Source organism: Halobellus sp. Atlit-38R (assembly GCF_003665925.1).
GTDB lineage: Archaea > Halobacteriota > Halobacteria > Halobacteriales > Haloferacaceae > Haloquadratum > Haloquadratum inordinatus.
Genome location: NZ_QXIJ01000010.1, coordinates 1 through 57,671, shown reverse-complemented (window position 1 = coordinate 57,671; position 57,671 = coordinate 1). Strand labels below are relative to the sequence as shown.

The window sequence follows — 57,671 nt, the reverse complement described above, 5'->3', positions numbered from 1 at the left end:
TCTCAGGACATTAGTGATCAGGCGATGCAACAACTGGAATCAATCACGAACGTCTCCCAGGAGGTGTCATCGCTTAGCGCCACAGTCGAGGAAATCGCAGCGACAGCTGACGAAGTCGAATCGATCAGCGAGCAGGCCCGTACTCAGGCCGAAGCGGGTGAAGAAAAAGCTGAAGAAACGGTCGAGATGATGGACGACATCGAGACTGCAGCCGATGAAGTGACGAGCGACATTCGGGCGCTCAACGAGAGTATCCAAGAAATCGACGAGCTCGTCGACGTCATCAACGATATCGCTGATCAGACGAACCTGCTGGCGTTGAACGCCTCGATCGAAGCAGCCCGCGCTGGCGAAGCTGGCGATGGCTTTGCGGTTGTCGCCGATGAGGTCAAAAGCCTCGCGAACGATTCACAGGAACGCGCTGCCGAGATCGAAGCCATCGTCGCCGATGTGCGAGCACAGACGTCTGAGGCAGTTGACAACCTCGAAGCGACGAACGACGTCGTGCAGGACGGCGCTGCGAAGGTGCAACGCTCCAGTGAGACGTTCAAAAGTATCGCCAACGTGGTCGAGGAAGCCTCAGACGGGATCACCGAAGTGGCGGACGCCACGGATGATCAGGCGATCAGCACCGAGCAGATCGCCAGTCTGGTAGATGAGACTGCCGAAGACTTCGAACGGGTGACCGATGAGGCCGAGTCGATCGCCGCGGCGAACGAAGAACTGACGTCGCGAATTCAAGAAGTGAGCCGGGAAGTAGACGAGCTGAACTCTCTGGACGTCCAGAGTCAGCTGTGACGATTTACTCTTCCGTGCGACGCGCACAGGAGTGAGTTGAATATCGCAGTTAGAAGTCATATAGGAGAATAATTTAAAATTAAAATTGAGCAATAAATTGTAAAAGAAGTTATATATTATATTCTTATAGGTACATCATACTATAGCCAGCGAAGAACAAGTTCAATAACGTAGACAGATTAGTTGTTTGTAATGGTGGGGCCAGATGTTAGACAACGCTTACTCGTGGTGCTCATTCTCGTCTGCGTCTGTGGGCTCTCTGTGGCATTCCCTGTCTCGGCCGGGGAGCAGCCGAGAGGAAGCGAGAGTATCAAAACGGGTGTCGGGCTTGCACAGACCGGGTCGGCAGAGTTCACTGTCCAAGCCGTTTCCAAAGCGGACGTGGTGCAAGGGGACACGTTCGATGCGAGGATGAAAGTCACCAATACGGGCGATGAAACGGGCACGCGAACGTTGACCTTCGACGTGGGATCGATTCACCGCGAGACGGAGATGAGGCTGTCGCCGGGTGAGACAGACACGTGGTATCTGACGGTTGACAGCGATCCGCTCTCGGCGGGTGAATATACGCAGTATTTCCGGACGCCATCGGACACTGACGATCTGCCATTGACCGTCAAGGCAGGTGAGCCAAACTTCCTCGTTGGTAACCTCCGGGTTGAGCAAAACGGCGAGACAGTCTCGCGGATAGACAAGGGAGAGTCGGCGGAAATCAAGTACGCACTCTACAATGACGGCGAGGGGAGGGACGGACAGTTCGCGAACTGCTATCTCGCCAGCTCGCACGTCGGCGACCAGTTCATCGAACTAGAGCCGTCAGAGTCCGAGACAGATCTGTCTTGTTCGTTCGATACCGACGATTTGTCTCCCGGACGGTACGAATACGGCGTTGAGTCGGACGACGACTCGTGGTACAAGGATCTCTATATCGACAAGCCACCACAACCGCCGACGATCACGTCTGCGTACCCCTCTGGAGACGTCAAACTCAATCACGAGACGGGTGACTCCGAAACATTCAGCGTCGACGTTTCCGATCCCGACTCAGATTACGATGCCATCTCGACCGAGTGGTCTGTCGACGGTGTTGGCCGCGGGACTGCTGACGAACTCACTGTCTCCGCTGATGACCTCTCGCCGGGGATGCACACGGTTAGAGCGACCGTTGACGACAACCAAGCCGAAACCGAGAGTGTGAGCCGCGAGTGGTCCGTTCGCGTCGTTGTGCCACCGAAGATAGATGGAAAAGCACCGCAACAGCCCTCAGTGAATGTCGCTCCGGGCGAGTCGGCCTCATTCGACGTCGAGGTCGACGATGCTGATACGCCTGACTCGAACATCGACGTGTGGTGGGAAGTCGATGGCGACCGAGCTGGGTCTGGGCAGTCGTTCGAGATAGACAGGAGCGCACTTGGATCCGGCAAGCACACAGTGAGCGTAACCGTTTCCGATGGGACAAGCCTCACGGACAACGCACGGGCAGAATGGACGATTAAAGGCCTCTCGAAGCCACAGATCCACAGCATCTCGCCGTCACGTTCGTCAGTGGCACCCGGCGAACCGGTCTCGTTCTCAGTCGATGCGAGTGATCCGAACGGGAAGGGTATCGCGACCGTACAATGGGAACTCGCCGGCCAACAGTTCTCCGGGACGACGGTAGAACACACGTTCCAGCAAGTCGGTACTGTCGACGTAGAGGTGAGCGTGACAAACGAAGCTGGGATCACCACAACCAAATCCAGAGAAGTGTCGATCGAGGCAACACCACCGAACGTACAGGGTGCGGGCCCGACACAGTCGGTCGTCGCAGTGGGTGAATCGCTCCAGGTCAGTGCTAACGCGACCGATCCGAAGGGGCGGTCGCTCTCCTTTGATTACCGGTGGGAGCTAGGCACCGAAGAAGTCAGCGAGCAGCAATCGACGGCGATGAGCTTCGACGAGGTCGGCCAGCACAAACTCACACTGACGGTCACGAACTCCTATGGGGCAAAGACAACCCGGATGTACACGGTTCGCGTCCGCAATGACCGACCATCGGTCGATCGACAGCAGCCGACCGACAAATCCATATCCGTCCTGTCACAGAATCCCGTCCGGTTCGCCGCCCGGGTGACGAACCGCGACACCTCGACGACGACCGTGGCGTTCCGAATTGGTGAGTCCACAGTCGAGACACGTAATGTCGACAGCGACAGACAGCGTGTCGCGTTCCAGCACACATTTGACACGCCCGGTGAGAAGACCGTCACGCTCGTCGCTCGTGACCAACACGGGGCCGAGAACGAAGTCACGTGGGACGTGAACATCCAGAGTCGGCCACCGCGCTTCATCGACGTGTCGCCGAGTCAGCAGCGGCTCTCGCTGATGTCTGGGTCGACTACCTCATTTTCGGTGGACGCGCGTGATCCCGAACAGGAAGGAGTGACCTATCAGTGGTCGCAAAACGGGAGTACAGTCGGTACGGGACCGTCACTCGAACGGACGTTCGACGAGGCTGGGACGTACAACCTCACCGTTGAAGCGGCAGATCCGCGGGAGAGTGCGAGCACTCGATCGTGGTCCGTGGACGTCGATAGCTTCAGTGAACCTCCGACGCAGAGCCTGCACCTGACGAACATCAAGATCGATCCACAGAGTGAGCGGACCACCAAGACGTTCCTCACTGTCTCGATGGAGAATCCCAGCTCGAACGACCGCACTGTCGTCGTCGACTTCATTATCGACACGCCGGACGGCCTCGACGTCGTCCGAATGCGAGGCGTCGATGCGGCAAACAAGGCGCAGATCACGGGGAAGGGTCGTATTGACCCTGGGTCGCAGCGCTCGATGCGCGTCGGCCTTCGGATCGCAGATGAATCGCTGATCGGCTCCGACGTCCCGATCGATGTCACGATCCGATACTACCCCGCCGGTCATCCAGAGGACCTGACCTACATCCGACAGTCCAACGAGAGGATCAGCATCCGTGGGCCGAGTTTCATTGAACAGCTTTCATCGTGGTTCGATGGCGTTCTTGGCGGTGTTTTCGGGTCTGTGACCGTACCCGACGCGTAACGAGAGGAGGCCAAGAACCACTGGACCGGATGTTTTCTGCCCTTACCGAAAGACGAGGACGAGAAGCGCACCGACGACGAGCCCACCGAGTGAGTATAGAAGCGTCCGGTTGTCGTCAGGTTCCGAGGTCGGTGTCTCACCGAGTGGTCCCGGATTCGGGGTTTCGGTGTCGATCTCGATCGAGAACCCACTCAACCGATTGCTCTCTTCTGGATATCCAACCGGGAAGTACTCGAAATCGACGATTAGGACTTCTGAGCCGAGATCCCGAGAGAAGACGTTCGCCGACATCGTTACCGCCTCACCTGGTGAGACTCGAAACGACGACGTAAGTTGTCCCTGACCACCGCTGTTGACGTTATCCGTTCCTGAGACGTACATCCCCGATGGAATCGTCAGTACCATCTGCACAACGAGTGGACAGGGGTTTGAACGTGGAGCGGTCGCCTGCCCTGAGATTTCGGCAGGCGTATCAGTGGTGATGGTCTCATCTGTCGCCTTAATTTGGACGTGACTAATCCCCGTCGAAGCCGCATCTGATTGGGTGCACGCTGTATCTGTCGTCGCCCCGAATGGCGTTGCATCATCGCTCAGTGATGCCTGTACGCTGCCCGCAGCGCTCGTGAGTACGAGTACGCCCACCGCAAGCAACACAATGGCCGTTCGCCAACGTCGCGAAGTTGATCCTCTACTCATCGTTCCTGGTTTGCAGTGGTGACTACCATCGGTTTGAACAGTCTCGTGGGTTGTCGTGTGTGCGGCATCCGGACTAGCTATCCGTGACGATGATCGGAATGGTCCCTTGTCGCGTCTGTTCGTCCCCCTCGTCGAAGGAGTAGTTGGCGATTCCCTCAATTTCGAAGTGTCCCGTGCGCGTGGCCGCGAGTCGAATGCTCGTGCCTGCGGTCTCACCGGGGGGAAGCTCGAATGTCGCCGCATACTGGCCATTGCCACTCTCAGCCAACGACGTGCCGCGAAGGCTCATCCCGCTGGGAACTTTCAACACCAGCCGAATGGAAAGGTCCTTTTCAGGGTCGAGGTTGACCGCACTAAATTGGAGCACGGCGGTTTCGTCCGTGCTGATCCGTGTGGCTACGCCCCGGAGATGGAGCGAAATTCGGTCTGTCGACGTCGAAATCGGGTTCTTTGTTTCGGGACGGGAAGCCTCTCGCTCTTCGACGTAGACTGTTTTCGTCGTCCGGTCCATATTCAGCCCTGGGATGATTCCGAACGGCGCTGTCGTGCGGAGCGTAACCGTGTGTGCGCCACTCTCTTCGAACGCGTGTGTGACTTGCGCTCCTTCGGCATCGAAGTTCACGAGGCCCGGTGACTTATCGAAGAACCATTCCCACTTTGATGCGGTCGACTCACTCGCGTCGAACACGATCTTCTCACCGACCACCGGACTCGGTGGCGTATAGGTGAACGCTGCCTCTGCCTGGAGTGGGTTAGACGAGAGACACCCAGAAAGTGTCGTGAGAGCAGCGACAGCCCCACCACGGAGGAGATTTCGGCGCTTCACACGCTACAATAAGTAACAGTCCCAATGAAACTTTCTCGTCTTCCAGAACGCGGTCTGTCTCTTTCGCTGAGACAGGCGGACAGATTGGTTTCGGTTTCTGGGACCCAATAATTCTAACTCGTACCTATTACGAGTAAAGGATACCAGTAAATATAAGTAACTGGTAAATAACAGGTTAGAGTGTAGCCAATGAACACGAAATTCCGTATGGTCACTGTGCTAGTGCTCTCGCTCGTGCTCGTGGGGAGCACGATCGGGTTCCCACTAGCAGCCGGAGTTGCGAGCGCACAAGAGACGAACACCACCGCGACCGCGACGTCGACGCCAACGCCGACTGCATCGGACACCACGACCGCAGCCGCCTGTGAGGACCCGAGCCTTCCGCAGATGGACGCTGCTCGGCTCTACGCGCCCACCCAACAGATCGAGGCCGGACAGCCCGGTCGCATCGAGGGCGGTTTCGACCTCGACAATCAGGCAGAGTGTCCTGTCGTGGTCGAGGTGCGACTGATGGTCCAGTCTGGGATGAGCATCAGTGGCGGGAGTGACTGGGGCTCGACCGCGGCCGGGATGGTCTCCACCGAGTTCACGATCACGCCGGACGGCTCTGACGCTGAAGACATCGCCGCGAACGTCTACAGCCGAAACACCGGCGAAGCTCGTGTCGACGCCGAAATCGAATACTGGCCCAAGGGGCACCCCGAGATGAGTCAGAACCTCGACAGCCAGCGGTTCTACTTCGATGTCACCGAACCGACCACGGAGACGGCCACTGGCGGTACCGGCGGCGGGAGCGATGGCAGCAGCATCCTGTCGGGTCTCTCGAACCTCGATTCGGAGATTCTGCTGTTCTTCCTCGCCGCACTCGCCATCGTCGGGATGATGTATATCGCTCCCAAGCTCGGGATCAACCTCGGCAAGTAAGCACCGACCATCTCTCCCCCACCCCAGCCATCCAGGGCCACTATCGACGCGCTCTTGGGGGAGTGACAGCGGGTCTCGCCGACGGAGATACGAAGCGCAGCGACGTACAACCCAACCAACGGCAAAACACAATGTTCGACAATATTTTTGGCGGCTCAGACGACGAAGACGACGACAAGAACGACGTCCAGCGAAACGGCGCCGATAGCGAATGGGACATCGAAGTATCGGGACACACCGGGTTCAGAAGCTCAAGTAGCAACGATAGCAGCACCAGTAGTGGATGGTTTCGGACACACACCATCTCCCTCGATTTGGACGCAAGTGAGGGGACGGCGTCGACGGACACGCAGTCGCCGTCGCAGCCGGCGGTACCCGACGAGCCTACGACAGGGCCATCCCCCGGATCCGGTTCGTACGACCGGGGGACGTTCGTGTTCCCAGATGACCGCGACTTTATGCAGAAGGTCGAGGCACGCGGTCTCAACGGGGCACACAACCGCGTCGAAACAGTGTACGTCCTCGCAGGCAATTCTTATACGACGCCAACAGATCTGTTCCGACTCGACAATCCGTCGTACTACAAGTCGGCGACGCGTCGGAGCGTCGTCTCCTACGGTCGGAAGATGGCCAACAAGGTCGCTGCACTCTATCCCGACGGCAAGGCGCCCAAACTGCTCGTCCGGTTCCACACGCACCCGGGCGGCTCGACCCGCCCAAGCGACGCCGACAGACAGAGTGCTGCGCAGGTCAGAGACAACTTCGCCGACGCCTTCGGGACGAGCGACTTCGAGTTCTTCCAAGGAATCCACGCCTACAAGGACCACGGCAGCAACCCCTCGCCCTCGGAACGGCACTCGCCGACGGCCCGCAGCAATTCGGTCTCGTGGCGGGGCGAGCAGTATCGACACGAACTGGCCCTCTTCGGACCGAAGTTCCAGAACCCGCGGAAAGCAGTGGTGACCGATGACTGACGACAGTGAGGAGCTCGCAGCGGCGCTTCAGCAGCTGGACGCCGAGACTGCTGAGGGTCTCCAAGATCTCGCGGAGAATAACCCCGAGTTACTCCGCGAGACGCTCAGCGACCTCGGCTATCTCCCGACAGTCAATCAAGAGTCGCAGGCGGCGGAGAAGTCGGTTGATTTGCCAGACGCTCAGCGCCGCCTTGCAGACGCGCTGCAGGAGATGGGGAGTCCCCGTACTGCCGAGGAAGTCGTCGACCTCATACGACATGAATTCCCCGAGATCGTAGACGAGTTCCAGTCGGCGAAGCACCGCCCCTGGATGTCGACGCAGTTGAACGAACTCGTCGAACGTGGCCTCATCGGTCGGTTCCGCGACGGACGGACAGTCAGATACACGTTCGAACCAACCGAGGCGGTTCGCCACTGGGCGCTGCACAACAACCGATTCGTCGAAGATCTCGAACGCGGGACCGCCCGCGAGATCGCCGACGATACCGGAATGCCCGTCCGTACAGTTCGCGAAGCCATCGACGAAATCACAGCGGAGAGTGACTGAAATGTCCGACCCAACGCAGGAACCCGAGCACGATCCGAAAAACAGCACAGAGAACGAGCACTCCGATGCGGATCCCGTCGAAGATCAGGTGCCGTCGTCGGATGACGATGATGTCCGGCCGAGTAACGAACGTACCGACCCAAGCGTGACTGTTCAGACAGTCACGGAACTTCACCGCCGACTCCTCGACGTGGACAGCACAGTTGGTGACCTCGAAACGACGCTGACAGTCATCACCGAACTACTTGCAGCTGACGAGAACACAGCCGGTGAGGAACTACAGGGAGAGGTTACCGACGTTGTCGAGCAGATCGATGCGGCAAACGCACAACTTGACGAGATCGCAAGTGCTGCTCGTCGGTTGAAAAAGCTGGTTGACGAACAGTCTAGCGACACATCAGGTGGAAGTGATGCCGAACCCAGTGGACGAGAGGGAACATCGGTCTTCGACGATGCCGATGAGTACGTCAGAAATACGGCCGCAACAACTCCCGACGATCAGTAGTACTTGCTGTTCACACTTCATCTCACTAAACTAATATTTTAGGAGTACACATTTTGTGGCACCCGAAAGATATAAAATTCAATAGATAAATAATATGTATGACCTTTCTGGATCCAACTCGTCGACGATTACTTCAATATGTCCCTGTAGTTCTTGGAGCTGGGAGTCAAATAGACGTCGCTCAAGCGGCTGAAAATTCGAGGGCAGAGGGCTGGCCAATGGCCCAACATAATAAAAAACGAACGAGCAGTTCAGATGTTCTAGAAGCACCTGGTCCCCAATTAGAAACAGAGTGGTCTCGTAATTTGGGTAATCCTATCGGAGATATTATGGCCGTGGATGGAACAGTATTTGCGACGATATTAGGATCTGCCAACGGATTAGCATTAAATGCGGAGACTGGAGAGGGAATCTGGAGTGGCCCAATAGAGACGTACCACAATGGATACATATATGGCCAAAATTCATACTATGGTGACACTATTCACCAAATCGATCCCAGCAATGGTGAAATACGGTGGTCAAAGACTATCGAGACAGGAAACTCAGAGTACGTGAGCAGACTGATAGGAAATCGTGATTCGATAATTGTTGCTGTGAAAGAAGACGGGTCCCAGCGAACCGGGAGTCTTCATTCAATTTCAATCGATGATCAACGGCAACAATGGGTACACGACCGAGTCTCGGTGGGGGGGATGGCAATTGCTGATGGATCCGTATATTTCGCGGACTATGCAGGCCCTATTTCGCTCCACAGTATTGACCTGAATGATGGAACCTCCAACTGGGACATCGAAGTCAACAGTTTCGATGTTGGAACACCCACAGTTCAGGGAAATACGATCTACCTTCCAAATTCTGATGCTGATTTGATGGCCTTCGGTGCAAATCTGGGCACCAAAAAGTGGGAGTTCAACACCCCCGACGACAACTTCGGTTCGCCTGCTGTTACTGATGAATATGTAGTCAGTCCACTTGGTGAAGGTGTCTTTTGTCTGTCACAGGATATGGGTATAAACTGGGAGTTCCAAGTCGAAGAGGACTGGGCGCCGGTTGGTGGAGTGGCAGTCGTACGGGATAAAGTGTATTTCGGGGCGCGCGACGGCAATTTTTATGTGTTAGATTTGCATACGGGTGAAGAATTAAACCGGTTTGAGACGGACAGCGAGATCGTTGGATCGCCGGCAATCGCGTATAATAAAGTGTACTTTGGGACGGAGGATGGGACAATATACGCTTTGACTGATCAGCCGAATAAACGACCTGACCCCGATTTCAGTTATTCACCTAGAAATCCCCGTGTTGATACCGAGGTGACATTCGATGCAAGTGAATCGACTGATGACCGGTCGATCGTGGAGTATGATTGGACGTTCGGGAATTCAAATCTTGGTCCCGGTACTGGTGAAATTGTATCAAAAGTATTCGAGACGCCAGGCAGGAAAGATGTCGAATTAACAGTAACCGATGATCAGGATACTTCTGCAACAATTTCAAAAAGCGTAGACGTCGTTCGAGCGAATCAGGTCCCAGAGGCACGTATCTCACATTCACCAAATGAACCAGAAGTTGGTGATTCAGTGACCTTTGAGGGAACCGCGTCATCTGACCCGGATGGAACGATTGAAAAATTTGAGTGGGATATCGACCAGGATCCCAGCTCAGGATATCATATTGACGGGGACGTTGTCGAATACTCCTTTGAGAGCCCCGGTGATAAAAACGTCAAATTGCGAGTCACCGACAATGACGGACTCGAAGCCAGTACTGAAAAGCAAGTTACGGTGGTTCAACAGCAAGTGAATTTTGAATTCACGGGGACGCAAACAGAAATCACACTTGATGAGGATGCTATCATTACACTTAGCATCGTGAACTATCTTTCAAACAAAGAAGTAACTGTACAGTTAGTGATCAACACCCCGAGTGGCATATCTGTGTCCAGTGTGGCAGGTGCTGATTCAGGATCAAATCAGTACAATGCGGTAGAAACTATCGACCCGGCAAGCCAATCGAGCATTAGTATTCGCTTGGCGGCGAATGAGCCAGGCGAATTCGATGTGGGTGGGATCGCAATATGGTATCGTGGTGACGATGAGGATGACGTCAATCGGTACACAGACAGTGTGACAATACAAGCTCAGTCAGAAGGTGGGTCCGCTGATAGAAGCGACCAGAACGGTGATCCGACATCCAGTGAAGCCCCCGGTTTTGGTATCGGCACGGCACTCGGGGGGGTCGCTGGTAGTTCCGCTCTCATCAAATGGCTCCACGACAGACGCCCGCGGGAGTAGTTCCCGACAGATAGCCCCGACGGGATGAAAGGGGGTATTGAACGCTCGATCCTCGTTGGCGGCGGAGAGCCCCCAGAACCTGAGCCGAAATCGAAAGATCCGCGAAAGCCGTAGGCCTCGTAGAGCAGTCCCACTTAGGGACAGTGGAACTGTATATAGCGGTAAGTGGTTCACGCGAAGCCTGGGTCTGTCCAGATTGGCTTCACGAGACAATCGCTACGCTCAGCCTACGGAATGTATTGAGAGGCGGGCAATGGACCTCATTGAGCCGTGCCAACACGAGAGGCGAGCACTATAGTAGCGTTTGCAATTCTTCACTCACCGAATCCCACGCAGTCGTGCGGTTGGCTGTGTAATCAGTTGCAAACGCTACTATAGAAGACTCGATGCTGATTGAGAGGCATCACACTTACACTCGGCACCAGCCACAGTTACAGATACTCGTCGAAGATGTCCGCAAACTCGTCTTGGACGAGATCCCGCATTGCATCTGCACGGGCCTGTCGGCGGGTGCGTTCGTCGAGGTAGTTTCGTTCAGAAACGGACGCATCCCGACTGCCTTGGGAAGCCGCGACAGCCGCGGTCCCCGCTTCGATATTGGGGCGTTGCTGGCGGTACAGACGGTACCAGGTTCGGCGTCCCATCTTTGGGAGCGGATGAGTACCGTCGATGTCCACGTCAGCCCGTTCGCCGAGATCGCGGAACCAACGCCGCGCTGTCTGTGTCGACATCGGCCGCGTGATCGATTGACCCGGGAGGAGATAGCCAGTCCACTCGTCGTTGTATGCGAGGGTATCGATACGGTCAGAAACAGCCTCAACGCCGACGAGGAGTTCAACGGTGTTCCGGGCCCGGCGGGCGTTCTTCCGTTGGCCAGCCTCGAATTCGATGTAGGGGACGTCGCCTTCCTCCGGGTCGAGAACGAGTTGATCGACGTGGAGTTCACACGCCTCGATCGGACGGAGACCCCAGCCAGCAAGCGCGAGGAGGAGAAACCGTTCGTCAGCATTGCCAGCTTCGAGGAGTGCAGAGAGGTCGCTCCGAGAAAGTGCAGGATGATCGTAGATCGGGTCTTCGTCCCACCCAAACCGGTTCAGAAGGTTCTCAGCCGGGTTGTAGAGGCTGCGTCCCATCTCTTCGAGGAACGTGTACCAGTTCTTCACCGCGGAGACGTACTTTTTTTTCGAGGCGAGTGTCCCCAGCTCGTCGTCGAGCACGCGGAACGTGTCGCGCACGCGCGCTATTTCGTCGGGTTTCGTGGTTTCATCGAGTAGTGGCGAGAGCAAATCGTCCGTTTCGTTGACCTCATAGTAGGTCGTGACGTACGTCCGCAACCGAGAGCGGCGCGGTCCCACGGTCGTCGGGGCGCGCCCGCGGTCCCGTTCGAGTTCTTCGAGGTAGTCTTCGAGCCCGCGGATCGTTGGCTCGTGGTCGATTCCCCATTCGTCGTCGGCATCATCAGAGTTCGGTGGGAGGCCGACGGCGTCGTAGAACTCACCGGGTGAGAGGTCGTACTCACGGCGTAGGCGCTCGACGAATCCGGAGTAGTTACGCTTCAGCCACGCGTACGTAGGTGTTTCACGCTCGGGATCGATGTCGGCATCTGCGTCAGCGCGAAGTGTAGGTGCGACTTCCTCACGGTAGAACTGGGCGAAGTCGTCGAGGCCGTCGAAGCGTGCGTAGTTTGGCATCGTTAGATCGTTCCTGCAGGGTGAAGCCGCCTCGCTTTCCGAGAGAGTGATTCTAAGGACACGGTTTTGAGTACGTAGAGAGATACGGTCGTTTTTCTTAGTATTTGTGGTGTAGTGTTGTCGGGGTGCGACAACAAGACAACACAGCTAACCCGAGAATATCTCCCACCCAGTGATATATTATATATCGCTATACAAAATTTAGATATCGAAGGCTCTGCTATTTGCATACAATTATTCGGTTCTTTCGGGCGATATACTAGGGCGGCGGCGGATTGTCTCGCTTGCTCTCACTAGTGTATTGTCGGGACCGCGGCTGTCGCATTCCTTCCGAAATAGCCAAGATAACGTCCAAGAGCACAGTTAGACAATAGACTAGGCAGAAGCAGATCGGTGTAACTCCCACAACCACAAAAGGTTATGATGGATAGACAGAAATGAGTCACTATGGGTGACTTTGTCGTCCGCGACGCTAAGACCCTTGATGGCCAAAGCGTAGACATTCGAATCCGAGACGGTGTTATTGACCGTGTCGAGAGAGCCGGAACACTCTCAGCCGGGGAACTAGAGGAGGAGCGACGCTTCGACGCTGAGGGCCGCCTAGTAACGCCCTCACTGACCGAACCACACCTTCACCTCGATTATGCTCTCGCCGCTGGTCAACCGCGCTGGAACGAAGCCGGTACGTTAGCTGAAGGCATCGACATCTGGGCGGAATACAAACAAAATCTGACGAAAGACGACGTCAAACAACGCGCTGCTCGAACGGCGAAGTGGTTAGTAGCACACGGGGTCACGAGGGTTCGGACACACGCGGACGCGACTGAGGAGTCGCTCGCGACCGTCGAAGCCCTTCTCGAACTGCGTCGAGAGCTACAGGATATCATCGATATCGAGGTGATCGCGTTCCCGCAGGATGGAATCTTTACCGACGAGGGCAATCAAGCGTTGCTGCGTGAAGCCGTAGAGATGGACGTCGACGGAATTGGTGCTATTCCCCACGCCGAACCGACCAGAGAGACGGGAGTCAAATCGGTGAAAACGGTCTTCGATCTCGCGAGGAAGTCTGACCTGAAAGTGGATATGCACATCGACGAGACTGATGATCCTGGCTCTCGGTTTACTGAAGTGTTGGCAAACGAAGCCCGACGGCATAGTTGGGGCGACCGAACCACGGCGAGTCACGTCGCGGCGTTGCACTCGTATCCGAACTCGTATGCGAGCAAACTCATCTCGTTGTTGGCAGAGAGTGGTGTCAGCGTGATCACTAATCCTCCGGACAACAGCGTTCTGCAGGGCCGACACGACGATTATCCACGTCGACGGGGACACACTCGCATCGATCAGCTACAGGATGCAAACATCACCGTCGGTCTCGGTCACGACTCGATCGTGGACCCGTGGTATCATTACGGCAAGGGAGATCCACTTGATGCCGCGTACATCTTAATTCACTATGCGCATATGAGTGGCTACGACGACGTAAGCGTCATCTGGGATATGTTGACGACGGCTAACTCGGACATCTTTGGCTGCAAAAACTACGGACTCGAACCCGGGAGTGAAGGCTCACTCGTCGTGTACGATAGCTTCAGCGCGTTCGACACCTTACGGTTGCGTCCCCCTCGACGGTTAGTCCTCAAAGAGGGAACCCCCGTGGCACGGACTCGCCCGAGTGAAACAACGGTGCTTCAGGGAGACGAACGCACGACGGTTGACTTCCAGCGATCGTAATTCGACGTTCAACCAAGGAGCACCGAGGCGGCACTCGCCAATCTTCAAACGTTCCGTGTGTCGTGAACAGGCACTTCTGCCTGCAACTCGTGTCTCCGCTCTCCGAGTGCGAAACGTTGACCGCGCCGGGAACCACTCGACACAGGAGTGATCAAAGAATGCGGCGAGCGTTCGGACTGGTCTGTTAGTCGTCCTGTGTAGATACTTGTTTGCGTGAGGGTAACTGATGTTCGTCGATCACATCATATCGGCTGCTGAACAGCTTCAGCATCGAATAGATCGAGACTAGCACCACGATGCCGAACGGACCTCCCGTAATAATCGCCGCGGCTTGGAGCGCACCGACCCCTCCAGCAACCATCAGCACTGAAGCCAGGAGGCCGATGATTCCGCCCCAAATAACGCGGTTGATCAGCGACGGCGATTCCTCCCCACCAGTGGTGAGCATACCAAGAGCCAGTGTGGACGAGTCGGCAGAGGTAATAAAGAACGTCGTGACAAGAATCAAAAAGAGGACCATCAATATCTCTCCGAACGCCAGCGCGTCGAACAGCGGGTATCCAGCCGCTGCTTCCTCCCCGCCGTATTGGCTAATAACGCCGAGGATATCGGCCCTGCCGGTTTGCTGGAAGAAAATAGCTGAACCGCCCATCGTTGCGTACCACGGGACAGTGATTCCGGTAGACGCGAAGACACCAACGATCGAAACTTCACGAATCGTTCGTCCACGCGAGATGCGCGCGATGAAGAGCCCGACAAAGGGCGCCCACGAGAACCACCAGGCCCAGAAGAAGATCGTCCAATTTCCGACCCAAGCGCTCGAGTCAGATCCTGCACTCGTATAGAAACTCATCGCGATAAATTGGTCCAGATAATTCCCGAGGGCCTGTGTTCCCGCAGTGAGGATGTACGACGTTGGGCCAAGTACGAACGCGGCAGCGGTCAAAACAGAGAATAGTGCCATATTGAAGTACGATATGCGAACAATTCCTTTCTTGATACCGGCCGAAACTGAAAGCGTGAACGCGACTGTTAGTCCCGTAATCATCATCACAGTCCCCGCATCACCCATCTGCACGCCAGCCACGTAATCGAGTCCAACGAGGAACTGACTCCCAACCAGTCCGAGAGTGGTCGCCACTCCACCAATGGTAGCGAACACGGCGGTGACATCGATGAGTTTCGCCCAGAGGCTATCTAAATTATCTAAGCCGACGAGTGGCGCGATGAGAGTCGACACACGCAGTGGCGCATCCAATTTGTATGCCAGATATGCAATGGGAATCGCAATCGTCATATATGCGGACCAGGCCGACAGCCCCCAGTGGAAGTAACTGTACTGTATCGCCCCAATAGCGGCTTCTTGACTCGCGGCACCGGCATTAAAGAACGGAGATGGGGACTGATAGTGGAAAATTGCCTCTGCCGGTCCCCAGAAGACGACTCCCGCTGCAGTTCCAGCCGAGTACAACATCACGAAGTACGTGAGATATCCAAATTCGGGCTCTTCGTCTTCTTTGCCCAGTCTGATGCTCCCCCACGGACCCAAGATGAGAAAGAGAACGAAAACGACTGCACAAAACATTATCAGCAGGTACGCCCAACTCAACTCGGTCCAGAGGAAGGTGTTAATATTCCCTGTCAGTGTCGTTGCCGTTTCTTCCCAAAAAATGAATCCGATGACAGTCAGGGCGGTTACAGTGATGCCGATCCCGAAAATTGTATTGTCCAGCTCGTTTACGAACTCTGCTATCGTCCCTCGTATGCTCTCTAATTTCATAATTTACTGTCGGTGTTGATCTGGGCCTTTACTCCGCTGTGGGCCAAGATATGACTTGCCACACCATACGGGATACTATATTGATACATAATTCTTTCCCCGACTGACCTGTTATAGCTGATTTGGGTGCTCAAAATATCTCCCTACAGAGCCTGAATCGACTGCGACTACGGAGATGCGTGTAAGCTACTGTACTGTACACTGTAGCGGCCCCCGGTGACAAGCCCCGCGACAGAATCCGTTGTAGTCCTCGACGAACTACCCGACCAGTTGTTACTCATTTTTTCACCACAAAATTATAATAGATGTACGATGATTGACCAGGTATGGTAGTGGTAGCAGCAGTTGACGATTCAGAACAGGCGGCAGCCGTCCTCAACGAAGCAAACGTTCTCGCCAAGCAATTCGACGACACCGTCCACGTGCTCCACGTTATGACCCGACCGGAAGCGCTCGAGGCGGACGGAGAACAGATAGACGATCCCGGGGACGTTCAGGCCGGTGACGAACTCCGGTCTCGGGCAAAACGAGTGGCGGCAGAACTCGTCAATACGAGTTCGATAGATGCCGACGTCGTACCGGTCGGCCGGATTGGTGACCCAGCATCGTCAATAACGAACTATGCGAACACACAGGATACCCGCTATATCGTCGTCAGCCCGCAAAAGAGAACCCAAACTGGAAAAGTTCTCTTCGGAAGCGTTGCTCAGTCTGTCATTTTAGATGCAGACTGCCCGGTCGTTTCTCTCCGGCCAGACACTGTGTAACAGGTCACCGAACGCGATGACGTGCCGTCACAAGCCTCTGTCTCGTCGCTGAGGATGCTCAAAAAGCGAGGCTTGTGCCCGGGCCTATCGGGTCCATTACAAGACACCTTCTCCAGGATCCATTAGCGGCGGCTCCTTTGGCCGTACTGTGTCTGTGCTTTAGCTTGCATACAGTTTTTTGATTGCAAAATTGTCGATGTATGGCGGAGAGCGTTTGTAATAACAAAACCGCGAACTCGCGGAGTAGAGTAACTGAGAACGTGCGAAGTGGGAGAACAGACATAGCCATTACAAGTGTAATAGTGTAATTTTATTCGGGAGCAGCGAGATTCGGCCAGGACAGACGTCATAATTCATCAATCGATTTGCTTTGGATTGCTGTCCTCTCCAGATCCTCACGCGATTCTAATTTCTAATTCGATCGAACAGCTTGTGTGCGATATGCAAACATACATCTCGTCTTTTCCAGGTATGCGTTTACTCTTCAAGGCTGAGTGCTGTCTCTCCTTATGATTCTACTATTTTTCTCAAAAGAAATAGGCAGAATACATAGAATTGTCATCGCGTATAATCACATCCGACAGTATATACAAAACCATTAAGTGCTGATGTAAGGTATCTGTTCTCAAATGCCAAAAAAAAAATCGCCTCGAACGATGGGGACAGTCACCACGAGTTGGGAGATTATTCACGCCTTAGAGGAGCTACGCGGCGCTGGTGTTACTGAGTTAGCGGACCACTTGGAGATGCCCAAGGGGACAGTGTACACCCATCTCGCAACGCTGAAAGAGCAAAAATACGTCGTCAAGCGGGATGGCAAATACCATCTTTCACTTCACTTTCTGAGTCTCGGAGAGTTTGTGAAGAATAACCACTTTCTCTTCAATGCGGGCCGGTCCGAAGTCGAGCGATTAGCCGACGAGACCGACGAGTACGTTCATTTAGTCACTGAGGAACACGGCGACCTGATCTATCTGCACGAGGCTCGCGGACAGAACGCTGTCGGGAAAAATTATTTTGAGAAGAAATTAGAGAAGCCCGGATACTTACACAGTTCAGCGTATGGCAAAGCGATCCTCGCGTACCTGCCTGAGTCCTACGTCGAGGAGATCGTCGACCAGTCAGGCCTTCCACAACGAACTGAGAAAACCATCACGTCGAAAACGGAACTCTTCGACGAATTAGAGACGATTCGAGAACAGGGCTTCGCTCAGAACGACGAAGAAGAGATCTTCGGCACTCGAGCTGTCGGCGCGCCAATTTTGGATAAGAACAACACCGTCCTCGGGGCAGTTAGTATCACGAAGCCGACGAGTCGAATGCAAGGAGAGGAGTTCAACAGAACGATCCCAGAGGTAGTCAAGAACGCAGCAAACGTCATCGAAGTCAACATCCAGACGATCAGAAATCAGGATATCAACCATCACCGGTGAGGATACATTTGCTCCCCCAACGGTATTCGAGGGAAACCCATCTCCAGTCGATTCTGCCTCGGTGGGCAACACAGTAGTTCGTCAATTCTCTTGGTTACCAACAACAGGCGTGACTCAACTGGCAATCGGTGTCTGCTGAAGTACAGCCGCAGAGGAAAGTCGACCGCATTCTCGCTCCGCTAGTAGTCTTTGCGCGTGCACTAGCTCCCCAAGATGTCTTTTTGCAGGTCGACACCGTCGACGACGCTGGTCTTTTCGAGAAGAATTGTGTGCTCGGGTCGCCAACGTATCTCTACGTCTCCTTCTGGTTGGTCCGACAACTGCCAGGCCTTCAGACTGATCTCTTTGCTAGTGCTCCCATTGTGGGCCTCTAACAGCACTTTGGTACTCGACCCCGGGTTCGAGATAACGTCTTGCACCCTACACTGGAGGGCATTTTCGTGTTCCCCCGAGAGAACCAGATGCTGCGGTCTCACAGAGAAGGATATTGCAGAGCCAACCAGTTCGTTAGCTGGCGAATGAAGGTTGTCGGTCGCGGCCTCGAATGAGCCGAAATCCGTGTCGATAGTGACGGTCCCGTCTCCGTTCGCTTCGCTGAGATGGCCGGTGAACGTATTCGAATCGCCTACGAACGCCGAGACAAACGCAGTGTATGGGGAGTTGTAGACCTCCGCCACAGAACCCGACTGTTCTACTTGCCCGTCGTTCATAACGATGATCTGATCGGCGAGTCGCATTGCCTGTGTCTGGTCGTGAGTCACGTAGATAAACGTCGTATCGAACTCCCTGTGGACTCGAAGCAGTTCTCGTTCCATTCGTTTCTGTAATTTGTAATCCATATCACCCAGCGGCTCGTCTAATAGTAGCAGTTTGGGCTCGAGGACGAGACTCCGTGCGAGAGCGACTCGTTGTTTTTGGCCCGCAGATAACTCCTCAGTGTCGCGGTCTGCCAGATCCTCGAGCTGCATCATATCCAGCAGTCGTTCCATCCGTCGCTGTCGTTCTTGAGGGTCCACATCCATCTGTTTGAGCCCGTACACGATATTCTCTGAGACGGATAGATGCGGGAAGAGCTGGAAGTCCTGAAAGACCAAGCCGATATCCCGATTGTGAGTGGGTTCGTGAGTGATGTCTTCGCCGTCCAAACTGATCGTTCCAGCCGTCACGTCGAGATTTCCGACCAACGAGTGAAGCGTCGTCGACTTCCCACAGCCACTTGGCCCGATAATAACGCAAAAGTCTCCGGAATTGACGGTGAAATCGATACCGTCGACAGCGAGTGTGCCATCGGGGTATATCTTCGTCAGGTCGCTCACATCGAGCATCGTCTCAGTCGTGTGGCTCTGAGAGATTTCGGACTGTCTCACCAGTTCACTTGCGTCGGTCATTGTTCCGCCTCCAATACATCAGTCACGTCCATATTGCCAGTGCCACTCATCTGTTGGAAGAACTGCGCATCGTCCGGGCTGAAGCCGATCGTCGTCTCAGTTCGGTTCTTCGTCGTGTCCGGCCGACCGGGCTTGACCACCTGCAACTCCGTATCCAAGTCGACAACTGAAATCGAATACTCGGTCAATTCACCAGTATACGTCCAGCCTTCGATGACGGCATCCACACTGTTGCGACATTCCGCTGCGCCGTCTCCAATGACGACGTCCTCCGGCCGAATTAACACGACGCCCTCGGACTGGTCCGACGGCTGTTCGAGAGTATCAGAGGTGACGACCCTTCCAATTGCTGTGTCTATCCGTAGATTGGAACCCTCCTGTTCGCTTACTTCACCGACCAGAATATTGGAATCACCCACAAAACGTCCGACGAAAGCGTTTGTAGGGTTGTTGTAGACCTCGTCGGGAGTCCCGACTTGCTCGATGATTCCCTCGTTCATCACAACGAGCTTATCGGCGAGTTCCAGTGCTTGATCTTGATTGTGAGTTACGTACAAATACGTACCCCCTGTCTCCTCGTGGAATCGCCGCATCTCGATTTCCATTCGCTTTTGCAGCTTGTAGTCCAAATCTGCTAATGGATCGTCGAACAAAGTGATATCACAGTCACGAACGAGCTGACGCGCCAATTCGACGCGTTGCTGTTGTCCCCCACTTAGCTCGTCCGGGTAGCTTGATTTGGTATGTGAAATAGCGAGGAGGTCCAGCATCTCGTCGATTCGGTCCGTAATTTGCTCGTCGGACAACTGCTCGGACTTCTGTTTCAGTCCGAACGCGATGTTCTCTTCGACCGTTTTGTGAGGAAAAAGCGTCTCCTCGAATTCTTGAAACACTAACCCAACATCCCGGTCTTGTGGGGGAACGTCTGCTGTTCGTTCTTCGCGCAACTGGATCTCGCCGTCATCTGGGTCGGAGATGCCAGCGATACATTTCAATAGCGTACTTTTTCCACACCCGCTTGGGCCGATCACTACGCAGAACTCCCCGTCGTCGATCGAGAGGTCGATACCACCCAGAACGACTTCATCGGTAAACGTCTTTTTCAGGGAGTTGAGATGGATCGCAGTCTGGGCCGACATAACATACCATTCCGGACAACAATATATAAAACCTTTGGGGCAGTGAGTCTGTTGTCGCCAGTGCGAGTTTCTGGGAAACGGTTCAATCTCCTACGTGGCATCACAGATGGCCATTTCCTGATCGAATTTTTTATTCACATCTTATTCTACGAATCTAACCAATACCTATATATTTCTTCAGAATACCTTGTTAAGAGAAGCCATGCAAGAGGCTCTCAGCAGACGGAACTTTGTCAAGTATGGTAGCGCGGCTGCAGCGACAGCCGGATTGACTGGTTGTATGGGTGGAGGGAACCAGAGTACCACTGACGGCGGTAGTAGTGAGACGAATATGGGCAGCAGCAATACTCCCCTTCAGTGGATCGGGCCCGCCTACGGTGTCAGAGAAGGTCAAGGAGAAAGATACACAGAAGTAACGGGCAGAGAAGTCGAGACGACTACCGCTACGGGTTCGACCGTCCAGCAACAGGTCCTGAGCGGCGGCAGAAACACGATGGACGTGTTCTCGCTGGACACGTCCACCGCGTCGGCACTGACAGTGGACAACGACGCCAGCTACGGAATGAACACAGAGGACCTGAGCAACTGGTCGGAAAGTGCAATCTCGGACCTCTTCGTAAATCCCAGCGAGCGGATTCCTCAGTTGGAAGAGCAGACTGAGACAATCGATCAAGAGGTGTGGGAATCCAAATCCGACGGCACGCTTCGCCTGCCCCCGTACGCGTACAACTTCGACGCGATCGGGTACAACCCGAAGTACGTCGACGACGTCTCAAAGTGGAGTGCGTTGTTCGATGATCAATACGAAGGAGAAGTACTTGTCAACGGTGCCGCACCCATTCAGATCCCACAGACGATGATGCACCTCCTCGATAACGACCAAATTGATGGGTCAGTTGGTGAGTTGAACAATCCGACTGAAGATCAACTCGACACGGTCATCGACTATCTCGTCGAGCAGAAATCGAACGGCCAGTTCAGATCAACGTGGACTGCCTACGGGAACTCGGTCAATTTGATGGCTGGCGAGGAGGCAGTGATCGGTGACCTTTGGCAGCCGGCCGCGCTCGACGTTCGTCGGTCAGGCACGCCGTGCGAGTATGCTACGATGAGTAAGGGCACACAGGGCTACCGGTTCTGGTACGTTGGAATGGCGCCGCTTAAACCGGGGGCGTCGGACCGGAACAACCTCGAGAGCGTGCACAACCTCTACAACGATATCCATCTGGGTGCGTGGTTCCCCGGCTACATCCAAAACTGGGGCTACTCTGTTCCGCATTATCCGAACAAAGAGTTAGTTCGCGACGGATCCGACGCGAGTGGTGAAGGAATGGGTCCCGAATATTACGATTGGGCCTACGAGGGGAAGCGAACCTACGAAGCGGTTGACAATCCGGCCTTGTTCGATCCCCAGTCCTACGATTGGTCTGCGGAGGAGGGAACACCCGCGTCTAACGGGCAAAAGCGTGACTGTGGTTCCATCGAAGAGCGGATCGATCGGATCGGATTCTTCCAGATCTGGCCCGACAACGCACAATATATGTTGGATCGCTGGCAGGACTTCCAGAGCGCATAGACTCAAAAACGACTACCACAGCGACAACTGACGCACGCTATGAGCAAAATATCACGCGATACCTTCTCGTTACACGAATCGTACCTGTTAGCTGGCCCGTCGGTCCTCTGGTTCGGCGTCTTTCTCCTGATTCCACTGGGAGTCATCAGTTACTACAGCGTTCTCACATATAGCTCGTTTTCTGTAGAACATACGCTCACACTGACCCCGTGGATCGACGTCTTGACTGATGCAACTGTGCTTCGGGTATTCGTCGAGACGCTTCTGACCGGTGTGGTTGTCACGCTGATTACCCTCCTGTTCGGCTATCCACTAGCCTACTATCTCCGGTTCCACACCAGCCAGAACGGGGGGCTCGTTCTGCTGTTATTCCTGATCATCCCCTTTTGGACGTCTGGTGTGATCCGGACGCTGGGATGGCTTCCAGTCCTTGGAAGGGGAGGCGTCATCAATCAGTTGCTACTTCTCGTCGGGATCATCGATCAACCCCTCTCTTGGCTACTGTTTTCGCCTGTGTCACAGATACTGGGATATCTGCAGAATTACGTGGTGTTTATGGCCGCGCCGATATACATCGCGCTGTCGCAAGTCGACGAAGGGCTCCTCGACGCGTCAGAGACACTTCGCGGGAACCCAGTAGCGACGTTCAGAAACGTCACGTGGCCACTCAGTATTCCAGGCGTAGTGATCGGCTCGATCTTCGTATTCGTCTTGTCCATCGGCAACTTTGCCGTTCCGCAGTTCCTCAGCGGGGGAAGCAGCACCATTTCCACGCTAATTTATACAGCAGTGAATCAGGGCCTGAATTACCCCTCTGCGGCCGCACTGTCGCTCACGCTCCTCGTCGTCATATTCGGGATCGTGTATCTCGCGCTTCGCCGGGTTGATATTACGGAATTGGCTCGTGGGTAGCTGTGTACGCCCACAGCCGGTCATAGGATATCCTTCTCGTTGAGAGTCAGTCCCAGACTGTCGATGAATCCGTCTCGTCGATGTACTCCTGATGTCTCTCAGCTGGATCTTGGTAAACGGCCTCCCCAACGTCTACGGATTTCTCATCGAGCGTCGCATCCAGCGCATCGTCCACACGGAGGACTAACATCGCAAGGTCCGTCGCACTCGTGTAAACGTTCTTTTTCGTCGCCGCGGGATCGACGACACCCGCCGCAAGCGAGTCGGTGATCTCACCATCGGGGAGAACGAACCCCGTGCTCGAATGCCGCTTATTTGCCGCGCGGAGTTCGGTTACCGTTTCAAGTGGGTCTTCCCCAGCATTACGAACGAGAGTTTGAACGACGCTCTCGAGAGCTGTCGCGAACGCATTCATCGCCAACTGTGTCTTCGCTCCGACAGTGTGTGCTTCTCGTCGGACCGCACGCGCGATAGCCATCTCGATCGCTCCCCCGCCTGGAACGACGCCTCCGAGTGAGCTGGTCTCGCTCATCGATTGTGCGGCCGCGTTCGTGGCCTTCCGAACTTCACGCGTGGTTTGTGATTCGAGTTGTCCGAACGTGCCTCGCAGTAACATCGTTACTGAATTCGGCGCAGGACAACCGTCGAAGACGACCATCCGCCTGTGTTTCCGACGGTGCTTTCGCTGTTCGATTTCTTCCTCCACGACGGTGTCGCAGTGACCAAGATGAGCCGCCGCAATTCCCTGCTGGCCCTTGACGATCATTGCGCCAGTCGCCAACGACAACCGTCGTAAGTTTCGCGGATGGACGCTCCGAATCGCCATAATTCCGTGCTCGGCCAACAGCTGCTGGTAATGGCTGTTGATTCCCATCTGCGTAACCACGACGTTTGCGCCGGTCTCGGCTATTCGGTCCACTACGTCCCGCCGCTTTTGAGCTTCCTGTCGCTCGAATTCTCCGACGGTCTCCGGAGACTCGATGTCCACGGTAAAGGAATCAACGACGTCAGGGTCCTGTAGCCCGCCTCGCTCGTGACCACCCAACAGCAACACGCTCGCGTCCTCGATTCGACGCGGCATATCTTGGTGGACCACTATATTTCGATCTAAAACGACGCCGTCGATCAATCGACTGTCGCGTATGGATCCGTGCCGAATCGTAGTAACGTCGAACGTCCGTTCGTTTGGCATCCCGACCGTAGTAGCGGCCTCTGCGGCGAGATGTGCGACCTGCGTCCGTATGTTGCCGAAGTTGTTTCCCGTCAGGGCTGTGCGTGCAGCGTCGACTGCAGAAACGTCAGTGTCGGCTGCTGTGCTGATGCTCGATGCAGAGAGCGTCTCGTCTGCGATCGAGAGACCCGATCTGAACCCAGCGATGATCTGTTGCGGGTGAAGTCCGTTCTCCAAGAGCTCTGTCGAATTCGTGAGTAGTGCGTCCGCGAAAACGATCTGTGAGCTGATTCCATCGAAGATATCCTTCCCATCGATGTCAGTATCTCCTGGACGAGTCGGGCCGATAGATCGCTCTAATAGTTCGCCGACAGGATGCTCGACTGAGAGCGCGCGCAAGAGCCGTGTCCCATCCCCGGAGACGATATAGTCGGGAGGGGCTCCACCGTTGCTGGCGTCGTCCGCGTGAGCATCCAATAATAATACGTCCATCGCGCGGGGACCGAGCGTCGGCTCGAATATATCCGCGATCGCGTTGATCGCTGTTATATTCGCTTGGGGAAACACGATCGAGTTCGGCGTCTCGTTTGTCTCTCGATGGGTCTGGGCTGACGTACGCTCCATAGATACGACTGTCAACGTTCACCATACAAATATAAATCTTTCCCAGCGGGCAAATGTGCGTGTTAAACATAGATATAGTATCATTTTCGCGCCTTCACGCAGCAGATCAGACGGTGTCGGGCGATCGAGTGCGCAATCAGTTGCAAGTGCTACGATAGCCGTGAGGCTTGGGGAGATAGCGATCAGCGCTCTGGAATTGACTTGGCGATCGTGCCTGAGGTCATCTCCGACGCGGGACGCCCTTGAGACGGCGAGACAACCTGAAGTGGGGTATATTCGATGGTGACCGCACTCGTCAGTCACTCTCGAATCGCTCGGATTTCGTGTGAACCACAGTCTGGACAGCGCGGAAGATCGATGGTCCCGCTTCCTCGTTGATGCCGGTCGCAAATCCAATAGAGGCCGTGGAATGGTGGAATGACTGTTCCACAGTTGTCACACTGATACGTATACTGCCTTTGGTCATCTGGGTACCGAGGCATACGCAGTCCTGAGAGTAATCCGCTGATTTACTTCTCGCGTCTGAGTCTCTACTTCACACAAATATTCTGCATCGCACACGATGCCGCTTCGTCCTCGTCAGCCCGAGACCGTGAAGAGATCGTCCGTCCTTCTCTCACCGGGTGATTCGAAGTGCGCCACTCGCGAGGACCTCCGCCTCCCACTCTGGGTTGATCACGACCGTGCTGTCGAACTCGTCGACGATCGCCGGACCATCGATTACGTTGCCGGCTTGGAGTTCCTCACGATCGTATCGCGGCGTCTCGTACTGTTCCGGTTCGAGCGACGTCCCGAAGTACACGGGGTGAGATTTGGTCTTGGCGTGGGAAGGATCTGTCCCTCCGGACTCGATCTCGACGGGGTCGTACTGTACGCTGTCGGCCGACGCAGCGACGCGAAGGTTGAGAACCTCGACTGGGTCGTCCTCGAAGTAGTGTCCGTACTCTTGCTCGTGCTTCTCTTCGAACTGTTCTCGGATGCGGGAACGCCAGTCGCCGTCTGTCCCGGTGTACTCGATGTTCAATTCGTACCCCTGTCCCTCGTAGAGGCAGTCGATCGACTTCCGGAATTGCGCGTCCTCCTCGATGTCGATGCCATCAGAGCGCAACTGCTCTGCACCACGTTGGGTCAGAGAAGTGATTCGATCTTCGAGTTCGTCGGCCTCGACATCCTCCAGGCGCTTACTCAGCGTGACTTGATTGTCGTACTGAATATCCCCGGTCATCAGTCCCCGTGCGGAGCCAATACCGGGAGACGGCGGGATGAGGACCTTAGTGATGTCGAGAGATTCAGCGAGATCGACCGTATGCATCGGGCCCGCGCCCCCGAAGCCAACCAGGGAGTAATGACGCGGGTCGTAACCGCGCTGCATCGTCTGCTCGCGGACCGACTGGTACATATTGCTGTTCGCGACGTCGAGCACGGCGAGAGCTGCCTTCTCAACGCTACTGAACCGCTCTTGGTCGACCGCATCAACGAGTTTCTCCTGAATCGACTGTTCAGAGAGGCTGGGGTCGATGTCGAGTTCGCCACCGAGGAAGGTGTCTGGGTCGATCCGACCGAGCACGACTTGGGCGTCGGCGATGGTTGGTTCCGTGTTGCCACGGTCGTAACAGGCGGGACCGGGATTCGCGCCGGCGCTTTTTGGCCCGACGTTGAACCCTTGGGCCTGGTCGAACCACGCGATGGAGCCGCCACCGCTACCGATGGCCTCGATGTCCAGCATCGGCGTGATCGCCGGGTACTCACCGATCTCGCTGTCCCGTGGATCGCGCTCGAGGAGACGTCCGGGGAGGACTGAAATGTCCGCGCTCGTCCCACCCATATCGAACGTGATCACCTTCTCTTCTCCCGCAGATTCCCCAGTGTACTGCCCAGATAGAACACCTGCTGCCGGCCCAGAGAGGAGCGTCGTCACCGGCCGCTGACTGGCTTCGCGGATACTCGCCACACCGCCGTTGGATTGCATAATGAGCACGTCAGCGTCCTCGAAGCCGTGGTCGTTGAGCCGTTCCTGGAGTCGGTCCAGATAACTCGACATCACAGGCGCAATACGGGCGTTTATCGCCGTCGTCGAGAAGCGCTCGTACTCCCGGAACTGAGCGACGACTTCGTTGGACGTGGACACGAAGACCTCGGGGAACTCCTCCTGAATAATCTCCTTCGTCCGGTCTTCGTGGGCCGTGTTGAGGTACGAGTGGAGATAGCAAACGGCGATCGATTCGACGCCCTCCTCGACTAATTCGGCTGCGGCCTCACGAACTTCGGACTCGTCCAGCGGTTCGACCACCTTCCCCGGAGGATAGATGCGTTCGTCGACTGTTTTTCGGTATCGGCGCTCGACGAGCGGATTCTCCTGGTGCGCCAAGACGTGTTGTACCGAGAAGGTGTGAGACTTGCGGTGGCGACCGATATGAATCGTGTCCCGGAACCCTTCCGTGGTTATCATACCCGTCTTGGCACCTTCGTGTTCGATCACCGCATTCGTGCCCACCGTCGTCCCGTGCAGAACGGTATCAACGTCGTCGGGGGAGATTCCAGCCCGTTTACAGACCTCGAAAACCCCATCCGCCGTCGACTTCGAAGGATCGTCAGTCGTGGGAAGCTTGTATTTGTGCTCTTCAGTGCCGTCGACCAGGATAATGTCGGTATTAGTACCGCCGACGTCCGCGCCAATACGAATAGTACTCTCTGTCATAATTTCTCAAGGTGTGCGACATCCTATGCCACAATGACCTGCAAAATAAAGTTTTCGGACAACCGTTCAGCTCGTAGAGAGATCAAGGGAGAAAAGCTACTGAGAGAGCCGGAAACAACTCAATTGCGTCTTCCGTAGAAGATCAGCAGGCTAGCTCCGATCAGCAGGAGTGTGGAAATGACAGTGGTGAGGCTGCCGAGTGCAAAGAGTACCGGCGTCGCTCGTTTTGATGCAGCGATGGTGAAGATCTGTATCGGCATCGTGTTCGCCTGTCCGACGACGAGGAGGCTTCGAGTCGCCTCGTTGTACGAGAGCGTGAACGCGAAGACGGCCGCCCCAAGCACGGTTGGCCCGATCTGCGGGAGAATGATGTCACGGAATACGGTCCAGTTCGACGCACCCATCACGCGGGCGGCCTGTTCGTTGCGGGCTAGGTGGGGTGGGATCCCGGCCAAGAGGACGATGACGGCAAAGGGGAGGGCCCAAACGACGTGTACAGGGACCGCCAGCCACAGGCTCTTCTCTAACCCGAGCAGTTCGTTGAAAAACAGCGTCGCTCCGACACCGTACGTGATCCCCGGCGTGATGATCCCCAAGAGCAGCACGTAAAGAATCGTTTTGCGCCCACGGAACTCGTACCGATACGCCAGGGCGGCCGCCGTGCTCAATACTGTGGTGATAATCGTCACGACGAGTGCCACTTTGAGCGACCGCACTATCGCGGAAATGATCGCCTCGTTCGCGAATAGTTCCGCGTACCACGACGCTGTGACGGCTACAAACGGGAACGTCAGCCCACCTTCGTTGAAAGAAAACGCGATGAGCGACAGTATCGGCGTGTAGATATACACCGCGATCAACGCTGCATACGCGACCAAGACCGTTCGTAACGACGCGATTGACGACACCCCTCGAAATCCGTTTCGGAGGATTTTGCTTACTGAAGACTCACTACTCGTCTCTGAGTATGACGCATTCGCCATCTTGTGATGACAAGACACATCAAGGGTAATAAGTTTATTGACCGGATTGACAAACACGCCACATAGTTGTCTGTCCCCCCAGCTCTCGCTCCGGTTGATACGCCCGACAATCTGGCTACGGGCGCCCGAAAGTACGCCTCCAGTCTCGATGCTACGGTGCGTCGGTACCGACGCACTGGCACCAACAAAAGTGAGAGAACCGAAAACAGTCGGATTCGCTATTCGGTCACGACGTCACCGTCTGCGACGACCACTGAAGGAGACCCAGTCACGTCGATATCGGTGAGCGGATCGTCACTGAACCCGACGACGTCCGCGGGGGTTCCTTCTTCGAGAACGCCCAGTTCGGGCCGTCCAAGTTCCTCGGCGGGCGTACTTGTCGCAGCCGTGAGCGCCTCCTCTTCAGTCATCCCGCCCTCGACCAGACACCGCAGTTCGTGATGCAGGGCGGGATGTGGAATATTGGGTGAACCAGCGTCGCTCCCCGCCAGAATTCGGACGTCGCTCTCGATGGCTTCCTCGAAGACTTCCCAATGGCGGTCGGACACCCGCTGCGCATTTTCGTAGGCGTATTGAGGAATGTCGCCCTCCCCTTCGGCCACCGTCTTGTAAATGTAGAGCGTCGGTTCGTAGGCGATGTCTTTTTCCACCATTCGCTGCAGACTCTCGCTCGTCATCAGGTTCCCGTGTTCGAGAGTGTCGACACCGGCCTCGATGGAATTTTCTATCCCTTCAGTCCCGACAGCGTGGACGGCGACAGGGAGGTCGAACCGATGAGCTTCATCGACTGCCGCAATTACTTCCTCCCGGGAGAGCTCCGACATACCAGGATCTTCGCCGACTGCCTGCCCGTAAACGCCCCCAGTGGCACTGATTTTGATCACTCGAGCGCCTTTGTCACGTTGTTTGCGAACGCTGGAGCGAACAGCGTCGACCCCGTCGCTCTCCATCCCCCAGAATGGGTCGTGTCCGCCACTGATGATGATGGTCTGCCCACTCGCGTAGATCCGCGGACCCGTGATCGATCCTTGCCGGGAGGCGTCGGCGACGCTGATCGCGATATCGTGTGTGCTGCCGATGTCTCTGACGGTCGTCACACCTCCTTCGACCTGTTCACGAGCCATCGCCACTGCGTGGATCGTCTGTTCCTGTTCAGATTGCCGCCGCAGCGTCTCGACTGGATCTCCGGTCCCGTCCCACACGAGATGGACGTGGAGGTCGATCAGTCCCGGCGTGAGAAGGTCGACGTCTTTGGTTTTCTCTGCAGTTCCGGGTTTCTCGTCGTAGACGCCTTCAATGAGGTTGTCCTCGACCGCGACCCACTTGTCGTATTGTCGGCCACGCTTGGCGTCCCAGACGTCGCCGTGGAGCAGGACGTCGAACTCACTCATGCTGTTCTCCCGTGATTAGAGGATTCTCAAAGACTACCATCTGGCATACGCAGCTATCCACTGACATACGGTGACACCTACCCAGACTACTCATATTAAATTTTCGCTGAAACCCCCTTTCGCGACCTGTCGACAGAGGCCGCCGCTGATAGGACCGATTTTCTGTTTCGGAGATCCGCTGTCGTTCTATAGTAGCTTTTGCACGTCTTCACGCATCCGATCAGACGCTGTCGGGCGATCGGGTGCGCAACCAGTTGCAAATGCTACGATAGCCACTGGATTCAATTGGCGAAGACGAGGGACTGGGTTGTGCTTGCTGGCTTATCCGATCTGCAGAGGCCCACCAACAGGGTCCTGCATCGTCTCACCAGGTCGAACTGGCACAGAACTGGAGATGGGGGGGTCAGACGGGAGCCGATCAGGAACTTCGCAGACGGCGCGTCGCTTCCTCGTCTACCTCTCCGTCCTCGATGACGACTCCGTAGTCCTCACGAGCACCTTCTTCGGTCAGGAAGTCGTCGAGGTAGTCTTCGTAGACCTTCTGCTTGGGTCGGTCGTACGGGTCTCCGTACCCGCCGCCACTGATGCTCTTGATCGAGAACTTATCTCCCGACTCGAATTTGTACCCGGACACCTTCGACGGCAGCATTATTTCTTCGCCGTCGGATTTGATGTGCTTGAGTTCACCGGATGGGGCTCCTTTACCGCCGTCGTATCCCCAGGAGCCGTATTTGTTGCCGTCGCCCTCGATAGTGATCGTCGAATCACTGAGGAATTTCACCATTCGCTCGTGGCCGTGGCCGCCACGGTGCTCGCCCGCTCCGTGACTCCCCTCACGCAGCCGGTAGTGTTCGATGCGGAGAGGATGTGAGAGTTCGATGTCTTCGACTGGTCGATTCTGGGTGTTGTGCACCAGTGCGTCGACGGCATCCAGTCCGTCCGAGTCGGGACGCCCACCGTAGGCACTCTCGTTGACCTCGATGTACACCCAGTACTCGTCGTTTTCGTCCACGCCAGAGTAACTGATGAAGTAACAGTGGGGCCCGGAGCCGGCGGCGGTCTTTTCCGGAATCGCGTTGCTGAACGCTTTCAAAATCAAGTCGCCCAGGAGGTCCACCTGATTGATTCGGGCGAACGCCGAGCGGGGCATACTGGGGTTGAATATGCTCCCTTCCCTCGCTTCGACGTTGATCGGCGCGAACGTCCCCGAGTTTTGAGGGATATACTCGTCGTGCGTGTAGGTATCAGTCAGGATCGCCCGAACAATGAAGTACGAGGCCGGTTCCGCCGAACCCCTGAACGGGATGTTGTACCCGGTCATCACCTCGTCTTCGGATCCACTGAGGTCGATCGTGAGATCATCTCCGTCGACGGTGAGCTTTACGTCCACCTTCAGACGCTCATCACGGTTCCGACCGTCGTCATCGAGGTATCCCGTTTCGTGGTACGTGCCGTCGGGGACTTTCTCGATTTCCTTCCGCATCAGCGATTCACCGTACTGCATCAGGTCGTCACTGGCCTGCAGGATGCGTTCGTATCCGTACTCTTCGATCAGGCCGAGGAACCGTTCTTTACCGACCTCACACGAGGAGATCTGTGCCTGCAGGTCACCTAAGACCACCCGTGGCGTCCGCACGTTCTCCTCGATCAGGTTCCAGATTTCGTCCACCCGCTCTCCTTCCTCGTAGATCTTCGTCGCCTTGAACAGTGTCCCTTCTGCGTAGACGTCTTCGAGATCGACAGCCAGCCCCGGTGTCGCTGCACCGATGTCGAGGTGGTGCGCGTTCGTCGCAGTCCACGCGATGTGCTCGCCCTCGTAGAAGACGGGCGTGATAACCGCAATGTCGGGAGAGTGGGCCGCCCCGTAGTGCGGGTGATTGTGAATGAACACGTCGCCTTCGTTGATCACTTCGTCTGGATCCTGGCCGCGTTCTTCGAAGGTCTCGAACATACCTTCGACGGACGCGATCAGCGTCCCCACCTGCATCGGCGTGAAATCGCCTTCCGCGATTTGTTTGCCCTCCGCAGTGAGGATTCCAGACCCGATGTCTTCGCTCTCACGAATAATCGACGAATACGCTGACCGAATGAGCTTGTGACCCATCTCTTGGGCGATCGTATCCAGTTCTCCACCGATGACCTGCAGCGTTACTGGATCGATTTGACGCTCCTCGACTACTTCTTCGGCATCCATTGTCATACACGCCCATGTTATTATCTAACTATACTTAAGCCTATGGTGTTTTACAAGTATTTTTACCCTGGTGACCAAGAGAACTGCAAGAACACTCCCACCAACCAATGGGGATCCGGCGACTACTGTTTGGGATATCCAAATACGTGATTCGACTTTTTTACTCCACACGGAGCGCATCTTAACGGAATGAGCCCCCTCATCTCGATCGGAAAATCGTACGAATACCAACCTCGGAACGGACCTTCCGAGATAAGAGAAGTGAATCATACGATCCGAAAGCTCTACTCACTCCAGTTTTGTTCGTAATAGTCGAAAGCAGGAGGTGACGCAGTTCCCCTCCCGCAACGAAGAGGGAGGTTTCTCCAGCTCGCCTTGAAGTGCCGTACAATAGCACGCCTCAATAGGAACAGCCATTACGTATGTATATCTGTAATGGGGATTCCTTCGCTGTCGATGTCGGAGATCTGTGTAAACGGTATCTGTATACTTTCGTATGGTTTGTCTCCACGCCATCTCTCCAGTTTAAATACTGTTTGTATTATTCAAACAACTGAGTTCATATCTGGCCAAGTTACGATCGGGCAGAGAACCGTCTCGCGCTATGAGGACACGGGCATTTAAACAAACCCAATATTGAGGGCGCGAGTCTAACTGGATTGATCAACTATTTTCCTCACGGGCAGATGCCATCACAGGTTTGTGAATCGCTCGATAGCCTTGGAGAGATACTCCAGAAGTTGTCTACCGAGGGGTGGTCAGTCTGCCAGATCGAAGCAGTCGCAAATGACCACAACGAAGAGTCACTACTGGCTGAGATTGAGATTTCTAAGCCGTTTCCCAAGCTGCCACCGGAGAGTGACGAGCCAGCGCTGGAACTGCGGGCCTCCGCAATACACGATGGTTGCATTCATCTCACCTTTCACAGCCCAGCCTTGGCAGACGGCCGACGTGCAGTCGATGTCTCCGCCGAACAGGCAGTAGTACTTCGCGCGACCGACGCCGACTTTACTGATGGCTGGATACAGCTCACGCTCGAGATGTTAATCGAATCATCTCAGGTGTCGGATGACGAACAAAGTGATATCGAGGCTGAACTCGCCGCAGTTCGGGATTGTGCCATACCACCGTACAAGGATACGGACTACCTCCAACACCTGTACGATTCTTGTGAGTCGTTTCGAGAAATGAGCGAACGAATCGACGTGGACGTCTCATCAAGTACAGTCCGCCGGTATATGATCGATGTCGGCATCCACTCTCCAGCCACGTAGCGAGGGTCGGGTACAAAAAGCAGTATATTCGGTCAGCGAAAGAATGTGCGTAAACGACTTTCCCACACCCAAAGGAATATGTTCGCACGCGTAGCGTATATCAACGATTGTTGGCTATGTCGATTATAACGAGAGTCCATTTTTCCCACCCCAATATGGCATTAGCCCACGTGATAAGATCGGATCCACAGATTGGCATCCGGGTCCTTCAGGAAGTCAGTACGGATCCGGTCCACAATATGCATTACTTCGTTATCAATACGAACGACATCAAAAAATTCGACGAGCTTGTGGACGCCGATCACACAGTCGAAGTCGCTGAACGGGTCCCGAGCTACGAGAGTCAGCCCGTATATCGAGTCGAATTTTCGCCCGAGACGATTCTACTTGGTTCAGTCGTCGCACAAGAGAACGGGTTCGCGTTGAACGCGTATCGACATAGCAGTGGGTGGGTCGAACGATGGCAACTCCCCAGTCGCGATTCGCTTCAAAGAATATGGGATTTTGCGGCGGAGAAGTCGTTCGTCTTCGAGATCTGTGAGCTCCATCGGATCTCAGACTGTAAAAGTTACAGTGGGTCTCGTCTGACGGAGAAACAACTAGAGCTGCTCGAGGCCGCCTACGCGAACGGATATTTCGAGAAGCCCCGGGAGATCACACTCGAACAACTCTCAGAGCAACTCGGAATCTCGACGTCTGCAGCGAGCGGCCGCCTCCGCCGAGGGGTCAAACAGCTGATCGAGTCGTCGGACATCGAATTAGCGCTCGAGTGAGAGGTTTCTGAGTGAATACTGAAGATCGGGAGGTAGACACGGAGTGTCTCAACCCCGAGCCATCGCACCGATGAGCGGCTGTTTCTCCGCTGTCGACCCGCTCGACAGTGCCGTAATGGCGTGGGCCAGCGTCTCAACGGTTGAGCGTGTGAATAGCCAGTCCCCGTTCGTTGGCGGCGGCTTCGTAGATCGCTTCCGACAGCGTCGGGTGAGAGTGTGTCACTTCGGCGAGTTCGCTCGTCGTCAGCCCTTCCTCGACCGCAAGCGTGATTTCGGCGATCAACTCGGATGCTTCCGGACCGACGACTTGCCCGCCGAGGACGACGCCGTCGTCGCCGCTCACGAGACGGACGAACCCCTCTGCGTGCCCCGTCGTGAGCGCACGGCCGCTGGCACGCATCGGGAACTCCCCGACTGACACCGTGTGCTCGGTCTGTTCGGCTTCCGCTTCGGTCATTCCGACGGTTGCGATCTCTGGCGACGTGAACGCGACGGCGGGCGTCGCCCGGTCTTTCGAGACGGGATTCCGACCGGCAATCTCGGCGGCGGCAATCTCGCCCTCGGTCGAACCGGCGTGCGCGAGCATCGGTTCACCAGCCACGTCGCCGACAGCGAACACGTGGTCGACGTCCGTGCGTCCGTACTCGTCCGTTTGAATGAACCCATCCTCGTCGGGGTCGAGACCGATTTGGTCGAGATCCATCGTATCGGTTACCGGATTCCGACCCACCGCGACGAGCACCGCCTCGGCCTCGTACTGGTGGCGAGCGTCGCCGTCGACGGATTCCGTACTGACCACGACACCCTGATCGGTGGATCGACACTCCGAGGCGAGTTCGCCGTAGTTGGTTTCGATGCCGAGTTCCGACGCTGCCGAGGAAACCGGGGCGACCAGATCGGACGAGAACGCGGGCATCATCGTATCGAGCGCCTCCACGACTGTGATGTCGACGCCGAGCTTCGCGAACAGCATCGAGAGTTCCATCCCGATGTAGCCCGCACCGACGACGACGAGACTCTCCGGGAGCTCGTCGAGTTCGAGCGCACCCTTAGCGTCGAGCACGCCGGACTGGTCGAACTCGAACCCGGGCAGTTCGATTGGGCGGCTCCCCGTGGCCAACACGGCGTGCTCGAAGGTGAGTCGGTCCGACTCGCCGACCGACTGCTCGATGTGAACCGTGTGTTCGTCCGCGAACGTCGCGCGTCCTTCCACGAACGAGACACGGTTAGCTTTACAGAGCTTCTCGACGCTCCGGTTCATATTTCGAACGACGTCGTCTTTCCACTCGACCATCTGCTGGAAGTCGACGTCAATCTCTGCCGTGATCCCCATCGCCGACCCATTTCGGGCCTCGTGGACGACGTTTGCCGCAGAGATCAGCGCCTTCGAGGGGATACAGCCGCGGTTGAGACAGGTCCCGCCCAGGGCGTCCATCTCGACGAGCGTCACGTCGAGGTCGTACTGCGCCGCTCGGATGGCGGTGACGTATCCCGCTGGTCCGCCGCCAACGACGAGGACCTCCGTGTCGAAGTCGTCACTCATCGTTTTCCCCCACATCCTGCCACGAGAGCCGCGGATTCCGCGCAGCACTCGTCTGGTCGATGCGTGCCGCAGCAGTCATCGTCGGTGCGTCGGCGAGTTCGTCGGACGTCTTTCGATTCGTCGCGGTGAACGCCGCTGCCAACACGTCGAGTTGGTCCTTACTCAACGCCTCGGTGGGCTCGGTCATCAGCGCCTCGTCGACGATCTCCGGCCACTTCGTCGTCGGCGGGTGGACGCCCTCGTCGAGCATTCCCTTGGCGAACTCCGCAGCGTCGACGTCGCCGGCGCTGGCGACGAACTCGTGGTGGAACGGCCCGTACGGGATGTCCAGATCGATCTGAGAGGCCAGATAGTTCGCGTTCAGGACGGCCATCGCCGAGGTATCTTTCAGGCCGCCGTCACCGAGCCGGGAGATGTACGCGTAGGTCTTCAACAGCACCAGCCAGTTGCCGTAGAAGCCGTGGACTTTCCCGATGCTCTCGGCGGGCTCGTAGAACTCGAACGATCCGTCGTCGGTCTCCCGGACGTGTGGGTCGGGCAGGAACTCCGTGAGTTCGTCGACGACGCCGATCGGACCGGCTCCCGGGCCACCGCCACCGTGCGGCGACGCGAACGTCTTGTGCACGTTGTAGTGCATAATGTCGAAGCCCATATCGCCGGGGCGGGCCCGACCGAGCAGCGCGTTGAGGTTTGCGCCGTCGTAGTAGAGCAGACCACCCGCGTCGTGGACGATGTCAGCGATATCGGCGATGTCGCGTTCGAAGAGCCCGAGCGTGTTCGGATTCGTCAGCATCAGTGCGGCCGTCGAATCGCCCACGGCCTCTTCGAGCGCGTCAACGGGGACTCGTCCGTCCTCGTCGCTCGGGAGTTCCACCACGTCGTAGCCGGCCATCGCCGCGCTCGCGAAGTTCGTGCCGTGGGCCGACGCGGGCACGATCACTTCGCGTCGCTTGTCGTCTTCGTCGTTCGACTGGTGGTAGGCGCGGGCCACGAGGAGACCAGTGAACTCGCCTGCCGCTCCAGCGGGCGGTTGGAGGGTGGCGGTCTCCATTCCGCCGATCTCCGCGAGATACTCCTGGAGTCCGTGGAGGACCCCGAGGGTCCCCTGGGCATACTCGTCGGGACGGTCGGGGTGGATCGCACCGTCCTCCAGCGCCGCGACGTCCTCGATGAACTTCGGGTTGTACTTCATCGTACAACTCCCCAGCGGGTAGGGGCCGTGTTCGACGGAGTAGTTCATCTGTGAGAGCCGCGTGTAGTGACTCGCGACCTCGGGTTCGGCCGGTTCCGGGAGCGTCAGTTCGTCGCGAACCAACTCGTCCGGGAGGTCGACGTCGTCGTAGGTGACCGTCTGCGTCCGCTTTTCGGACAGGAGCGGTTCGTTGACCGGTTCGCCGCTGTCGGTTTCGCGCGTCCACGTGGCTTGTTGGTAGTTCATTCGAGTACCTCCTGGACGGCCGCGACAAGGCCATCCACGTCGTTGCTGTTGGTTTCAGTCACGCAGATCTGGATCTCGAACTCCCCGACTTCGTGGACGAGGAACCCACGATCCGCCAGTTCGGAGGCGACCTCGCTTGCGGGGCGCTCCGTGCGCGCGACGAACTCACGGAAGTGGTGCCGGTCGTCCACCGGAGCCGTAACGCCCTCGACGGCGTCGAGTCGAGCAGCGGCCTCAGACGCCGTCGCCACGCAGTCCTCGGCGAGCGCCGCCAGCCCTGAGGCTCCGAGCGTGGCAATGTGGATCGCCGTTCGGAGCGCGACCCACGCCTGGTTCGTACAGATGTTCGACGTGGCTCGCTCCTTCCGGATGTGTTGTTCTCGGGTCTGGAGGGTCAGGGTGTACGCACGCCGACCCTCGGCCGTCTCACTCGTTCCCACGAGTCGCCCAGGGACCTGCCGCAGATATCCTTCTTTGACGGCGAACAGACCGAGTCCCATCCCGTGGCTGGCCGAGAGGCCGAGGACGCTCGCGTCGCCGATGACGATGTCGGCGCCCACGGCGGCCGGCTCTTTCAGGAGCGCGAGTGCAACGGGATCAGATCCGAGGCAGAACGCCGCTTCGTGGTCGTCCGCGAGGGTTGCGACCGCCGACAGTCGCTCCTCGATCGCCCCTCGGGCCGTCGGAGATTCGGCGTACACCATCACGACGTCCTCGTCGATCAACTCCCCAAGGACGTCGACGTCTGTGTTTCCATCAGTAAGGGGGTACGTCTCTACCGCCAACTCCGCTCCGTCAGCGTAGTTTTCCAACACGCTGCGTCGCTCCGAGCGGATCGTCTCGGGGACGAGGACGCGCGATCCGCTGGTCTCTCGGACGCGTGCGGCAAGCAGCGCTGCCTCACCGAGTGCGGTCGCCGCGTCGTACATCGAACAGTTGGCGACGTCGAGCCCCGTCAGTTCGACGATCATCGACTGAAACTCGAAGAGCGCCTGGAGGAACCCCTGCGACGTCTCCGGTTGGTACTGTGTGTATGAGGTCAGAAACTCAGAGCGCAACGAGAGGTAGTCGACGACCGATGGCACGTAGTGGTCGTAATGCCCGCGACCGAGGAACTCCGTCCGGTCGGCGTTCTGTCCGAGGAGCTCCTCGATTTCGGTCACGACCTCGTACTCGGATTTCGATTCGATGTCAAAGTCCCCGTCGAACGCGACTGCCTCCGGGACGTCGAATAGCTCTTCGACGCTGTCGGCGCCAATCGCCGAGAGCATCGCGTCCACTTCCTGCGGCGTCTGGGGGGCGAAGGGGCTCGATTCGTCCGGTTCGTGTGGGTGTTCCGTTCCGTCGTGCTGTATGCGTTGCATTGTCGTTATTCGATCTGCTCGCGGTAGTCGTCTGCGTCGAGTGCGTCGTCGGGTACCTGTCCGTCGATCTCGAAGAGCCAGCCCTCGCCGTACGGGTCGGTGTTGAGCAGTTCCGGCTGATCGAGAACAGCCTCGTTCGTCGCGGTCACCGTCCCCGAAACCGGAGTGTAGATGTCCGAGACCGCCTTGATGCTCTCGACGACGGCACAGGCTGCTCCGCTCTCCAGGGAGTCACCCTCGCCCGGGAGTTCGACGAACACGACGTCGCCGAGTTCGTCCTGTGCGAAGTCGGTGATCCCGATTCGAAGGGTGTCCTCACGGTCGTCGATCCACTCGTGTGAGTCGGTGTACAGTACGTCGTCCGGTGTCTCGTGCGTCATTGGTGCTCGGGTTCCTGTAATGCGTCGTTCGTCATCGTCTCTGTGTCGAGCGTTCGGTGCGGATTATTCGCCACACGATTCGAGGAAGGGGGTTTCGACGACGGTCGCCTCGACGGACCGATCGCGGATCAATACGGTGAGTTCGGTGCCGGGCGAGGCGAGACTGGAGTCGACGTATCCAAGCGCGATCGGGATCCCGATCGAGGGACTCATCGTCCCGCTCGTCACCCGTCCGACGGAGTCGCCATCGGAGCGGATCTCGTAGCCGTGACGAGCGATCGCTCGCTCCTCGATGCGCAGTCCGACGATCTGTTCGTCGGTCCCGTCTCGGGCCTGTTCTACGGCCGACCGACCGACGAAGTCCCCGCTATCGAGGTCGACGACGAATCCGATGCCAGCCTCGTAGGGAGTGTGCGGTTCGTCTTCGGGGTCGAAGTCCTGTCCGGAGAGTAGCAATCCGGCTTCGAGACGAAGGGTATCTCTGGCGCCGAGCCCACACCGCTGGACATCGTCGAACAGGGTGTCGATCGCCGTCGCATCGTCGCCGGGGAACAGGATCTCGACGCCGTCTTCACCGGTGTATCCGGTCCGGGCGACGAGGCACTCGACGTCACCGATCGAGGTCTCCGCGACGGTGAACGGCTGCAACTCGTCGATTGGGTCGTCCGCTTCCGTCTCGACACGAGCCACCGCCTCGGGACCCTGCACCGCGATCATTCCTGTCTCGGCGGTCCGGTTCTCGACTGTCACGTCGAGGTCCCAGCGGTCGGCGTGCTCGCACAAACGATCGTACAGGGGCTCGTCGTGGCCGGCGTTCGGCACGACGACGTATTCACTCTTGCTCGGGTGGTCGTACACGACGATGTCGTCGAGTATGACGCCGTCGGACCGGAGGAAACACGAGTACTGGGCCGCACCCGCTTGAAGGCTCCGGATGTCACTCGGAACGAGTCGGTGTAACAGCGTCTCCGCGTCGGGCCCGTCGACCACCAGCTGTCCCATATGGCTCACGTCGAACAGCCCGACGCTGTCCCGAACGGCTCGATGCTCCTCCCGGATCGAGTCGAACGAGACTGGCATCTCCCACCCACCGAAGTCGGTGAAGTCAGCGCCAGCCTGACAGTGAGAGTCGTACAGCGGTGTTTGGTTGGATGACACAACGTACACTACACAACTGCAGGTATTTATGCGTTTTTTACTTGGATAATTACGTATTTGTTGAATTCTGTCCCAGAATTTTTCGCGACACGTGAATGCAATGGGTCGGGGGCTCAGGAAGTGAGTCACCGATATCGATCAGTACGGATCTGTCTGACCGATGGGCTGGGTCCGCGTTGACGGCGTACTGTGGCGTCTCAGCGGCAGAGCAGAAAATCCGATCGGAGCAGTTCGGTGAGCTATCTCGCGGGGCCCCGAGACGGCTTTCGCCTCTGCGGGATAGCCGTAGTGGACAATTCGGGTCAATTACTCAGAGAAGGTGTTTGATTTGGTATTTATACGACAATTGGTGTCTAAAACAAAGCCTGAGATGACGACAACGATTCTCTCTCGGGAGTCACGCTCCGGTGAGCCCAGCAAATTCGGATTTCGTGAATATTTATAAACTGCCTCGACAACAGTCGACCGTGCCAAGAAATGGACGCGAACTAACCACGACCGCCACCTCGCTCCGGGTCGTCGACGTGATCAGTCGACTGGAGGGGGCCCAGATGAGCGAGATCGCTGCGGAGTTGGATCTGGCCAACAGCACCGTCCACGCTCATCTGACGACGCTTCGCAACCACGAACTCGTCGTGAAGGAGGGCAACGAATTCCACCTCGGAATCAAGCTCTTTCACCTCGGCGAACAGGCGCGGCACAGAAAGCCCGAGTACGAAATCGTGCGACAGCACGCGCACAGACTGAGCAATCGCCTCAACGAGGAGGTCGCGTTCGCCATCACTGAGCACGGCCGGTCAGTCATCATTTTCGACGAGAACAACGACCCCACGAAAGAGGGCTTTCAGGTGGGACGGTACTTCCATATGCACAACTCCGCGAGCGGCAAGGCGATGCTCGCAGAGTGGTCCCGCGAGCGCATCGAGGAGGTGCTCGATCGGTGGGGGCTCCCCAAGGAGACCGAGAACACGATACAGAGCAGGGCCGAACTCTACGAGGAGCTAGAGCGGACCCGCGAACGCGGCTATTCGCTCAACGACCAGGAAGCCCTAGAAGGGCTGATGGCCGTCGGGATGGCCATCACGAACCCAGACGGGAGCGTGCTGGGCTCGCTGGACGTGTCGGGACCGCCGTATCGACTCTCCGAAGACCAGATCGCCTCGGAGTTGCGGGAGACCGTGATCAAGATCGAACGCGAAATCGCGTCTCGGTGAACGATTCTGCCCTGTCCGTCTCCGTCGAGCGCTCCCCGGAGGCTGCGCTCTTGTCTCACGACTCGCAGAATTGATCCGTATGGACGCGCGTCGAGTCTCACCGGAAAGTCACTGAGCCACTGGGCGGTCGGAAGTTCCCATACTGTTGACCGCGACCGATCACGTCCCGGGGTGACTGCAGTACACAGATCCTCGTAGCCGGGGTGATAGTAGCATTTTCGTTGACCTCATTGATCAAAATGCGTTCGTTTTATTCATTTTGTTCGTTCTATTCGTTTTATTCATTGACCTATATGAATTCAACGAGTGTGTTTGCAAATGGACCGCGGTGCTGGGGGTGGATGCCTACAGCTCGAGGGAGCTGAAAAATCAACAGACAGAGAACGAAAACCCAGCCCTGACCCTCACTCCAGATCTCGGTCTCCACTGCTGACGAACTCTTTGACAACCTTCTCTTCCGCACGGTGGAGTTTCTCGCTGGTCGTCGACTTCGCGAGGCCCACAGCGTCGGCCAGTTCGGTGAGTGTACAGGTCCGCGGCGTGTCGTAATAGCCCCGCTCGATTGCTGTCTCGAGGAGATCGTACTGTGCCTCGGTCAGGAGCGATTGGGTGTCAATCGACCGTGTGATCGACAGTAACTCGAACGGAATACCGAACTGGTCGAGTAGCGTGCCGAGTTCCGAAAGCTTCTCTCGGGAGGCCGTCAGTTCGAGCGTCACCTCCCCGTCGACGATGGTGATCGGAAGTTCCAGTGGCACTCCCGCTTCGCTCAGTGAGCGGATCAAGAGCGGTTCCGTCGTCTCGAATTGCACGAGCGCGCGGTCGGCCTGCGCTTCGAGAACCGTCACCGAAACGACGGAGTCGTACCTGTCGACCGTGGTCACTATCGGTTTGATGTCGTCTGCGGTAATCTCGACGAGTCCGACCCCGGTTTCCCCGGTGGGCATCGCAGCGAGCACCGTGAACTCGGCGTCGGGATACTGCTTCGAGAGCGTCGAGACCCACACCTGTTCGGGGAGTTCCAGACAGAGCGTCGCTCGGGGCATCGTCGACGTATCTGTGTTGGAGTGGAGGTGGAAAAATACGCACGAATATGTTCGTCTTCACATCGGGTCGAAATCGGTGAGCACCTCCTGTGACGGAAGCCGAGGGTTTTCGCCCCGAAGTTGAGAAAACGTGTCCCTATGCCCCGGGGATCCCGAACGCTCCGACGCCGAGTCGGAGAACCGAGTTCACGAGCAGGAGGATGATCAGAGCCGCAAGCCAAGCCACGACGCCGATCTGAGCGGCTTTGACCCAACCACCCGGGTACCGCCAGTTGATGACTCCGACCCACACGACCAGCGCGATGAGCGGACCGATGAGCGGGATCCAGGCAGTGAGCGCCCAGCAGATCGCACCGAGCACCGCTGTGATGACTGCGTGTCCGTAGTCGTCGACGTCGACGACGAGCCGAGCGCTGACGTAAATCGCCAGCCCGCCGATGAGCAAGGCGATGACAAACGCGACGATGGAACCGACAAAGGGAACGGCCATACTGTACTATCAGTGGACAATGGAATAACAGTATGGGGACCAACCAGAACACCACCCTGCAAGTGTTCTAGGAGGCTGGCTCTCGACAGTGGGAACCACGATACTGTGGTGTCGCACATAGTATGGGGTCCGGTCTCACGGACACCACCCTGCAAGTGTTCTGCCCCGTTCGTTCCCGGGCGGTGATTTCTCGAGGAGTTGTGCCAGAGATCAGCCGCCTCGTCGAGGTCACAGACTAGATTGCTCTGGATTTTGTGGACCGACAAGACACCCGAACCCAAGCAGGCGGTGCCGCTCGATTTCTAATGAGTGACTTCCGCTGCGACCCCCCGCGAAAGAGATAAGTGTTATCATTCTACACGTTAATTGTTATCATATAGTAACGGAGGTGGCCCCTATCACAAACTACGGATTCGTAATCGATAACCGGAAGTGCATCGGCTGTCACGCCTGCACAGTCGCCTGCAAGGGCGAACACGACGACCCCATCGGCGTGAACAAGACGTGGGTAAAGTACATCGAGAAAGGGGAGTTCCCGAACACGAACCGGAACTTCTCTGTGATGCGCTGTAACCACTGCGACGACTCCCCCTGTACGGATGTGTGCCCGGTCACGGCCCTCTGGGAGCGCGAAGACGGCATCGTGGATTTCGACCCAGAGCGTTGCATCGGCTGCAAAGCCTGTATGCAGGGCTGTCCTTACGACGCGCTCTACATCGACCCGAACACCGAGACTGCCGCAAAGTGCAACTACTGCTCGCATCGGGTGGACTCGGGCCGGGAACCGGCGTGCGTGACTGTCTGTCCCGAAGACGCCATCCTCGCCGGTGATCAGGAGAACGCCGACACCGAGATCAGCCGCACCATCTCTCGGGAGGAGGTCCAGGCTCGCAAGCCCGAGAAGGGAACGGAGCCGAAGCTGTTCTACGTCGACGGCGACGAAGGCAGCACCACGCCAGGCACGACCGCGCGCGAGGAACACTATATGTGGAGCGACGCCCCACACCAGGTGGAGACGGAGGGCGCAGAAGTTCCGGACTTCGACCTCCAGAAGGCCGCCGAGTCGTTGGCCGAGTCCGATGTCGCCCTCGGGGGTGGCGACGACGAGTCGGAGGCCCGCGCCGATGGCGGGAATCCAGACTGCGGCTGCGACTCCTGTGCCTGTGGTACGGGCGAGAAGTCGGAATCGGCCGCCAACGCGGACCCGCTGTCCGACGGCGGCTACGGGACGGCGGCCGCGGCGACGTCGAACGACGACGACTCGAAGGGTCGCACCGAGCGGGCCTACGAACTCCTGCACGAAGAGGCCAAGCGCGTCTACGACGTCGGCGAGAGCCACTATCAGTCGTGGGGCTGGGAGGTGTATTCGTACACGTGGACGAAGGGCATCTCCGCCGGGACGCTGCTGCTATCGGCGCTGTTTATGCTGTTTGGCGTGGTCGACCCCGACCCGATTACCTTCGCCGCGAGCGCTTTGGTCAGCAGCCTGTTCCTGGCTGCGACGGGCGTCCTCCTCATTCTGGACCTCGAACAGCCGACCCGATTCCACTGGGTGCTGCTGCGGCCGAACTGGAACTCCTGGCTCGTGAAGGGAGCCTACATCATCACAGTGGCCGGCGCGTACCTCGGGTTTGCCGTCGTCGGGGGCTTCCTCGGCGTCGAAGCCGTCGTCCATCCCGTCTCGCTGGGAGTCGGCGCTGTCCTCGGCGCAGCGACCGCCGTCTACACGGCGTTCCTGTTCAGCCAGTCGAAGGGCCGAGACCTCTGGCAGAGCCCCGCGATGCCGCTACATATGTTCGCCCAGTCGGTCATCGCCGGCGGCGGGACGCTGGTCATCCTCGGTGTCGTGGGCGTGCCCGGCTTCGGTGAGATGGTCGGGCCGTCCGCGCTGGCACTCGGCGCCGGATTGGTCCTGCACGCCGTCCTCGTCGCCTCCGAGATATTCACGCCGCACCAGACCGAGGACGCCGAGGAGGCTGCCGCCCGGATCACCCGTGGCCGGTTCCGGACAGCGTTCTGGGCCGGCGGTGTCGTCGTCGGCATCGTCCTGCCGCTGGCGGCGCTTGCCGTCGGGTCACCTGCCCTCGCGGCGGCCGCCGGCGCACTCGCGCTGGCCGGACTGTTCGCCTTCGAGTACTGCTGGATAACTGCCCCGCAGACCATTTCACTCGCCTGATTATGGGACACGAATTCGATCCGAGCCGTATCGAGAAGTTCGCCGAGCGGCTCGGCGTGATTTCGAACCGAACCGAAGAGACGAAGAAACAGCGACAGCGCCGGGGCGTCGACGGCGTGGACCGCATCGCGCCCGAAGGCCAACTTGGCTCGTATCCCGACCCCGAACAGTGGCACGACTGGGTCGAGTACGAGTCCGAAGGCCTCCCGAAGGAGTACTCCGTCGTGCCCACCGCCTGCTTCAACTGCGAGGCGGGGTGTGGATTGCTCACGTACATCGACAAGGGGACGGGCGAGATACGCAAGATCGAGGGTAACCCCGAGCACCCCGGGAGCCGGGGCCGGAACTGTGCGAAGGGGCCGGCCACCATCAACCAGGTCAAGGACCCACAGCGGATCCTGTATCCACTCAAGCGTGACGGACCCCGAGGGAGCGGACAGTGGACCCGTGTCTCCTGGGACGAGGCGCTCGAGGACATCGCCAGCGAGATGCGCCAGACCATCAAGGACGGCCGCGAGAACGAGATCACCTACCACGTCGGGCGTCCCGGCCACGAAGGGTTCATGGACCGCGTGATCAACGCGTGGGGGCTGGACGGCCACAACTCTCACACGAACATCTGTTCAGCGGGCGCCCGAGCGGGCTACGCCTTCTGGCAAAAGTACGACCGCCCCAGCGCGGACTTTGCGAACGCCGAGTTCATCCTCTTGCTGTCGGCCCACCTAGAGTCAGGTCACTACTTCAATCCTCACGCCCAACGCATCATCGAGGGCGTTATGGAGGGTGGCCAGCTAGCCGTCCTCGATCCACGGCTCTCGAACACGGCCGCAATGTCGGACTTCTGGCTCCCCACACAGCCAGGGAGCGAGGCGGCCGTCCTGCTGGCGATGGCCAACGTCATTCTCGAGGAGGGGCTCTACGACGAACAGTTCCTCCGGAAATGGGTCAACTGGCAGCAGTTCCTCGACGAGGCACATCCCCACCGAGAGCGGACGTTCGAGACGTATCTCGACGTACTCCAAGAGACGTACGCAGACTTCACGCCCGCCTACGCCGAGGCCGAAAGCGGCGTCGATGCCGATATGATCGCGAAGGTCGGCCGCAAGATCGGGACCGCCGGCTCTCGATTCGCCAGCCACATCTGGCGGTCCGCGGCGTCAGGTAACGAGGGCGGCTGGCAGGTCTCACGAACGCTGCACTTCCTCTCAGTGCTCACCGGCAGCGTCGGCACGAAAGGTGGCACCGCCCCCAACGCCTGGCACAAGTTCGAGCCCGAGATGCCCAACGAACCGCCCCGCCAGCAGACCTGGGACGAGATGCAACTCCCGCCGGAGTGGCCGTTCGCTCACTACGAGATGAGCCAGTTACTCCCGTACTTCCTCAAGGAGGGGCGCGGAGAGTTGTCGGTGTACTTCACCCGCGTGTTCAACCCCGTATACACCTATCCGGACGGCTTCTCCTGGATAGAGGCACTGTCCGACGAGGATAAGGTCGGGATGCACGTCGCGCTCACGCCGACGTGGAACGAGACGGCGTATTTCGCCGACTACGTGTTGCCGATGGGCCACAGCCCCGAGCGCCACGACATCCAGAGCCAGGAAACCCACGCCGCGACGTGGGTCACGTACCGCCAGCCGGTCCAGCGGGAGTACGCAGAGCGCGAGGGCGAGGACGTAGACCGCACCTACGAGGCCAACCCCGGCGAGGTCTGGGAGGAAGACGAGTTCTGGATGGACCTCTCCTGGCGAGTCGACGAAGACGGCGATCTCGGCATTCGCGAATACTTCGAGTCGCCGTACCGCGATGATGAGGGCGAGGAATCGGCCGGTGGCGGCGCGGCTGACGAGCGTGAGGGGACGGTCAACGGCGGCGCGACTGACGAGCATAAGGAGTCGGCCAGCGACGGCACGGCTGACGAGCACGAGATGGGCGTAGATACTGCCGACGCCCCACAGATGACCGTCGACGAGTACTACCGCTACATCTTCGAGCACGAGGACAACCTCGTCGAAGCGGCTGAAGAGAAGGGGATGGAGCCGCTTGAGTATATGAAACACCACGGGGCGTTCGAGGCCAGCCAGAACGACTACGAGCTCCACGAGGAGCCGGTCGATCCAGCCCTGTTGGAGCACGAAGCCGTGTTTGTCGACGAGTACGACACCATCCATCGGGTGCTGTCTGCTGACGCCGATGTCGGCGCCGCAGAGACAGAGCCCCTCGACTACGACGGCGACGCCTTCGAATCCCGCGTCTACCAGCACGACCGGGTCGCGCTGGGCGATCTCGAAGACGTCGAAACGACGGTCGAGGGCGTCCTCGTCGACGGCGAACCCAAGCGCGGGTTCCCCTCGCCGACAGGCAAACAACAGTTCTACTCGAAGACCCTCGCCGACTGGGGCTGGGACGACGACGAGTACACCATCCCCCACTACCTCAAGAGCCACGTTCATCCCGAGAACATCGACTACGAGGCCGGCGAGATGGTGCTGGTGCCGACGTTCCGGCTGCCGACCCAGATACACTCCCGGTCTTCGAACTCGAAGTGGCTAGAGGAGATCTCCCACAACAACCCCGTGTGGCTCCACAGCAAGGACGCAGCGCGCCTGGGTGTCGAGACGGGCGATCTTGTCCGGGTAGAGACCGACATCGGCTACTACGTGAACGAGGTGTGGGTGACCGAGTCCATCAAGCCCGGCATCGCCGCGATGAGCCACCATATGGGGCAGTGGAAGATCGATCGTGACGGTGACGGTGACGCCGACGGCGACTACGACGAGGGTGGCGATCCGTATGGAAAAGTCACCGTCGACCTACAGGACGGGGACAGCACGTGGGGTATGCGCCAGCAATCGGGCATCGGCCCGTTCGACAGTGACGACCCCGACTCCGCGCGGGTCTGGTGGACCGACGGGGGCGTCCCGCAGAACCTCACGCACGCCCCCCACCCCGACCCCATCTCGGGGATGCACTGCTGGCATCAGAAGGTCCGCGTCCGGCCCGCGACCGAGGACGACTACTACGGCGACGTTTACGTCGACACCGAGCGGTCGATGGAGATCTACCGCGAGTGGGTCGAAAAGACCAGCCCGGCACCGGGCCCCGATGGGATGCGCCGCCCGAAGTGGCTCAAGCGGCCCATCGCGCCCCCGACCGAGCCCGGCGAGGACGACGCCTGGTTTATCGACGGCCCAATCGGCCGTGAGAACCGCTGGGACGCCGAGAGATTCGGCCCGCAGCGCGATGAGTGAGCCGGATCCGGGGCGTAGTTCCGCGATAGCCCGAAACTCGGCGGGATCGGAGGGGCGCGAACGATGACGTCCGAGGCCTCTCCGACCGACCGTGCCGCGGCCGTCCGCGACGCCATTGCGTCGGCGGGCGTCGGCGAATCCGAGCTCCACGCCGACCTCGTCGCAATCGATGGCGTTGGTGAGGTCGTCGTGCGTGATGGCGTAGCCTCGGTCGAGGTCTCGCTCCCAGTACCGAGCGAACGACTCCGAGAGCACCTCGCCAGCGTCATCGCCGACGCAGCGGCCGGGGTCGAAGACGTCGACTCCGTCGAGGTCGGGTTCCGCGGAGACCCCGCTGACCCCGGCGACCGGATCGAAATGGTGCCGGACGTGAAGAACGTCGTCGCCGTCGCCTCCGGCAAGGGCGGCGTCGGCAAGAGCACTGTCGCGGCGAACGTCGCAATCGCGCTGGCCGACGCCGGCGCCTCCGTCGGCCTGGTCGACGCCGATGTCTACGGCCCGAACGCGCCAGCATTGTTCGGCCTCAGTGAGCGGACACCCGACACGACGACAGCTGACGAGATGGTCCCGCGAGAGGCCCACGGCGTCCGTGTGATGAGTATGGGATTCCTCACCGACGAGGACGACCCGGTCATCTGGCGGGGGCCGCTAGTCGACGAGTTCATCAAGCAACTGTTCGGCGACGTCCACTGGGGCGAACTGGACTACCTCATCGTCGATATGCCACCAGGAACCGGTGACGTGCAGCTGTCGCTCGTCCAGCACTTGCCCGTCGCGGGCGCGATCATCGTGACGACGCCCCAGGAGGTTGCCGTCGACGACGCCGGTCGCGGCCTCGTCGGATTCGCCCGCTACGACGTCCCCGTGCTCGGAGTTATCGAGAATATGGCCGGCTTCGAATGCCCCGATTGTGACGAGGTCCACGACATATTTGGGACCGGTGGCGGCGACTTCCTCGCCGAAGAGTACGGGGTGCCAGTCCTCGGCCGCGTACCTCTCGACCCCGCTGTCGGGACCCTCGCACCCGACGAGGGCGAAGATCAGGCAGTCACCGGAGCTGGCATCGACCTGCCGCTGATCGGGCGGCTCCAGTTACCTCGCACGCGTGAGGAGCGCGAACAAACTGGGTCCCTGCCTCCGATGGCGCTGCGCGAGAGCGGGGGCGAAGCCCGCGGGCGGCTGAGGGCTGCCGCCACGCGCGCCGCAGCGCGACTGAACCAGGCTGCCGTCCAGTTCGACCACTGACTGCTCCTGATCGCGTCGCCTCGTCCTCGAGTGCGGACAGCAGTTGACCTATATTACAAGGCTCGTCTCCAGACACACCACCCTGCAAGTGTTCTAACGGCCCATCGACGATACACAGACACACCACCCTGCAAGTGTTCTAACGGCCCATCGACGATACACAGACACACCACCCTGCAAGTGTTCTAATGGCCCATCGACGATACACAGACACACCACCCTGCAAGTGTTCCATACGGTCTGTCGACGAGGCGCACACACACACCACCCTGCAAGTGTTTTAACGGCCCATCGACGATACACAGACACACCACCCTGCAAGTGTTCGGTGTAGGTGGTGAGTGTTGGAGGAAAAAGCAGGATCCCCCTACGTGACGAGATTGAACAGGGAGTTCGCGCTCTTTGTGCCAAGGCCTCCGCCTCGAATTAAGTGAAGTGCCAGATCTGCTGTTGAGTCTCGTCGTCAGGATTGGGGGCCTCGAAAGATGTTGCCTCGTCCTCTTTGTAGTGTTCCAAGATATTCCACACATTGTTCGGGAGCGCTTCCTGATAATCGGATTTTACGACAGCATTGATGATGTCGATAGGATCGTCGGTAACCTCGTAGATGAATCGTCGACCGCCACGGCGACCCTGATTGTGGTCTTCAGATCTGACGAACCCCTGCATCGAAAGCTGATCGAGGTATTCGTAGAGTTTGCGCTCGGAACGCGGGTCGCTACCCACGGCCTCGGTGATCGACGAGTACAGCGTGTAGATCCGCTTCGTTCGAGCCTCGTGCTCGGGTTCGATGATCGCGAGCGTTGTCGCAATGTATGCGAGTGCCTGCTGTCGAGTGAGGTCGTTGTCGAACGAGTCGAGAATCTCGTCCGTCTCTATCGTTTCGGTGGCCCGGCGAGTGTGGTCCTCAGTGACCGACGATTTTCCGTCCATCCGCGCGTATTCGCCGGCTTTTTCGAGGATCTTGAGTCCCTGGCGAACGTCACCCCGCTCTTGGGCGGTGAATGCCGCAGCGAGTGGGATCACGTCGTCGCTCAAGACGCCATCGCGGAAAGAGAGATCGGCATAATACCCGAGAATGTCACGGAGTTCGTTGGCATCGTACGGTCCGAACTTGATCTCCCGCTCACCGAGGGTGCTTTTGACCTTGGGCTCCAGCGAGTCGACGAACTTCAGGTCGTTCGAGATACCGATGAGGCCGATACACGCCTCGTCGATCGCAGCGTTCTCACTCGCCTCTGCACGCGGGAGGTCGTAGAGGAAGTCGTTGCGGGCGTCCGGCGGTATATTGTCGATCTCGTCGAGGATGATGAGGACGTTCCCACCTACATCTTCGATTTCTTCGTACAGGAACTCGAAGACAGTGTCCGTGCTATATCCACTCTTCGGGAGTTGATTGTCGGGACTCCGGAACTCGTTTACGAGTCGGCTGACGAGCCGGTAGGACGATTTGTAGTTCCGGCAGTTGACAGGGCCGAGGATGTCAAGGTCGACGTTCTGCTCGTCTGCTTTCTCGAGTAACATATCCCGGACCCACTTGGTCACCGCTGTCTTGCCGACTCCCGTTGGCCCATACACGAAGACGTTGTTCGGTTCGTGGCCGACCACGACGTCTTGGAGGGCGTTCACATAGAGGTCGATTTCTTCATCTCGGTGGAAGATCGTCTCGGGGTCGAAGCTGTCCTTCTTGAGCGGTTGCTTGGCCGCGAAAATCTCGTCCCGCCCATCGAACGGATTCTCGTCCGTCTGTACCATCTTACTCCCAGTTTTTAGCGTCTGTCGTTATAAAACCCAGCACCAGGCTGCAAGTGTTTCAAGTGTTTTGCGTCTCTCGGTTTTTCGGACCCACACACACCACCCTGCAAGTGTTCTTAGATTTCGCGTGTGAGGGGCAGTTCCTCGTCATTCCCAACGTGGAGTGGCCTTTCCGCTAGCTAGAGTTACTGCCTACTGCTGCTACAACTGACTAGAATATCCCGTTATAATATAATATAAATCTTTTTGAAAAAGTAAATAATGGAATAGTAGCTAGAGAAAGAAAACGTAGAAGCGTCTCTATCAGTATAATATGAATATAGACAACTAGTGACCATTTTATTTATATGCTACTGGTCTCTGTCCATATTATCGGGTATCTCATTGCCGACGCTCAGAACACTTGCAAGGTGGTGTGTGTGTGTAGGTACTAGGGATCCCGTGTGAACGATCTCGAAATATTTGATCAATCGGCTTTTCGAGGCCTGTAACTGATTGTGATAGCCTCAGCGGAGTTCAGGGAGTTGGGATTGGTACTGCCTCTAGGAGCTGTGGAACACCTCTCTGCAAGTGTTCTTTTGGAATCGAGCGAACCAACACGGTTTGAGTCCCGAGTACCCCGATCCTCCACAACTGCAGAACACTTGCAAGGTGGTGTCTGAGGGATCATTGTGGGTTGGCTCCGACGCCTCTGCCGTTTCGATGCTAAAAATACCTCTCTAGCGCTAGCAAAGGAACCGTAGAAAAGCGACGGGTGTTATGTGGTGTGTCGCGAGTTGGAGCCGTACTCTGCTACCCTGAACGAGTGAGACGTAGCACACGAGCGATGTAGATCTGCTTCCAGAGGGCCCACCCGCCGACAGCGATAGTTGCCAATCCAAACAGCGTCAGACCGACCGCCCCCCAATGCATCTTCGTGAGCGCACACGACAACGTTTCGTCCGCACACGCCCCAAACAATTCCTGTCTGACGGCACCAAAATAAGTAATCCACACGCCGGCGAATCCGGCGCTGGCACCGGCTACTGCCTTCAAAACGAGTTCTGCGACAGTCGGTGGGTTGGCACGTATCGCGTGCTGGACTGTTCTCCGAGGTCCGGTTCGATGGGAAGCGATCGTCGCGATAACCAAAAATATCGCCGCAGGAACGAACAGCAGTCCGGCCGACCACATTCCGAAAACCGTGAACCCGAGTAACAAGAGTGAGGCCATCCAAGCGATCGGAGTATGATTCGTCCATACTCCGAACATTCCAAGGAGACTGAAAAGGACGGCAAGCAGCACGATCCCGCTGAAGAATACATCCCTGAACGGATGTGGACTCCAGAGCCATCCCGCAGCGACACTAGCGGCGAAGACCGATAGCGCGCCGAAGAACCGGCTGACAGGCTCAAGCTTAGCGTGGTGGAGGGCGAGAACCATATCGGAACTTCACTGCGGTCGAACTTAATTCCTCACAATAAAATAACATTCTTGCGCGATGTCGTTCAGCGCAGACGACCTCACTCGTCCACGTCGTCCCGGGCGTGAATCTTGGCCTGTTCGCGAGCACTGGGATTGACCGACTCTTTGAACGGGACCTTCGCCAGCGTCGCATAGACAGGTTCGCCGGGCTCCGCTGCGTACTCGTCCGGGAGGTGTACCTCGAACTCCAGGTCGAGATCTGCGTCGTATATCGAGTCGTCGAGCGGGACGTCGGTCGCGGCCTGTAGTTTCTCTGCTGGCACGAATCCGAGGCCGAGGTTCGCCTCGAGATCCGGATTCCACCCCGCCGACGTCAGGTAGCCACATTCGTCGCCCGTCTCTGGATCCGAGATGAGCCAGTAGTCCGAGGCCCATTCCAGAATCGGGTCGCCTGCCATTTTCAGACCAACCAGTTTGTGCGTGAACGGGAACTCGCCGTTTTCGATGGCTTCCTTTTGACGTTCCAGTTCGGCTTTGCCGACGTAGTCCGCGTCCTTATCGTCGGGGACCTGATAGCCGAGGTTGACCTGGAAAGGCGACGTCTCGTGGTCCATATCCTGCCCTAACGACAGGATTCCGGCAGCGATCCGTCGACGACCGTTTACTGGCGCCGCGGCACCACCGTGGTCTTTGACCGTTTCGAGTACCGGGTTCCACACTGCTTCGGCGTTCGTTGTCGCTTCACGGACGTATATCTCGAACCCTGCCTCTCCGGAGAAGCCCGTTTGGCTCACCAACACCGGGACGTCGTTGATAGTCGCTTCCAACAGTCCGTAGTACGGAACGTCTTCGACCGCGTCATCGATGAGCGACTCGATCACGTCGGGCGATTTCGGGCCCTGAATCTGCATCGGCGAGACGTCGATCTCGTCGACGTCAACCTCGAAGTCGTTCCCAATTGTGACCCCTTGCAACCACTGCAGTAGGTCCGAATCGGCGATGGAAAACCAGAACTCGTCGTCGTCGGGACGCAACAGGACGAAATCGTTGAGGATGCCACCGTCATCGTTGCAACAGATGGCGTACTTGCCACGCATCGGCTCGATGTCAGTCGCATCCCGCGTGATGACGTAGTTGACGAATGCCTCTGCGTCGGGCCCTTTAACACGAATCTGGCGTTCGACTGCGACGTCCCACAGCGCTACGTCGTTGACCAGCAGTTCGTACTCGGCTTCCGACCCTCCGTCTTCGGGGTCGATGAACGCCCGAGGGTGATACATATGGTTGTACACCGTCGCCTCGTGACAGCCTTCCTCGACGGAAAGATGCCAGAATGGCGACTTCCGGACTCGGTTCGAAATCACGAGATCGATGTCTGCGTCGCCTGATTGACGCAGATTTCTGGGAATGGTGCGGTCCGATTGGTCGACGCTGGGGTAGTTCGGATGGTGTTGATTTCCAGGCATTATTATCTATGTCTGTGGTCCTACGCCGTTGTTGAACAGCTGTCCCCAGAGACGCTCGAATCGACCGGCTTCGACCGGCGAGGTGGCCCTGGCGGGGAGGTAGAGTTCTAGTTCGGTCGCTCTGTCTCGGTCGTCAGCGCGGGTTCTCGCTACCATGCGACACAGTTGACGACCCGTACCCGCATTGAGTTGTATCTTAACTTTATAACATATTTAAGTAGAGGTCCGGAAGAGTCTGTGAGGCTGCGGAGTGACGAACACTGAGGCGACAGATTTCTGGCGTATTTGGATCGAAACTCGTTCACATTCCCCTATTACATCCGCGGTGAAGGTCCACTACCAGTTACAATTCGGGACTGGCAGCTGATGGTCGTATCCGCGATATTCACCGTATCGACACCACCGTAAATCGGCAAGTAGCTCACGCGGCGTCGACTCACAGTCACCCTTCACCCGCTGGAGGGATAATACGGTGAAAGAGAGTGCCCAGGATCTGACCATATCTAGCGATACGAATTTTTCGTGGACCTAGTTAGTCTTGAGTTGGCTGTAGTACTCAACTAATCGATACACTAGTGTAATTGATATTCTTGACCAATCAGATTCCGGAGACGATCCAGATGGCTGCTCATACAGTTCTTAGTAAAAGGCGTAACACGAACGTGAATGTTTCTTGCGAGCCAGATCCCGAAGCTCTTGTTCTACTAATTTATTTTCATATTAGTTATATTTACAACTATTAGTTTCAAAAAATATCTAAATTGTTAGAACCAGAGGGTCCTGTAGCAATCAGTCGTATTTCTGAAAAAACACGTCCCTCGACTTGGACAACTGAAATCACTTGGCGGAGACTTCAGCCGAGTTCGGGCTCTCCGGCTTGACGCTCGACTGGGAGGAATTCTTAGATTGGCTATAGTGGATTCGAACCTGGATTATTCGAGTTTGATCCATCGCCTCTACCTGCAGTTGTACACCTTCTACACCAAATTTTTCTCCCTGCTCAACGAGCCGGCCAGCCCGGTGAACAAGAGTCCTGCGAGCGTCTCGAATTCCTCCCCATCTGGTAGGCCCAAGCCAAGTTGCTCATTTACCGTAGCAATATCTACATCACCGCGAACAAGCGCTGTCGTTTCGTCAAGTCGCGTGATCGGTGCATCTTCTGCTCCTTCGAGGATTTCCCCGACGATTTCTTCTGTCAGATCCTCTATCGTCACGAGTCCTTCCGTCGTCCCGAATTCGTCGATAACGACCGCCATCTGAGTTCGAGAAGTCTGCATTTCACTGAGTAGTTCGTCTACAGATTTACTCTCTGGGATATGATGGGGAGGGTCTAAGAGTTCAAGCCCGCTAAGAGGACAATCTTCGCCACTTCGGTGGGCTGCAATGAGCTTATGAATATCAGCGGTTCCGACGATATCATGTGAACTACCCTACCCTACTCGCTCACGGCTGACGCCGTTCGCTCCTTGAGGGTAGGGCTTCCTGCTTCCACGACGCGCTTTGCAGACACCTGAGTGGTGTCCGTAGGGAGCGCAGTCTCCACAGGCGTTAACGAATCGCTGCGCGATTCGTTCGCACACCAGAAATCGAAGATTTCTGGGGACGTTGATTCGGAGTGTCCCACTCCTACGTCTCCGAGACCGCGAGAAAGAATGTTCCACGCCGCATTCGCGTCCCTATCCGCCTCGAACCCACACGACGGACACGAGTGTTCGCGTACCCACAGCGGCTTGTCGGTCGAAACCCCGCAGGACGCGCACTCCTTGGTCGTCCCTCTCGGGTTGACCGCGGCGAAGTGTGTTCCTTCACGCTCGCACTTGTATTCGAGTAACGAGAGGAACGTCCGCCACGCGGCGGAGGCGGTGTTGCGGCTGTTCGATGGCGATTCCAGCATCCCCTTGACGTTCAGGTCTTCGACCGCCACGAGGTCGTACTCCCGAGCGTAGTAGTTCGAGAGCTTGTGGAGGAAGTCGCGGCGCTTCCGTCGGAGATCGGCGTGACACTCCGCGACCCGTCGCCGTTGCTTCTCGTAGTTCGCAGAACCGTGTTGCTTCCGCGAGAGCTTCCGTTGCTCGCGTTCCAGTCGCTCCCGCTCGGCGGAGAGGTCGAGCGACCCCACTGCGGTTCCGTCGGTGTCGTGTGCGTACTTGAGAATCCCTACGTCGATACCAACACACTTCTCGGGGTTCTCGGGCGGTCCGGGCGGTTCGTGGTCCATTTGGACGCCGAAGGTGGCGAACCATTCGCCCGTCGGTTCCTTCTTGACCGTGACCTGTTTAATCGTCGCGTCGTCGGGGATGGCGCGGTGAAGCCGAATCGGTACGTCTGCGAGTTTCGAGAGTGACAGTACAGTCTGACCGCCCTTCTTGTCGAGCTTGAAGCCAGACTGACTGTACGTGAAACTGCGGAACTCCCGTGGTGGCTTCCACTTGAGTTGGCCGACGCCGTAGCCGTTCTCCTTGAGCTTGGAGAGGCCTTTGAGGTTGTCGAACAGGCGTTCGACGACGGTTTGGAGAACCTTCGAGTACACGTCAGAGAGGTCGTCCCACCACGTTTTCAGGTCGGGGAGCTCCGCCCGAAGCGTGGTCATAGACGGCAGTTCGCCGTGTTCGTCTTGGTACTCGTTGAGGCGGCAGAGCGTGTGGTTGTACAGTTGCCTACAAATGTCTCGGTGGCGGTCCAACTCCTCGCGGTGGGCGTCGGACGGCTTGAGACGGTACTTGTAGGCGTAGTACATCCGTTACTCTCGTTTCTCGATTAACTCGTCCGAGGGTGTCATAGAACGAGTAGCACACCAAAGAGCAGGGTGAACGCTGAGGTGGATGAGTTCAGCGACCCTGCAAGATGATCCTTCGGTAGAGTCGTTCTTCAATGTCGCGGAAACCGAGACGCTAGCGTTGTTTGAGCATCTCTCTTTCGAGTTTCTCGAAGAGTTCGACGTGTTCGCCCCGGCGGAGACGGGGCGAACACGAGAGCACGAACCACCAGAGCTGATGCGTGGCTTTCTCCACTGCTACTACAAGGACATCTACGGCATTCGTCCCGTTGAACGAGAGCTTCGGAACACGGTGGTCTGGCTGAGCTGTGGCTTCGATCGACCGCCGTCAAGAGACGCGGTCGATCGCTTCCTCACTGACCTCGAACACGTCGTCGACGAGCTCTTTGACCGACTCGTCGAGCAGGCCGCCCGCCGTGGCCTGCTCGACGTCACCTACTGCATTGATTCAACTGATGTGAGGGCGATGCCCGCCGATCAAGACGCATCGAAGTGCTACGATCCAACCGACGACGAGTACTACCACGGCTACGGCTGTACGATCGTCTCGACCGGACAAAAGATCCCGATCGCGGCGGAGTTCACAGAGAGTAAGCAAGCGCCAGAGGAGACGGCGATGCGCGTCACGCGTGACGCGCTCGCCGTCGCCAAGCCGATCTGGATGGTCGGTGACAGCGCCTACGACACGCTTGACTGGGCTGTGTTGAATCGCCATACTGCAGTGGAATTCACTGTTTCACAGCCCGCTTGATGTTATAGACGACACACATCAGAGCGATTTCTCGGAACTCACGGAACCAAGAACGCGCTCGCACGGCGAAG

Annotated in this window: 40 protein-coding genes and 3 pseudogenes (1 of these 43 running past the window's edge); 19 read left to right on the top strand and 24 right to left on the bottom strand. The window is 57.5% G+C overall.

The window, feature by feature from the left end:
* On the top strand, positions 1–798 hold the 3' portion of the coding sequence (locus D3D02_RS13485; protein WP_121570514.1) for a methyl-accepting chemotaxis protein. It extends 621 nt beyond the left edge of the window; 798 of the gene's 1,419 nt are visible here — the last part of the coding sequence; its start codon lies off the left edge, out of view; the stop codon is at positions 796–798.
* A gap of 411 nt (positions 799–1,209) precedes the next feature.
* On the top strand, positions 1,210–3,852 hold the full coding sequence (locus D3D02_RS13480) for a PKD domain-containing protein (RefSeq protein ID WP_158599371.1): 2,643 nt from the start codon (positions 1,210–1,212) through the stop codon (positions 3,850–3,852).
* Between the two features lie 42 nt (positions 3,853–3,894).
* On the opposite strand, the gene D3D02_RS13475 is transcribed toward D3D02_RS13480, so the two are convergent.
* Both D3D02_RS13475 and D3D02_RS13470 read right to left on the bottom strand, forming a co-directional pair.
* The gene (locus tag D3D02_RS13475) at positions 3,895–4,257 is read right to left on the bottom strand and encodes a hypothetical protein (protein ID WP_147435618.1); all 363 of its coding nucleotides are present in this window, start codon (positions 4,255–4,257) and stop codon (positions 3,895–3,897) included.
* Between the two features lie 364 nt (positions 4,258–4,621).
* The gene (locus tag D3D02_RS13470; RefSeq protein WP_147435617.1) at positions 4,622–5,374 is read right to left on the bottom strand and encodes a PKD domain-containing protein; all 753 of its coding nucleotides are present in this window, start codon (positions 5,372–5,374) and stop codon (positions 4,622–4,624) included.
* 207 nt (positions 5,375–5,581) lie between these two features.
* Between D3D02_RS13470 and D3D02_RS13465 the strand changes: the two genes are divergently transcribed.
* The 5 genes from D3D02_RS13465 (at position 5,582) to D3D02_RS13445 (ending at position 10,618) form a co-directional block, all read left to right on the top strand.
* Entirely contained in the window at positions 5,582–6,298 is a 717-nt protein-coding gene (locus tag D3D02_RS13465; protein WP_121570510.1) for a hypothetical protein, read from the top strand.
* 131 nt (positions 6,299–6,429) lie between these two features.
* On the top strand, positions 6,430–7,272 hold the full coding sequence (locus tag D3D02_RS13460; RefSeq protein ID WP_121570509.1) for a Mov34/MPN/PAD-1 family protein: 843 nt from the start codon (positions 6,430–6,432) through the stop codon (positions 7,270–7,272).
* A complete protein-coding gene (locus D3D02_RS13455; protein ID WP_121570508.1) occupies positions 7,265–7,819 on the top strand; it encodes a hypothetical protein in 555 nt (184 codons plus the stop codon). The genes D3D02_RS13460 and D3D02_RS13455 overlap by 8 nt, the downstream gene beginning before the upstream one ends.
* A 1-nt stretch (position 7,820) precedes the next feature.
* Positions 7,821–8,324 carry a hypothetical protein gene (locus D3D02_RS13450; protein ID WP_121570507.1) on the top strand — a complete coding sequence of 168 codons (504 nt, stop codon included), beginning with the start codon at positions 7,821–7,823 and terminating at the stop codon, positions 8,322–8,324.
* Positions 8,325–8,422: 98 nt separating this feature from the next.
* Positions 8,423–10,618: a PQQ-binding-like beta-propeller repeat protein gene (locus D3D02_RS13445; protein WP_121570506.1), complete on the top strand. Its 2,196-nt coding sequence runs from the start codon at positions 8,423–8,425 to the stop codon at positions 10,616–10,618.
* A 431-nt stretch (positions 10,619–11,049) separates the two neighbouring features.
* Here D3D02_RS13445 and D3D02_RS13440 read toward each other — a convergent pair whose 3' ends face one another.
* Complete coding sequence (locus D3D02_RS13440) at positions 11,050–12,309, bottom strand: tyrosine-type recombinase/integrase (RefSeq protein WP_121570505.1); 1,260 nt, start codon at positions 12,307–12,309, stop codon at positions 11,050–11,052.
* Between the two features lie 447 nt (positions 12,310–12,756).
* Between D3D02_RS13440 and D3D02_RS13435 the strand changes: the two genes are divergently transcribed.
* Positions 12,757–14,043: a cytosine deaminase gene (locus tag D3D02_RS13435; RefSeq protein WP_121570504.1), complete on the top strand. Its 1,287-nt coding sequence runs from the start codon at positions 12,757–12,759 to the stop codon at positions 14,041–14,043.
* Positions 14,044–14,227: 184 nt separating this feature from the next.
* Here D3D02_RS13435 and D3D02_RS13430 read toward each other — a convergent pair whose 3' ends face one another.
* Complete coding sequence (locus tag D3D02_RS13430; protein WP_121570503.1) at positions 14,228–15,823, bottom strand: BCCT family transporter; 1,596 nt, start codon at positions 15,821–15,823, stop codon at positions 14,228–14,230.
* 326 nt (positions 15,824–16,149) lie between these two features.
* Here D3D02_RS13430 and D3D02_RS13425 point away from each other — a divergent pair, with 326 nt between their 5' ends.
* Positions 16,150–16,590 (top strand): universal stress protein, encoded by a 441-nt coding sequence (locus tag D3D02_RS13425; RefSeq protein ID WP_121570502.1) that lies wholly within the window; start codon positions 16,150–16,152, stop codon positions 16,588–16,590.
* A 656-nt stretch (positions 16,591–17,246) separates the two neighbouring features.
* Positions 17,247–18,023, top strand: a complete 777-nt coding sequence (locus D3D02_RS13420) for an IclR family transcriptional regulator (RefSeq protein WP_233560658.1) — start codon at positions 17,247–17,249, stop codon at positions 18,021–18,023.
* 200 nt (positions 18,024–18,223) lie between these two features.
* On the opposite strand, the gene D3D02_RS13415 is transcribed toward D3D02_RS13420, so the two are convergent.
* Positions 18,224–19,411, bottom strand: coding sequence for an ABC transporter ATP-binding protein (locus tag D3D02_RS13415; RefSeq protein WP_121570500.1), 1,188 nt, complete (start codon positions 19,409–19,411; stop codon positions 18,224–18,226).
* Entirely contained in the window at positions 19,408–20,550 is a 1,143-nt protein-coding gene (locus tag D3D02_RS13410; RefSeq protein ID WP_121570499.1) for an ABC transporter ATP-binding protein, read from the bottom strand. Before D3D02_RS13410 ends, D3D02_RS13415 begins: the two co-directional genes overlap by 4 nt.
* 202 nt (positions 20,551–20,752) lie before the next feature.
* Here D3D02_RS13410 and D3D02_RS13405 point away from each other — a divergent pair, with 202 nt between their 5' ends.
* Entirely contained in the window at positions 20,753–22,126 is a 1,374-nt protein-coding gene (locus D3D02_RS13405; RefSeq protein ID WP_121570498.1) for a twin-arginine translocation signal domain-containing protein, read from the top strand.
* Positions 22,127–22,165: 39 nt separating this feature from the next.
* On the top strand, positions 22,166–23,038 hold the full coding sequence (locus tag D3D02_RS13400; RefSeq protein WP_121570497.1) for an ABC transporter permease: 873 nt from the start codon (positions 22,166–22,168) through the stop codon (positions 23,036–23,038).
* Between the two features lie 46 nt (positions 23,039–23,084).
* On the opposite strand, the gene D3D02_RS13395 is transcribed toward D3D02_RS13400, so the two are convergent.
* The 5 genes from D3D02_RS13395 to D3D02_RS13375 all read right to left on the bottom strand — a co-directional run bounded on the left by D3D02_RS13395 (position 23,085) and on the right by D3D02_RS13375 (position 32,105).
* On the bottom strand, positions 23,085–24,833 hold the full coding sequence (locus tag D3D02_RS13395) for a TCP-1/cpn60 chaperonin family protein (protein ID WP_121570496.1): 1,749 nt from the start codon (positions 24,831–24,833) through the stop codon (positions 23,085–23,087).
* 616 nt (positions 24,834–25,449) lie between these two features.
* On the bottom strand, positions 25,450–27,531 hold the full coding sequence (locus D3D02_RS13390) for a hydantoinase/oxoprolinase family protein (protein WP_121570495.1): 2,082 nt from the start codon (positions 27,529–27,531) through the stop codon (positions 25,450–25,452).
* A gap of 119 nt (positions 27,532–27,650) precedes the next feature.
* A complete protein-coding gene (locus tag D3D02_RS13385; RefSeq protein WP_233560657.1) occupies positions 27,651–28,382 on the bottom strand; it encodes an ABC transporter permease in 732 nt (243 codons plus the stop codon).
* 350 nt (positions 28,383–28,732) lie between these two features.
* Positions 28,733–29,905: an amidohydrolase family protein gene (locus D3D02_RS13380; RefSeq protein ID WP_121570494.1), complete on the bottom strand. Its 1,173-nt coding sequence runs from the start codon at positions 29,903–29,905 to the stop codon at positions 28,733–28,735.
* A gap of 418 nt (positions 29,906–30,323) precedes the next feature.
* Complete coding sequence (locus tag D3D02_RS13375) at positions 30,324–32,105, bottom strand: hydantoinase B/oxoprolinase family protein (protein ID WP_121570493.1); 1,782 nt, start codon at positions 32,103–32,105, stop codon at positions 30,324–30,326.
* 680 nt (positions 32,106–32,785) lie between these two features.
* On the opposite strand from D3D02_RS13375, the gene D3D02_RS13370 reads away from it, so the two are divergent.
* Both D3D02_RS13370 and D3D02_RS13365 read left to right on the top strand, forming a co-directional pair.
* Complete coding sequence (locus tag D3D02_RS13370; RefSeq protein ID WP_121570492.1) at positions 32,786–33,373, top strand: hypothetical protein; 588 nt, start codon at positions 32,786–32,788, stop codon at positions 33,371–33,373.
* Positions 33,374–33,528: 155 nt separating this feature from the next.
* A complete protein-coding gene (locus tag D3D02_RS13365; RefSeq protein ID WP_158599370.1) occupies positions 33,529–34,146 on the top strand; it encodes a helix-turn-helix domain-containing protein in 618 nt (205 codons plus the stop codon).
* 133 nt (positions 34,147–34,279) lie between these two features.
* On the opposite strand, the gene lpdA is transcribed toward D3D02_RS13365, so the two are convergent.
* The 5 genes from lpdA to gcvT form a co-directional block, all read right to left on the bottom strand.
* Positions 34,280–35,689 (bottom strand): dihydrolipoyl dehydrogenase, encoded by a 1,410-nt coding sequence (lpdA, locus tag D3D02_RS13360; protein ID WP_121570490.1) that lies wholly within the window; start codon positions 35,687–35,689, stop codon positions 34,280–34,282.
* Positions 35,682–37,127, bottom strand: coding sequence for an aminomethyl-transferring glycine dehydrogenase subunit GcvPB (gene gcvPB, locus D3D02_RS13355; protein WP_121570489.1), 1,446 nt, complete (start codon positions 37,125–37,127; stop codon positions 35,682–35,684). Before gcvPB ends, lpdA begins: the two co-directional genes overlap by 8 nt.
* Positions 37,124–38,491 (bottom strand): aminomethyl-transferring glycine dehydrogenase subunit GcvPA, encoded by a 1,368-nt coding sequence (gene gcvPA / locus D3D02_RS13350; RefSeq protein WP_121570488.1) that lies wholly within the window; start codon positions 38,489–38,491, stop codon positions 37,124–37,126. Before gcvPA ends, gcvPB begins: the two co-directional genes overlap by 4 nt.
* A 5-nt stretch (positions 38,492–38,496) precedes the next feature.
* Complete coding sequence (gene gcvH, locus D3D02_RS13345) at positions 38,497–38,871, bottom strand: glycine cleavage system protein GcvH (RefSeq protein ID WP_121570487.1); 375 nt, start codon at positions 38,869–38,871, stop codon at positions 38,497–38,499.
* Between the two features lie 63 nt (positions 38,872–38,934).
* A complete protein-coding gene (gene gcvT, locus D3D02_RS13340; RefSeq protein ID WP_121570571.1) occupies positions 38,935–40,029 on the bottom strand; it encodes a glycine cleavage system aminomethyltransferase GcvT in 1,095 nt (364 codons plus the stop codon).
* 467 nt (positions 40,030–40,496) lie between these two features.
* On the opposite strand from gcvT, the gene D3D02_RS13335 reads away from it, so the two are divergent.
* Positions 40,497–41,243, top strand: coding sequence for an IclR family transcriptional regulator (locus D3D02_RS13335; protein WP_233560656.1), 747 nt, complete (start codon positions 40,497–40,499; stop codon positions 41,241–41,243).
* Positions 41,244–41,647: 404 nt separating this feature from the next.
* On the opposite strand, the gene D3D02_RS13330 is transcribed toward D3D02_RS13335, so the two are convergent.
* Together D3D02_RS13330 and D3D02_RS13325 are read right to left on the bottom strand one after the other, a co-directional pair.
* Positions 41,648–42,289, bottom strand: a complete 642-nt coding sequence (locus tag D3D02_RS13330) for a helix-turn-helix domain-containing protein (protein ID WP_121570486.1) — start codon at positions 42,287–42,289, stop codon at positions 41,648–41,650.
* 136 nt (positions 42,290–42,425) lie between these two features.
* The gene (locus D3D02_RS13325; RefSeq protein WP_121570485.1) at positions 42,426–42,779 is read right to left on the bottom strand and encodes a hypothetical protein; all 354 of its coding nucleotides are present in this window, start codon (positions 42,777–42,779) and stop codon (positions 42,426–42,428) included.
* Positions 42,780–43,167: 388 nt separating this feature from the next.
* Between D3D02_RS13325 and D3D02_RS13320 the strand changes: the two genes are divergently transcribed.
* The 3 genes from D3D02_RS13320 to D3D02_RS13310 all read left to right on the top strand — a co-directional run bounded on the left by D3D02_RS13320 (position 43,168) and on the right by D3D02_RS13310 (position 49,448).
* On the top strand, positions 43,168–44,955 hold the full coding sequence (locus D3D02_RS13320) for a 4Fe-4S dicluster domain-containing protein (protein WP_121570484.1): 1,788 nt from the start codon (positions 43,168–43,170) through the stop codon (positions 44,953–44,955).
* A gap of 2 nt (positions 44,956–44,957) precedes the next feature.
* Entirely contained in the window at positions 44,958–48,203 is a 3,246-nt protein-coding gene (locus D3D02_RS13315; protein ID WP_121570483.1) for a molybdopterin-dependent oxidoreductase, read from the top strand.
* Positions 48,204–48,266: 63 nt separating this feature from the next.
* Positions 48,267–49,448 carry an Mrp/NBP35 family ATP-binding protein gene (locus tag D3D02_RS13310; RefSeq protein WP_121570482.1) on the top strand — a complete coding sequence of 394 codons (1,182 nt, stop codon included), beginning with the start codon at positions 48,267–48,269 and terminating at the stop codon, positions 49,446–49,448.
* A gap of 426 nt (positions 49,449–49,874) precedes the next feature.
* On the opposite strand, the gene D3D02_RS13305 is transcribed toward D3D02_RS13310, so the two are convergent.
* From D3D02_RS13305 to D3D02_RS13285, 5 genes and pseudogenes are all read right to left on the bottom strand, one after another.
* Positions 49,875–51,203, bottom strand: a complete 1,329-nt coding sequence (locus D3D02_RS13305; RefSeq protein ID WP_121570481.1) for a Cdc6/Cdc18 family protein — start codon at positions 51,201–51,203, stop codon at positions 49,875–49,877.
* A gap of 792 nt (positions 51,204–51,995) precedes the next feature.
* A complete protein-coding gene (locus D3D02_RS13300) occupies positions 51,996–52,625 on the bottom strand; it encodes a hypothetical protein (protein ID WP_121570480.1) in 630 nt (209 codons plus the stop codon).
* A gap of 80 nt (positions 52,626–52,705) precedes the next feature.
* A complete protein-coding gene (locus D3D02_RS13295; protein ID WP_199723094.1) occupies positions 52,706–54,073 on the bottom strand; it encodes a glycine cleavage T C-terminal barrel domain-containing protein in 1,368 nt (455 codons plus the stop codon).
* Between the two features lie 837 nt (positions 54,074–54,910).
* A pseudogene (locus D3D02_RS13290) lies at positions 54,911–55,458 on the bottom strand (transporter associated domain-containing protein).
* Positions 55,459–55,508: 50 nt separating this feature from the next.
* Positions 55,509–56,810 carry an RNA-guided endonuclease TnpB family protein gene (locus D3D02_RS13285; protein ID WP_121570479.1) on the bottom strand — a complete coding sequence of 434 codons (1,302 nt, stop codon included), beginning with the start codon at positions 56,808–56,810 and terminating at the stop codon, positions 55,509–55,511.
* 85 nt (positions 56,811–56,895) lie between these two features.
* Between D3D02_RS13285 and D3D02_RS13280 the strand changes: the two are divergent.
* Positions 56,896–57,546: pseudogene (locus D3D02_RS13280) on the top strand (transposase); the annotation flags it as partial.
* A gap of 31 nt (positions 57,547–57,577) precedes the next feature.
* Here the strand turns inward: D3D02_RS13280 and D3D02_RS13275 are convergent.
* Positions 57,578–57,671, bottom strand: a pseudogene (locus tag D3D02_RS13275) (IS5/IS1182 family transposase); the annotation flags it as partial.

Coding starts and splice junctions, on each gene's coding strand:
- D3D02_RS13420 (WP_233560658.1), top strand. CDS start 17,247: ATGGGGACAGTCACCACGAGTTGGGAGATTATTCACGCCTTAGAGGAG.
- D3D02_RS13330 (WP_121570486.1), bottom strand. CDS start 42,289: ATGCCCCGAGCGACGCTCTGTCTGGAACTCCCCGAACAGGTGTGGGTC.
- D3D02_RS13300 (WP_121570480.1), bottom strand. CDS start 52,625: ATGGTTCTCGCCCTCCACCACGCTAAGCTTGAGCCTGTCAGCCGGTTC.
- D3D02_RS13450 (WP_121570507.1), top strand. CDS start 7,821: ATGTCCGACCCAACGCAGGAACCCGAGCACGATCCGAAAAACAGCACA.
- D3D02_RS13445 (WP_121570506.1), top strand. CDS start 8,423: ATGACCTTTCTGGATCCAACTCGTCGACGATTACTTCAATATGTCCCT.
- D3D02_RS13480 (WP_158599371.1), top strand. CDS start 1,210: ATGAAAGTCACCAATACGGGCGATGAAACGGGCACGCGAACGTTGACC.
- D3D02_RS13460 (WP_121570509.1), top strand. CDS start 6,430: ATGTTCGACAATATTTTTGGCGGCTCAGACGACGAAGACGACGACAAG.
- D3D02_RS13400 (WP_121570497.1), top strand. CDS start 22,166: ATGAGCAAAATATCACGCGATACCTTCTCGTTACACGAATCGTACCTG.
- D3D02_RS13410 (WP_121570499.1), bottom strand. CDS start 20,550: ATGTCGGCCCAGACTGCGATCCATCTCAACTCCCTGAAAAAGACGTTT.
- D3D02_RS13395 (WP_121570496.1), bottom strand. CDS start 24,833: ATGGAGCGTACGTCAGCCCAGACCCATCGAGAGACAAACGAGACGCCG.
- D3D02_RS13390 (WP_121570495.1), bottom strand. CDS start 27,531: ATGACAGAGAGTACTATTCGTATTGGCGCGGACGTCGGCGGTACTAAT.
- D3D02_RS13375 (WP_121570493.1), bottom strand. CDS start 32,105: ATGACAATGGATGCCGAAGAAGTAGTCGAGGAGCGTCAAATCGATCCA.
- D3D02_RS13405 (WP_121570498.1), top strand. CDS start 20,753: ATGCAAGAGGCTCTCAGCAGACGGAACTTTGTCAAGTATGGTAGCGCG.
- gcvPB (WP_121570489.1), bottom strand. CDS start 37,127: ATGAACTACCAACAAGCCACGTGGACGCGCGAAACCGACAGCGGCGAA.
- D3D02_RS13365 (WP_158599370.1), top strand. CDS start 33,529: ATGGCATTAGCCCACGTGATAAGATCGGATCCACAGATTGGCATCCGG.
- D3D02_RS13475 (WP_147435618.1), bottom strand. CDS start 4,257: ATGGTACTGACGATTCCATCGGGGATGTACGTCTCAGGAACGGATAAC.
- D3D02_RS13315 (WP_121570483.1), top strand. CDS start 44,958: ATGGGACACGAATTCGATCCGAGCCGTATCGAGAAGTTCGCCGAGCGG.
- D3D02_RS13295 (WP_199723094.1), bottom strand. CDS start 54,073: ATGCCTGGAAATCAACACCATCCGAACTACCCCAGCGTCGACCAATCG.
- D3D02_RS13325 (WP_121570485.1), bottom strand. CDS start 42,779: ATGGCCGTTCCCTTTGTCGGTTCCATCGTCGCGTTTGTCATCGCCTTG.
- D3D02_RS13430 (WP_121570503.1), bottom strand. CDS start 15,823: ATGAAATTAGAGAGCATACGAGGGACGATAGCAGAGTTCGTAAACGAG.
- D3D02_RS13310 (WP_121570482.1), top strand. CDS start 48,267: ATGACGTCCGAGGCCTCTCCGACCGACCGTGCCGCGGCCGTCCGCGAC.
- D3D02_RS13465 (WP_121570510.1), top strand. CDS start 5,582: ATGGTCACTGTGCTAGTGCTCTCGCTCGTGCTCGTGGGGAGCACGATC.
- D3D02_RS13455 (WP_121570508.1), top strand. CDS start 7,265: ATGACTGACGACAGTGAGGAGCTCGCAGCGGCGCTTCAGCAGCTGGAC.
- gcvPA (WP_121570488.1), bottom strand. CDS start 38,491: ATGCAACGCATACAGCACGACGGAACGGAACACCCACACGAACCGGAC.
- D3D02_RS13370 (WP_121570492.1), top strand. CDS start 32,786: ATGCCATCACAGGTTTGTGAATCGCTCGATAGCCTTGGAGAGATACTC.
- D3D02_RS13440 (WP_121570505.1), bottom strand. CDS start 12,309: ATGCCAAACTACGCACGCTTCGACGGCCTCGACGACTTCGCCCAGTTC.
- D3D02_RS13380 (WP_121570494.1), bottom strand. CDS start 29,905: ATGAGTGAGTTCGACGTCCTGCTCCACGGCGACGTCTGGGACGCCAAG.
- gcvH (WP_121570487.1), bottom strand. CDS start 38,871: ATGACGCACGAGACACCGGACGACGTACTGTACACCGACTCACACGAG.
- lpdA (WP_121570490.1), bottom strand. CDS start 35,689: ATGAGTGACGACTTCGACACGGAGGTCCTCGTCGTTGGCGGCGGACCA.
- D3D02_RS13425 (WP_121570502.1), top strand. CDS start 16,150: ATGGTAGTGGTAGCAGCAGTTGACGATTCAGAACAGGCGGCAGCCGTC.
- D3D02_RS13285 (WP_121570479.1), bottom strand. CDS start 56,810: ATGTACTACGCCTACAAGTACCGTCTCAAGCCGTCCGACGCCCACCGC.
- D3D02_RS13415 (WP_121570500.1), bottom strand. CDS start 19,411: ATGACCGACGCAAGTGAACTGGTGAGACAGTCCGAAATCTCTCAGAGC.
- D3D02_RS13435 (WP_121570504.1), top strand. CDS start 12,757: ATGGGTGACTTTGTCGTCCGCGACGCTAAGACCCTTGATGGCCAAAGC.
- D3D02_RS13305 (WP_121570481.1), bottom strand. CDS start 51,203: ATGGTACAGACGGACGAGAATCCGTTCGATGGGCGGGACGAGATTTTC.